This is a genomic window from Mycoplasmopsis opalescens ATCC 27921 (genome assembly GCF_000712185.1).
Classification (GTDB): Bacteria; Bacillota_I; Bacilli_A; order Mycoplasmatales; family Metamycoplasmataceae; genus Mycoplasmopsis; species Mycoplasmopsis opalescens.
The window spans coordinates 57,672-115,342 of sequence record NZ_JOOB01000008.1 but is presented as its reverse complement, the minus strand read 5'-3'; the positions used below and the strand labels follow the sequence as shown (position 1 = coordinate 115,342).

The 57,671-nt window shown below is 29.1% G+C and carries 53 protein-coding genes, 4 tRNA genes and 2 rRNA genes (2 of these 59 cut by a window edge); 34 read left to right on the top strand and 25 right to left on the bottom strand.

The features are described from left to right. Positions 1 to 1,307, bottom strand: partial view of a DNA gyrase subunit A gene (gyrA, locus tag T385_RS0100660; RefSeq protein WP_036450663.1) — the 5' portion only. The gene continues 1,447 nt to the left of window position 1, outside the view; only the first 1,307 of its 2,754 coding nucleotides appear in the window; the start codon lies at positions 1,305 to 1,307; its stop codon lies off the left edge, out of view. Between the two features lie 120 nt (positions 1,308 to 1,427). Between gyrA and gltX the strand changes: the two genes are divergently transcribed. Both gltX and T385_RS0100650 read left to right on the top strand, forming a co-directional pair. After that, positions 1,428 to 2,834: a glutamate--tRNA ligase gene (gene gltX, locus T385_RS0100655; RefSeq protein ID WP_029905588.1), complete on the top strand. Its 1,407-nt coding sequence runs from the start codon at positions 1,428 to 1,430 to the stop codon at positions 2,832 to 2,834. Beyond that, positions 2,825 to 3,232, top strand: coding sequence for a hypothetical protein (locus T385_RS0100650; RefSeq protein WP_029905586.1), 408 nt, complete (start codon positions 2,825 to 2,827; stop codon positions 3,230 to 3,232). The genes gltX and T385_RS0100650 overlap by 10 nt, the downstream gene beginning before the upstream one ends. Positions 3,233 to 3,327: 95 nt before the next feature. On the opposite strand, the gene T385_RS03755 is transcribed toward T385_RS0100650, so the two are convergent. The 3 genes from T385_RS03755 to T385_RS03670 all read right to left on the bottom strand — a co-directional run bounded on the left by T385_RS03755 (position 3,328) and on the right by T385_RS03670 (position 5,148). After that, positions 3,328 to 3,450, bottom strand: a complete 123-nt coding sequence (locus tag T385_RS03755; protein ID WP_281170963.1) for a hypothetical protein — start codon at positions 3,448 to 3,450, stop codon at positions 3,328 to 3,330. 67 nt (positions 3,451 to 3,517) lie between these two features. After that, complete coding sequence (gene metK, locus T385_RS0100640; RefSeq protein WP_029905582.1) at positions 3,518 to 4,654, bottom strand: methionine adenosyltransferase; 1,137 nt, start codon at positions 4,652 to 4,654, stop codon at positions 3,518 to 3,520. Positions 4,655 to 5,010: 356 nt separating this feature from the next. Continuing rightward, positions 5,011 to 5,148 carry a hypothetical protein gene (locus T385_RS03670; protein ID WP_156953935.1) on the bottom strand — a complete coding sequence of 46 codons (138 nt, stop codon included), beginning with the start codon at positions 5,146 to 5,148 and terminating at the stop codon, positions 5,011 to 5,013. A gap of 312 nt (positions 5,149 to 5,460) precedes the next feature. Here T385_RS03670 and T385_RS03750 point away from each other — a divergent pair, with 312 nt between their 5' ends. The 16 genes from T385_RS03750 to T385_RS0100550 all read left to right on the top strand — a co-directional run bounded on the left by T385_RS03750 (position 5,461) and on the right by T385_RS0100550 (position 19,259). After that, a complete protein-coding gene (locus T385_RS03750) occupies positions 5,461 to 5,667 on the top strand; it encodes a DNA cytosine methyltransferase (RefSeq protein WP_051677938.1) in 207 nt (68 codons plus the stop codon). Positions 5,668 to 5,844: 177 nt separating this feature from the next. Beyond that, the gene (gene rpmF, locus T385_RS0100625; RefSeq protein WP_029905579.1) at positions 5,845 to 6,042 is read left to right on the top strand and encodes a 50S ribosomal protein L32; all 198 of its coding nucleotides are present in this window, start codon (positions 5,845 to 5,847) and stop codon (positions 6,040 to 6,042) included. A 115-nt stretch (positions 6,043 to 6,157) separates the two neighbouring features. Then, entirely contained in the window at positions 6,158 to 6,400 is a 243-nt protein-coding gene (locus T385_RS0100620) for a YdbC family protein (protein ID WP_029905577.1), read from the top strand. Positions 6,401 to 6,440: 40 nt separating this feature from the next. Continuing rightward, positions 6,441 to 7,241, top strand: a complete 801-nt coding sequence (locus T385_RS03545) for a GNAT family N-acetyltransferase (RefSeq protein ID WP_051677937.1) — start codon at positions 6,441 to 6,443, stop codon at positions 7,239 to 7,241. Positions 7,242 to 7,272: 31 nt separating this feature from the next. Further along, positions 7,273 to 8,622, top strand: a complete 1,350-nt coding sequence (gene ffh, locus T385_RS0100610; RefSeq protein WP_029905573.1) for a signal recognition particle protein — start codon at positions 7,273 to 7,275, stop codon at positions 8,620 to 8,622. 1 nt (position 8,623) lies between these two features. Continuing rightward, a complete protein-coding gene (locus tag T385_RS0100605) occupies positions 8,624 to 9,568 on the top strand; it encodes a YwaF family protein (RefSeq protein WP_029905571.1) in 945 nt (314 codons plus the stop codon). 635 nt (positions 9,569 to 10,203) lie between these two features. Then, the gene (locus T385_RS0100595) at positions 10,204 to 10,938 is read left to right on the top strand and encodes a F0F1 ATP synthase subunit A (RefSeq protein WP_029905567.1); all 735 of its coding nucleotides are present in this window, start codon (positions 10,204 to 10,206) and stop codon (positions 10,936 to 10,938) included. A 25-nt stretch (positions 10,939 to 10,963) separates the two neighbouring features. Next, entirely contained in the window at positions 10,964 to 11,203 is a 240-nt protein-coding gene (gene atpE / locus T385_RS0100590) for an ATP synthase F0 subunit C (protein WP_029905565.1), read from the top strand. A 5-nt stretch (positions 11,204 to 11,208) separates the two neighbouring features. After that, positions 11,209 to 11,763 carry a F0F1 ATP synthase subunit B gene (gene atpF / locus T385_RS0100585; RefSeq protein ID WP_051677936.1) on the top strand — a complete coding sequence of 185 codons (555 nt, stop codon included), beginning with the start codon at positions 11,209 to 11,211 and terminating at the stop codon, positions 11,761 to 11,763. Further along, the gene (gene atpH, locus T385_RS0100580; RefSeq protein ID WP_029905562.1) at positions 11,763 to 12,302 is read left to right on the top strand and encodes an ATP synthase F1 subunit delta; all 540 of its coding nucleotides are present in this window, start codon (positions 11,763 to 11,765) and stop codon (positions 12,300 to 12,302) included. Before atpF ends, atpH begins: the two co-directional genes overlap by 1 nt. A gap of 10 nt (positions 12,303 to 12,312) precedes the next feature. Continuing rightward, positions 12,313 to 13,893 (top strand): F0F1 ATP synthase subunit alpha, encoded by a 1,581-nt coding sequence (atpA, locus tag T385_RS0100575; protein ID WP_029905560.1) that lies wholly within the window; start codon positions 12,313 to 12,315, stop codon positions 13,891 to 13,893. Further along, positions 13,893 to 14,759: an ATP synthase F1 subunit gamma gene (gene atpG / locus T385_RS0100570; RefSeq protein WP_029905557.1), complete on the top strand. Its 867-nt coding sequence runs from the start codon at positions 13,893 to 13,895 to the stop codon at positions 14,757 to 14,759. The genes atpA and atpG overlap by 1 nt, the downstream gene beginning before the upstream one ends. 38 nt (positions 14,760 to 14,797) lie before the next feature. Beyond that, the gene (gene atpD / locus T385_RS0100565) at positions 14,798 to 16,249 is read left to right on the top strand and encodes a F0F1 ATP synthase subunit beta (RefSeq protein ID WP_029905556.1); all 1,452 of its coding nucleotides are present in this window, start codon (positions 14,798 to 14,800) and stop codon (positions 16,247 to 16,249) included. 2 nt (positions 16,250 to 16,251) lie between these two features. Next, a complete protein-coding gene (locus T385_RS0100560) occupies positions 16,252 to 16,683 on the top strand; it encodes a F0F1 ATP synthase subunit delta/epsilon (RefSeq protein WP_029905554.1) in 432 nt (143 codons plus the stop codon). A 100-nt stretch (positions 16,684 to 16,783) separates the two neighbouring features. Beyond that, entirely contained in the window at positions 16,784 to 17,455 is a 672-nt protein-coding gene (locus T385_RS0100555) for a hypothetical protein (RefSeq protein ID WP_029905552.1), read from the top strand. Between the two features lie 100 nt (positions 17,456 to 17,555). Beyond that, positions 17,556 to 19,259, top strand: a complete 1,704-nt coding sequence (locus tag T385_RS0100550) for an MAG3240 family lipoprotein (protein ID WP_029905550.1) — start codon at positions 17,556 to 17,558, stop codon at positions 19,257 to 19,259. Between the two features lie 65 nt (positions 19,260 to 19,324). On the opposite strand, the gene T385_RS0100545 is transcribed toward T385_RS0100550, so the two are convergent. The 3 genes from T385_RS0100545 to T385_RS0100535 form a co-directional block, all read right to left on the bottom strand. Then, positions 19,325 to 20,149 carry a TIGR00282 family metallophosphoesterase gene (locus T385_RS0100545; RefSeq protein WP_029905548.1) on the bottom strand — a complete coding sequence of 275 codons (825 nt, stop codon included), beginning with the start codon at positions 20,147 to 20,149 and terminating at the stop codon, positions 19,325 to 19,327. A 72-nt stretch (positions 20,150 to 20,221) separates the two neighbouring features. Continuing rightward, positions 20,222 to 22,042, bottom strand: coding sequence for an ABC transporter ATP-binding protein (locus tag T385_RS0100540; protein ID WP_029905546.1), 1,821 nt, complete (start codon positions 22,040 to 22,042; stop codon positions 20,222 to 20,224). A gap of 7 nt (positions 22,043 to 22,049) precedes the next feature. After that, a complete protein-coding gene (locus T385_RS0100535) occupies positions 22,050 to 23,903 on the bottom strand; it encodes an ABC transporter ATP-binding protein (RefSeq protein WP_029905540.1) in 1,854 nt (617 codons plus the stop codon). A gap of 333 nt (positions 23,904 to 24,236) precedes the next feature. Here T385_RS0100535 and T385_RS0100530 point away from each other — a divergent pair, with 333 nt between their 5' ends. Next, complete coding sequence (locus tag T385_RS0100530) at positions 24,237 to 24,875, top strand: hypothetical protein (RefSeq protein ID WP_029905538.1); 639 nt, start codon at positions 24,237 to 24,239, stop codon at positions 24,873 to 24,875. Positions 24,876 to 25,390: 515 nt separating this feature from the next. Beyond that, on the top strand, positions 25,391 to 26,311 hold the full coding sequence (locus T385_RS0100525) for a site-specific integrase (RefSeq protein WP_029905536.1): 921 nt from the start codon (positions 25,391 to 25,393) through the stop codon (positions 26,309 to 26,311). 483 nt (positions 26,312 to 26,794) lie between these two features. Here T385_RS0100525 and T385_RS0100520 read toward each other — a convergent pair whose 3' ends face one another. From T385_RS0100520 to T385_RS0100510, 3 genes are read right to left on the bottom strand one after another with little or no spacing between them, the layout of a single operon-like run. Next, positions 26,795 to 29,953 carry an HsdR family type I site-specific deoxyribonuclease gene (locus T385_RS0100520; protein ID WP_029905534.1) on the bottom strand — a complete coding sequence of 1,053 codons (3,159 nt, stop codon included), beginning with the start codon at positions 29,951 to 29,953 and terminating at the stop codon, positions 26,795 to 26,797. Positions 29,954 to 30,002: 49 nt separating this feature from the next. After that, entirely contained in the window at positions 30,003 to 31,139 is a 1,137-nt protein-coding gene (locus T385_RS03665) for a restriction endonuclease subunit S (protein ID WP_156953934.1), read from the bottom strand. Next, positions 31,139 to 33,799, bottom strand: a complete 2,661-nt coding sequence (locus tag T385_RS0100510) for a type I restriction-modification system subunit M (RefSeq protein ID WP_029905530.1) — start codon at positions 33,797 to 33,799, stop codon at positions 31,139 to 31,141. The genes T385_RS03665 and T385_RS0100510 overlap by 1 nt, the downstream gene beginning before the upstream one ends. A 146-nt stretch (positions 33,800 to 33,945) precedes the next feature. Between T385_RS0100510 and T385_RS0100505 the strand changes: the two genes are divergently transcribed. Further along, a complete protein-coding gene (locus tag T385_RS0100505; protein ID WP_029905528.1) occupies positions 33,946 to 34,350 on the top strand; it encodes a hypothetical protein in 405 nt (134 codons plus the stop codon). Here T385_RS0100505 and T385_RS03540 read toward each other — a convergent pair whose 3' ends face one another. From T385_RS03540 to T385_RS0100465, 6 genes are all read right to left on the bottom strand, one after another. Further along, a complete protein-coding gene (locus tag T385_RS03540) occupies positions 34,351 to 35,508 on the bottom strand; it encodes an MAG4270 family putative restriction endonuclease (protein ID WP_029905526.1) in 1,158 nt (385 codons plus the stop codon). Next, positions 35,509 to 36,348, bottom strand: coding sequence for a DNA (cytosine-5-)-methyltransferase (gene dcm / locus T385_RS0100495; protein ID WP_084276658.1), 840 nt, complete (start codon positions 36,346 to 36,348; stop codon positions 35,509 to 35,511). Next, complete coding sequence (dcm_N, locus tag T385_RS03715; protein ID WP_036450658.1) at positions 36,308 to 36,715, bottom strand: DNA (cytosine-5-)-methyltransferase N-terminal subunit; 408 nt, start codon at positions 36,713 to 36,715, stop codon at positions 36,308 to 36,310. Before dcm_N ends, dcm begins: the two co-directional genes overlap by 41 nt. A 578-nt stretch (positions 36,716 to 37,293) precedes the next feature. Continuing rightward, positions 37,294 to 37,743 carry a hypothetical protein gene (locus T385_RS0100480; RefSeq protein ID WP_029905518.1) on the bottom strand — a complete coding sequence of 150 codons (450 nt, stop codon included), beginning with the start codon at positions 37,741 to 37,743 and terminating at the stop codon, positions 37,294 to 37,296. Positions 37,744 to 37,991: 248 nt separating this feature from the next. Beyond that, positions 37,992 to 38,129, bottom strand: a complete 138-nt coding sequence (locus tag T385_RS03660; protein ID WP_156953932.1) for a hypothetical protein — start codon at positions 38,127 to 38,129, stop codon at positions 37,992 to 37,994. 184 nt (positions 38,130 to 38,313) lie between these two features. Beyond that, positions 38,314 to 38,592 (bottom strand): hypothetical protein, encoded by a 279-nt coding sequence (locus tag T385_RS0100465; RefSeq protein WP_029905516.1) that lies wholly within the window; start codon positions 38,590 to 38,592, stop codon positions 38,314 to 38,316. Between the two features lie 143 nt (positions 38,593 to 38,735). On the opposite strand from T385_RS0100465, the gene T385_RS0100460 reads away from it, so the two are divergent. Genes T385_RS0100460 through glyA form a run of 5 tightly spaced genes read left to right on the top strand, consistent with a single transcriptional unit; the run spans position 38,736 to position 45,028 of the window. Next, positions 38,736 to 39,959 (top strand): replication-associated recombination protein A, encoded by a 1,224-nt coding sequence (locus T385_RS0100460; protein WP_029905514.1) that lies wholly within the window; start codon positions 38,736 to 38,738, stop codon positions 39,957 to 39,959. Further along, entirely contained in the window at positions 39,952 to 40,905 is a 954-nt protein-coding gene (pheS, locus tag T385_RS0100455) for a phenylalanine--tRNA ligase subunit alpha (protein ID WP_029905512.1), read from the top strand. Before T385_RS0100460 ends, pheS begins: the two co-directional genes overlap by 8 nt. Then, positions 40,895 to 41,569: a uracil-DNA glycosylase gene (locus T385_RS0100450; protein WP_029905510.1), complete on the top strand. Its 675-nt coding sequence runs from the start codon at positions 40,895 to 40,897 to the stop codon at positions 41,567 to 41,569. The genes pheS and T385_RS0100450 overlap by 11 nt, the downstream gene beginning before the upstream one ends. 1 nt (position 41,570) lies before the next feature. Further along, positions 41,571 to 43,760 carry a phenylalanine--tRNA ligase subunit beta gene (locus T385_RS0100445; RefSeq protein ID WP_029905508.1) on the top strand — a complete coding sequence of 730 codons (2,190 nt, stop codon included), beginning with the start codon at positions 41,571 to 41,573 and terminating at the stop codon, positions 43,758 to 43,760. Between the two features lie 11 nt (positions 43,761 to 43,771). Then, positions 43,772 to 45,028 carry a serine hydroxymethyltransferase gene (gene glyA / locus T385_RS0100440; RefSeq protein WP_029905506.1) on the top strand — a complete coding sequence of 419 codons (1,257 nt, stop codon included), beginning with the start codon at positions 43,772 to 43,774 and terminating at the stop codon, positions 45,026 to 45,028. Positions 45,029 to 45,110: 82 nt separating this feature from the next. Here the strand turns inward: glyA and rpsO are convergent, their stop codons facing one another. From rpsO to secDF, 5 genes are all read right to left on the bottom strand, one after another. Then, positions 45,111 to 45,377 (bottom strand): 30S ribosomal protein S15, encoded by a 267-nt coding sequence (rpsO, locus tag T385_RS0100435; protein WP_029905503.1) that lies wholly within the window; start codon positions 45,375 to 45,377, stop codon positions 45,111 to 45,113. A gap of 134 nt (positions 45,378 to 45,511) precedes the next feature. Then, positions 45,512 to 46,372, bottom strand: a complete 861-nt coding sequence (locus tag T385_RS0100430; RefSeq protein ID WP_029905501.1) for an FAD synthase — start codon at positions 46,370 to 46,372, stop codon at positions 45,512 to 45,514. Between the two features lie 57 nt (positions 46,373 to 46,429). Beyond that, entirely contained in the window at positions 46,430 to 47,278 is an 849-nt protein-coding gene (locus T385_RS0100425) for a YcsE-related riboflavin metabolism phosphatase (protein WP_029905499.1), read from the bottom strand. 41 nt (positions 47,279 to 47,319) lie between these two features. Beyond that, on the bottom strand, positions 47,320 to 48,168 hold the full coding sequence (truB, locus tag T385_RS0100420) for a tRNA pseudouridine(55) synthase TruB (RefSeq protein WP_029905497.1): 849 nt from the start codon (positions 48,166 to 48,168) through the stop codon (positions 47,320 to 47,322). A gap of 189 nt (positions 48,169 to 48,357) precedes the next feature. Next, positions 48,358 to 50,955, bottom strand: a complete 2,598-nt coding sequence (gene secDF, locus T385_RS0100415; RefSeq protein ID WP_029905495.1) for a protein translocase subunit SecDF — start codon at positions 50,953 to 50,955, stop codon at positions 48,358 to 48,360. A 537-nt stretch (positions 50,956 to 51,492) separates the two neighbouring features. Here secDF and T385_RS0100410 point away from each other — a divergent pair. Both T385_RS0100410 and T385_RS0100405 read left to right on the top strand, forming a co-directional pair. Then, entirely contained in the window at positions 51,493 to 52,002 is a 510-nt protein-coding gene (locus T385_RS0100410) for an MAG0490 family ComEA-like DNA-binding protein (RefSeq protein WP_029905492.1), read from the top strand. Further along, a complete protein-coding gene (locus T385_RS0100405; protein ID WP_029905490.1) occupies positions 51,927 to 53,330 on the top strand; it encodes an MAG0480 family ComEC-like protein in 1,404 nt (467 codons plus the stop codon). Before T385_RS0100410 ends, T385_RS0100405 begins: the two co-directional genes overlap by 76 nt. Before the next feature lie 22 nt (positions 53,331 to 53,352). Here the strand turns inward: T385_RS0100405 and T385_RS0100400 are convergent. Beyond that, positions 53,353 to 53,429, bottom strand: a tRNA-Arg gene (locus T385_RS0100400). A gap of 4 nt (positions 53,430 to 53,433) precedes the next feature. Continuing rightward, positions 53,434 to 53,507, bottom strand: a tRNA-Cys gene (locus tag T385_RS0100395). A gap of 370 nt (positions 53,508 to 53,877) precedes the next feature. Here T385_RS0100395 and T385_RS0100390 point away from each other — a divergent pair. The 5 genes from T385_RS0100390 (at position 53,878) to rrf (T385_RS0100370) (ending at position 56,442) form a co-directional block, all read left to right on the top strand. Continuing rightward, positions 53,878 to 53,963 (top strand) — tRNA-Leu (locus T385_RS0100390). Between the two features lie 3 nt (positions 53,964 to 53,966). After that, positions 53,967 to 54,042: transfer RNA gene (locus tag T385_RS0100385), tRNA-Lys, on the top strand. A 119-nt stretch (positions 54,043 to 54,161) separates the two neighbouring features. Then, a 5S ribosomal RNA gene (rrf, locus tag T385_RS0100380) occupies positions 54,162 to 54,267 on the top strand. 526 nt (positions 54,268 to 54,793) lie between these two features. Beyond that, positions 54,794 to 56,092: an ATP-binding protein gene (locus tag T385_RS0100375; protein WP_029905488.1), complete on the top strand. Its 1,299-nt coding sequence runs from the start codon at positions 54,794 to 54,796 to the stop codon at positions 56,090 to 56,092. Between the two features lie 244 nt (positions 56,093 to 56,336). Continuing rightward, positions 56,337 to 56,442, top strand: a 5S ribosomal RNA gene (gene rrf, locus T385_RS0100370). 64 nt (positions 56,443 to 56,506) lie between these two features. Here the strand turns inward: rrf (T385_RS0100370) and rbfA are convergent. Both rbfA and T385_RS0100360 read right to left on the bottom strand, forming a co-directional pair. Continuing rightward, positions 56,507 to 56,842 carry a 30S ribosome-binding factor RbfA gene (gene rbfA / locus T385_RS0100365; protein WP_029905487.1) on the bottom strand — a complete coding sequence of 112 codons (336 nt, stop codon included), beginning with the start codon at positions 56,840 to 56,842 and terminating at the stop codon, positions 56,507 to 56,509. Between the two features lie 2 nt (positions 56,843 to 56,844). Beyond that, positions 56,845 to 57,399, bottom strand: a complete 555-nt coding sequence (locus T385_RS0100360) for an inorganic diphosphatase (RefSeq protein ID WP_029905486.1) — start codon at positions 57,397 to 57,399, stop codon at positions 56,845 to 56,847. Between the two features lie 194 nt (positions 57,400 to 57,593). Between T385_RS0100360 and T385_RS0100355 the strand changes: the two genes are divergently transcribed. Next, positions 57,594 to 57,671, top strand: partial view of an HpyAIV family type II restriction enzyme gene (locus T385_RS0100355; RefSeq protein ID WP_029905484.1) — the 5' portion only. Its footprint extends 810 nt past the window's final position; only the first 78 of its 888 coding nucleotides appear in the window; its start codon is at positions 57,594 to 57,596; its stop codon lies off the right edge, out of view.

The window sequence follows — 57,671 nt, the reverse complement described above, 5'->3', positions numbered from 1 at the left end:
AATCTACGGCGCACAACATTTTCTTGGTGATCTAAATAAACTTTTAGTGAGCTTCTTAAATCAAGTAATTTAGGTTCTCCGTTAACTAAAGCAACAAAGTTAAATGAATAATTTTGTTGTAAGTTAGTTTGACGGTAAAGTTTATTTAAAATAACATGTGGATTATGATTCTTTTTAATATCAATTACAATTCTGATTCCTTCTCTTGATGATTCATCACGTAAATCTGAAATTCCTTCAATTTCTTTTAATTTCACTAATTCTGCTATTTTCTCAATAATTGAGGTTTTTTTGGTTTCGTATGGTATTTCACTAACAATAATTTTGCTTTTTCCATTAGCGAATTCCTCAATTTTTGCGACTGACCTTACGGTAATAGAGCCTTTTCCAGTATTGTAAGCCTGTCTAATTCCTTTGTTACCAAGAATAATTGCTCCGGTTGGAAAGTCTGGCCCTGGCAAGTATTCCATTAATTCATCGTTTGTAATGTCATTATTGCGGGCATATGCAATTGTTGCATCAATTGTTTCGCCTAAATTGTGTGGAGGGATAGAGGTAGCCATACCAACAGCAATACCACTACCACCTGTAACTAATAAATTTGGAAAACGTGAAGGCAATACTTCGGGTTCCATTTCAGAGGCATCATAGTTTGGTGTAAAATCTACAGTATTTTTCTTAATGCCGTCCAGCATTTCTGAAGCTAGTTTACTCATTCTAGCTTCAGTATAACGCATCGCAGCTGCTTGGTCACCATCAATTGAGCCAAAATTACCGTGTCCATCCACAAGTGGGTAACGTAAGCTAAAATCCTGAGCCATTCTTACCATAGCTTCATAAACCGAACTATCACCATGAGGGTGATATTTACCTAAAACGTCCCCAACAATTCTTGCACTTTTACGGTGCTGTGTGCCATGTGTTATCCCTAATTCATGCATATCATATAAGATACGACGGTGAACAGGTTTAAGTCCGTCACGCGCATCTGGTAATGCGCGTGAAACAATGACGCTCATAGCATACTCTAAAAATGAATCCTTCATTTCTTTATGCACATCAACAGGAGTAATCCCGTTTTGAGGCTTATCTAATAATTGTGATTGAACTACATAATCATCTTTAGCTTGCGGTTGATTTTCTTCTTCATCATCATCTTGTTCTGTTTTCGACTGTTCTACAGGCTTAAACGCAACAAAAAGCTCATCCTCAGGGATAAAATCTTCATCTAACTTTTCTTTTAAATCAGCTTTTTCATCATCATTATTCTTGTTTTTTTCTTCTGTATTATTACGATCAAAAGGCATTGACGAACCTCCAAATTTATATATTGCTAATTTTATCATAATATTTAAAATTTAATTATCATTGCTTTAATATATTATTAAAAAGATGTAAAATTTTATACTATAAAAGAGGTGAAAAAAATGAATGATATAAACACAAAAATTAGAACAAGATATGCACCAAGCCCAACAGGTTATTTACACATCGGTGGAGCGAGAACTGCCCTTTTTAGTTACCTTTTTGCCAAGCATTATAATGGTGATTTTGTTTTTAGATTAGAAGATACAGATGTTAAAAGAAACGTCGTTGATGGTGAAAAAAGTCAATTAGAAAACTTAGCTTGATTAGGCATTATCCCTGACGAAAGCCCTTTTAAACCAAATAAAGAATGCGGAAAATATCGACAATCAGAAAAATTAGATCGCTACAAAGAAATTGCTTATTCACTAGTGGAAAAAGGTTTAGCGTATAAAGCATACGATAATGAAGCCGAATTAGAAATGCAACATGCTGAAAGTGAAAAAAAAGGTATAGTCGCATTCAAATATGATCGTAATTGATTAAAATTAAGCGAAGACGAGAAACTAAAAAGAGATGAAAAAGGCTTATTTTCAATTCGTTTTGCAATGCCTAAAAATGAAAATCTAGCGTGAAAAGATCTAGTTAGAGGAGACATAAGCTTTAATTCTAGTGATATCGGTGACTGGGTTATCATGAAAAGTGACGGCTATCCAACTTACAATTTTGCAGTAGTAATTGATGATCATGATATGTCGATTTCACATGTTTTGCGTGGTGAAGAACATATTACAAATACACCAAAACAATTAGTTATTTATAATGCTTTATGTTGAAAGACACCCGAATTTGGACACCTTACTGTTATCACGAATATGGAAGGTAAAAAATTATCAAAACGCGACACTTCAACCAAACAATTTATAGAAGATTATCGCAATGAAGGATATGTTCCGGAAGCTTTATTTAACTTTTTAACATTATTAGGTTGAACTGAAAAATCAGGCAAGGAAATAATGAGTCATGATGAAATAATTAAAGCTTTTGACCCTGAAAGATTAAGCAAAAGCCCTTCTAAATTCGACATTCAAAAAATGGATTGATTTTCGAAAAAATATTTCCAAAACATCTGCACTACAGAGTTATTAGAAAAATTGTCTTTAGAAGACAATGAATGATCTAGACTATTTGTAGACACATATAAAGTATCTTGCACAACTTTTAATGAACTTAAGAAAAATTTAAATATTTACACACAAACTAAACAAGAATTGACATTAACTATACCACAAGAAAACATTGATGTTATTCATGAATTTATTAAACAACTAGATAAAAATGAGTTCGCGATTGAAGGTATTCAAAACGCAATCAATGAAACCAAAACAGCAACGAATAAAGCTGGTAAAAACTTATTTATGCCAATTAGAATTGCAACAACATATGAAGAACATGGCCCTGAACTAGCGAAAGCAATTTACTTATTTGGCAAAAATTTAGTATCAAAGAGACTTGAAGTATGAAAATAAGAATAAAAATTACCCAAAATCCCGCTGAAGCAAGCGAAAATATTATTGAATTTGAAACAGATAGTGAAATTCAATATCAACCTGATCCTAAAACTAAAGAAATTTTTAGAGTTTATACTTTTATTGAACCAACATATAATGTTGAAAACCGTATCGAAGTAAATGAAAATAAAGTTAATATTTTTAGTGGTGTAGCAACATTGAATTTAGAAAAAAATAACAAAACTGAAAATACTTTTATTAAGATTGATAAAGATTCAAATGAACATTCATTTTCGCTTTTTGCACAATTGCATGAAACTAAAACCGATGATAACAGCTCATATTTTAGTTACACAATATTTGATGGCGACCAAAATAAAGTTATTGCAGTAAAAATGGAATTAATGCATATTTAAAAAAAATAAAGCCAAAAGCTTTATTTTTAATTTGTATTTTTTCGCAGTAACACGAGGCTTTAGAAAAAATTACTTTATGATTATTTATTATTAAATTATGCTAAACGTGCAGCACGACGTTCATCACGAGCTTGTTCTTTTTGTAATTTGTGTAATCTTTTAGCGGCTCTTAATTTGTTTCTTTCTCTAACAATTTTACGCATTTTTAAACCTTTCATTTATTCTCTTTATTTTTAGTATTGTTATTGTATCAAAAAAGCTTTTTTAATAAAAGAAATATAGTTATTAATTATTTACTTCTTTTTTGATTTTTTCAACCATATCCAACTTTTCTCATGGAAGCGATAAATCATCTCTACCAAAGTGACCAAAAGTAGCAGTTTGTCTATAAATAGGTTTTTTTAGTTCTAATTTATTAATAATCGCATATGGTCTAAGGTCAAATAATTTTTGAATAATTTCTCTAATTTTATCAGTTGGAACCTTTTCTGTATTGAAAGTTTCCACCATAATGCTTGTTGGTTCAGCTATACCTATAGCATAAGAAACCTGCAACTCGATTCTATCAGCGAGCCCGGCAGCAACTAAATTTTTAGCTATGTAACGACACATATAAGCTGCTGATCTATCTACTTTTGTAGAGTCCTTACCACTAAATGCTCCGCCACCGTGTCTAGATGCCCCACCATAAGTATCAACTATTATTTTTCTTCCTGTTAGACCTGTATCGCCAGTTGGTCCGCCAATCACAAATCTGCCTGTAGGATTTATCAAAATTCTATTAGCTTTTGTAAAACTATATTTTACTAAAACATCTGTAACTATGTTTTTTTCAATAAATTCTTTAAATTCTTTTTCAATAAAATTTTCATCGTGTTGACAAGAAAAAAGCACAGTATCTATAACAGGGTTCTTGCTATCACTATAATCAATAGTTACTTGACTTTTCATATCTGACTTAGCGTATTTAAATTCACCTAATTCCATTTTTTTAGTAGCTAATTTGACTATTTCATGGGCTAATTGAATTGCTAAAGGCATATATTCTTTTGTCTCATTAGTTGCATAACCAAACATAATGCCTTGGTCGCCAGCACCAATATTTTTTTCATCTAATAAAACACCTCTGGCAATATCTTCACTTTGCACTTTAATATCAGTTACAAATGTCATATTTTCAGTATATTGACCAGCCTCACTAATAACTTTTTTCGCAACATCCACAACATCAACATGACCTTTTGAACTAACTTCACCGGCTATTGCCACCAAATTAGCACTAACAACTGATTCAATAGCAACGCGAGAATGAGGATCTAATGTTAAATAAGCGTCTAAAATCGCATCTGAAATTTGATCACAAATTTTATCTGGATGACCTTTTCCTACACTTTCTGAAGAAAATAAAATTCTATTTTGCATATAAAAAACTCCCTTTTAATAATTAAAGAGAGTGAGCTAAAATTAATTAACATGCTGGATTTATGTAAATCCCTAACCTTCCACCTTCCATACAAATGGGGTTGGCTTGCTTCTTAGCGGTATAGCTCAGCAACTCTTAATGTTTTCTTAGTAAATATATCAAATTTATAACTTTTTTTTAATGAAATTTAATAAAAATTCTTTCGTATTTAATTATGTTAGGCATGAATATCTATCATTATTTAGACAATTTTCGATTAAATCTCTAAATTACAAAATTCAGCTGTTATTAATATAATTTTCAAATTTATTTTGCTTAGTATTAATAACGTTTATACTAAATTCATAAAGTGTATTTAATATATTTTAAGAATTGCTTTATCTAGTGTGTCTCAAAACATTTCTTTTGCATCTATTTTCATCATCTTTTTAGCTACTTCTTGTCACTTTTTTCTTAAAGTTATTTTTACTTTATTAATTTTATACTGTACCACGCCAGAAAAACAATACATGCATCAATTAAAACTAATTCATTTATTAGCTCAAATTCTTTTACCATTTGAGCATAAGATAATCGACAATTTACCTAATTTTTAGATAATTTCACAAGCATTTTGTTGGAAAATATAAAAAAACTAAGTAAATCGCGGAAGTGGTAAAACTTTTAACATAATTTTAAAAGAACTCAAATTAATGAATTATGAAGTTTTTACACATTGTTTAAGACTAGAGATTTTGGTGTTTAACAAAACCGTGAACGCATTTATATTGTTAGAACCAATAAATCTAAAATTCAAAATTTTGAATTGTTTAATTTTCTAAAAAATAATAAAAATCCGCGAAAATTAACACCAAGAGAAGCAACTAGATTACAAGGTTTTCCAGAAGAATTTATAATTCCAGTCAGTGATACGCAAGCATATAAACAATTCGGTAATTCGGTTGCAGTACCAGTAATAAATAAAATTGCTGAGCAAATAATAAAAATTCTAGACAAAACTAAAAATTGCTAAATTCCTTGAATATTAAACAATCTCAAACAGGCTATTTACTGTATAAAAAGTAAAATATTAAATATATGCAATAAATTAATTAAAATATTTTTTATTTTGTTATTGTTTTTAATTTCTTTTTTTATAATTCTAATGCTAATTTTATTAACTAGTTAAATAGAAAAAGGAGGAATCCTAATGGCGATAGTTCCAAAACGTAAAACATCTAAACAACGTAAACACAAACGTCGTACTCATGATGCTTTAACACTTCCAAACTTGGTAAATTGCGCAAATTGCTCAAAACCTACTCAACAACACCGTGCATGCGGAAGCTGTGGATTTTACAAAGGTAAAAAAGTTGAAGCGGTTAAAGTTGCCGACGAAAACCAATAATAATACTATTTCTCTTGTGGCCACAAGAGAAATTTTTTTAATATAATATTTAAATAATAAAAATAATGTATTAATATATAATTAATATATATTATATTAAATATAGGAGGCAAAAATGGCATATAAAAGACCAGAAATCACCAACACTGTTGTACGTGAATTAGGAACAATCTCAGAATCAACAAATGGCTACAAAAAAGAACTTAATTTAGTTAGTTGAAATAATGCTGGACCTAAATATGATATTCGTGACTGATCTGCCGACCGTTCTCGTTCATCAAAAGGAATTACCTTAACTCTTGAAGAATTAAAAGTTCTTAAAAGTTTAATTGATGAAGAATTATCGAAACTTCAATAAATCTCGAAAGGGATTTTTATTTTTGGTAAAAAGGATAAAAATGTTTATAAAAGCTAATGAAAAACAAAAAAATGAAATTCTAGAATTTCTTAAACAAAATAAAAGTGAGAACTTCTTTTTTATTTCTGATATTGAAACATATGGTTTATTTGCTGAAAACATCAGTACATACATAGTTTTAGAAAAAAATAAGGTTGTAGCCTGCCTAATGAATTTTCAAAAAACTTTACTTTTTTACGATCCGCTACATAAAGTAAATTACAATCAAATAAAAAGCTTCATTGATGAAAATAAAATTCGAAACTGGATTTTATTTTCAGAAACTTTTAATAGATTTGAAAAAGAAATTAAAGATGATAACTATATTATTAAAAGCGAAATATTAGCGGAACTAAGCACTTTGGCGCCAGTTAATAGTAATTTTGCAACCGAAACTAAAATTAATGATGTGGCTAATCTTTGTGTCTCAAAGGCCCAAATAGATGAATTTAAAACACTTATGAGCTCGCTAGATGATGAGATTTACAAAATAACTAAAGCCATGGAGGCTAAAAGATATTATGGATTTTGTGTCTATGACCATAATGAAATTGTTAGCGCAGCATCAACAGCATCAATTACAGACGATGTGGCGATAATTGGTGGTGTTTTTACCTTACCTAAAGCAAGACAAAAAGGTTACGCAAGCGAATGTGTGGCTCGCTTACATAATTTATTACTATCCAAAGGAATAAAAACAATGCTTTTTTATGATAATTTGCAAGCAGGCAGAATATATAATTCACTCGGTTACAGGGAAATTAGTAAATTATTTGTTTTAAAACATCCTAAATACAATTAGTATATAATACTAGAATTGATAAGGAGGATAAATGCTTGGCTTTTTAGAAAATCGAATTCAAAAATCTTTTGAAAAAATGCGTAAAAAGACAATAGTCAATGAAGAAGACATCTTAGAAGTTACTCGTGATATTAAAATGGCTTTATTGGAAGCCGACGTTAACTTAAAAGTTGTCAAAGAATTTATTGCTAATGTCAAAGAAAAAGCTCTCAATTCTGATTTAGTAGGGTCCCTTAATGCTTCGCAATTAATGGTTAAAATTGTTCATGATGAATTGCAAGAAATTTTAGGTGGCAAGGCTAAAGAATTTACAATTTCAGGCCGTCCATACATAATAATGATGTGTGGATTACAAGGTAGCGGTAAAACCACAGCCGCTGCTAAATTATCTTATTTCCTACGTAAGAAAAAATACGTTGAAAAACCACTTTTAGTTGCTGCTGATATTTATCGACCCGCAGCGGTTCAACAATTAGTTACATTAGCTAAAGGTATTCAAGTTGATTACTTCGAAAAAGGAACTAATGATAGTGCTCAAAATATTGTAAAAGAAGCGCTTGAGTACGCTAAAACGAATAAAAATGACTTAATCATTATCGATACGGCAGGCCGTTTAGCAATCGATGAAAAACTTATGGATGAAATCGATGATGTTAGAAAAATAGCTAGTCCACATGAAATTATTATGGTTGTAGATGCACTTTCCGGGCAAGATATTATTAACGTTGCTGAAGCATTTCATAAGCGCTTAAAATTGAGTGGAAGCATCATTACAAAGCTAGATTCAGATGCTCGTGGTGGCGCTGCCTTAAGCATCACTAAAGTTTTAAATGTGCCTATTAGATTTATCGGTACTGGCGAAAAAGTTGCTAACTTGGATATTTTTTATCCTGATAGAATGGCTGACCGTATTTTAGGCATGGGCGATGTTTTATCTCTTATTGAAAAAGCTGAAGAAGTTTTTGATCCTAATGATAGTAAAAATATGGTTGCTAAAATTTTAAGAGGCAACTTCACTATGGATGATTTAATGAATAACTTAGCTCAAGTTAAAAAAATGGGCAAAATGAAATCATTAGTAAAATTAATTCCAGGTTTAGCTAAAAAAATTGATGATTCAAAAATTGATGAAGCTGAAACAAAATTGCGTTCTTTTGAAATAATTATCAACTCAATGACTATTAAAGAACGCCGCAATCCTAAACTATTAAAAAATGCATCAAGAAAAGCTCGTATCATTAAAGGTTCAGGAACATCTGCCTTTGAATACAACCGCCTCATGAATGAATTTGATTTAATGTCTAAGAGAATGACAGAAATGGCTAAAAAAATAAAATCTGGAAATTTAGGCGACTTAACTAAAATGGGAATGATGGGGTAGTATGAAAGGATTTTTTGCCAGTCAAGGAAACCAATTAAAGTTTGAAGGTTTAAGTTTTGCATACTTTTACACCTACGTTGCTTTATGCTTAATTGCTGTCCTTATTATTTGAATTTTTAAAAAACAAATTCATAATTGATACGTTGCACAAAATAAGGTTTTAGGATTATCTAAACGAGCATTTTACATGACTATTGGGATAACTATTTTGGTTTATCAAGTTTTGAGAACATCCTGAACTATCTTCTCAGATTATCCACTCAAATGAGAAGTTTTACCATTGCACTTTTGCAGATTATTTCTTATGGCTCTAGCTTTAGTCTCAATTTTAAATAAGCCTAATTGAGTCAAATACTTCGGTATCATAGGCTTTTTAGCCACATTAGTAGCTCTGGCTATCCCAAGCTTTGAGAGTATGATTTTTCCTAAACCACGCCCAAAAAATGTTCCTCAAAATATTGGGTTAGATGCTTTTATTTTTCATGATTATTTAATTGTTCACACATTTATATTAATTTATAGTGTTCTGCTTTTTATATTTGTTGATGAAAAAATAACAGCTAAAGAAATTGGCTTTACTTTTCTTGGGCTTTCAGGAATTTTCCTATTTATCTCTGGAATTAATTGATTAACAAACGTATTTTGAATGCCTAACGATGACGCCAAAGTCTCATGAGCAAGTAATTTTTGATACACAGGATTTGACAAGATAAACTCACAAGTAAACCTTATGGGACCACTTACAAAATGACCATTTAATATCTTTACATTCATGATATTAGGCGGAATTTCGTTTGTGTTATTGAGTTTTATTTGGATGCTTCAAAAATGCATTTACCTTGAAAAAGATGAAAATAATCGCTATAAAATTAAAGTCGAAAAGCATGCACATTGAATAGCTTATTTGAATTCTTTTAAACAAAAAAAGAAAGAAAAAGTAGCTTAGAAATTAATAAATGAATAAATAGCAATATTTTTGTATAAAAAAAATAATTCGCTATTTATTCTTTTTAAATTTTGCTTTTTTAATTTATCTACAGTGTTTTTAGTTAAAAACAAACCAAAAAATTTTATTATTTTGTCTTATATATTAAAGTTATATAATAAAAAAGTATTAATAATTAATACATAATAAAAATAGTTATTTTTTGGGATTTAAATGAGTAGGCAATTATTAAAAAAAATATATCTAAATTTTATAATAATTGCTGGCGTAGTTTCACTATTGTTGCTATGCTTTTTTTATTACTTGAACATTTACGGTTTACTAGGTTTTTGGCTTGGCGCTTTTAGCTATATGTTAAATTTTTCAATTAGATCAATACTAATTCAAAAACAAAAACTAACTAATAAAAAATCAGTTGTATTATCAAATACAATAGTCAATATTTGCTTAACTTTATTAGTTGGATTAATCTTTTTGGCCGCATTATTTTTAAATGTTTATTTTAACAAATTAGATGCCTCAATAATAGAAAAGGTGAGTTATCCATTTAACATTTTCACCTATTTTATAGGCATTTTGGTATTACCTATATCGATTATTTTTATTAAAAAAAACTAAGGAAAGGAGGCTAATAAATGGATTTTAAAAGATTTTTTAACGAATGAAATCAACCTCAATTGTTTTCTTTATTTGTGACTGTTTTGATAATTTTTATTATCTCGATTAGCGTCACAATACACATTAAAAAACACGCTAAGCCGAATAAAGCTCCAAAAGCTTTACAGTTAGTGGCTGAAGGTTATGTTAATGCTGTGTGCAATTTATATGATGAAGCTAGTGAAAATAAATTACCTAAGATGCGAATTTATATCTTTAGCCTAGCTACTTTTATACTAATTGGTAATTCGCTTGGTTTAATCGGATTAGAACCTATAGCTACATCTTATTCGGTGACTTTAACCTTGGCTTTAATAACATTTTTAGGATCTTATACTATTGCGACTATATTTCAAAAATGACGCTGATTAAAAAGATATTTAGTTAGCCCAATTGAAATAGTAAGTCAGTTTGCTCCATTAATTTCACTATCAATGCGTATGTTTGGAAATATTATTGGTGGTGCAACTATAACGTATTTAGTTTATTATGTCTTCGGATACGTATGGGATTTAATGCCAATCACAAATGGATTTTACTTTTTTGGTTCATTTTTTACACCATTTTTACATATGTTTTTTGATATGTTTGGTCCAATTGTGCAAACTCTAGTATTTACATTACTTACAACAGTTTATTGATCAAGTGAAGCTGAAAAGATAGTAAAAAAGTCAAAAAAGAAAATTAATCAAACCCAAAAAATTATTGCATAACTATTTATTTTTTAGGAGGTTCAATATGAATGACGGAGTTAAAGTAGGATTAATTGCCGTTGGTGCTGGTCTAGCTATGCTTGGATCATTTGGATGTGGATTAGGTCAAGGGATTGCAGCCGGTAAAGCTTGTGATGCTGTCGGAAGAAACCCTGAAGCTGCATCTAAAATTAGAACAATGATGCTTATCGGTCAAGGTGTTGCCGAATCATCAGCAATTTACTGCTTAATTGTTGCAATTATCATCATTTTCGTGCTTAAATAATCAACATGCTTCATAACATTATTTATGCTGCCGCAGTGCCTGAAAGACCTGATTTATCAGAGTCGATTCAAGAAAAATTCTTCAAAATTTTTCCTTCTTGACCATTGATGTTAGCTACGCTTTTATCATTATTGATTTCAATTATAATATTATACTTTTTGCTCTATAAGCCAGTTAAAAAAGCAATAAAAGCACGCCAAGATTACATTCAAAATAACATCAATCAAGCAGAGGAAACAAATAAACTTTCTCAACAAAAACTTGAAGAAGTTAATACTCGTTTAGCTAAAGCTCATGAAGACGCAAATCTCATTAAGCGTGATGCTAAAATTCGTGCTGAAGCAGCCTATTCACGTTATATTGAGAAGGCAAAAAGTACTTCTCAACGAATGATTGAAGAAGCTAAAATCGATATTCAATTACAACAAAGCAATTTATTAAAAGAAAGTAAAAAAGAGATCGTTACAGCCGCTACTAATCTTTCTCGTCAAATTCTCGAAAGAGAAATTTCGCAAGAAACTCAAGACAAAATTATTGATAAGTTTCTAAAGGAAAGCTAATGTACACACGTGCTAATGCCGATGGATATGCCTTTGCCTTGCTCGATTTAGCAATTGAAGACAAATGTGTTCAATCAGTTTACGATACCCTTTTAGAATTATACTTTCAAACTAAAAACAACAGTGACTTTGAGAAATTATTAAAAAATACAGCTATTCCTAATGAGGAAAAAAACTTAATAATTGACAATATCTTCGCTGAAAAACCAGCAGGAAATTTATTAGCAAGGTGTTTTAAAGTCATTTGTGAAAAAAATGCTGGTTATATCTTTAAACGTATCTTAATCGCTTTTTTTAGAGTTGCAAATAAACACTTAAACATTAAGTTTGCAGTTGTTGAAACAGTAACACAATTAAGCGATGAAAAATTAGAACTAATAAGAAAAAAACTTATTCAAAAATATCAATGTGAAGTAAGAATTTATCCACGTGTAAATACAGAATTAATCGCTGGTTTTAGAATATTAATTGATAATGAAATAATAGAACATTCATATCAAAATGATTTGCATAAAATCAGCCAAATACTAGTCAAATAGGAGGTTTTAGATGTCAAGTATTAACTGAGATATATCAAAAATTATAAAAGAACGCATCAAAAATTATGACTCACAAGTTGACTATTCAGAATATGGAAAAATAATCACTGTTGGTGACGGTATCGCTTTAGTTAGCGGATTAAATAAAGTGAGAAATGGTGAATTAGTTGTCTTTAAAAATGACATATATGGCCTTGTTTTGAACCTTGAAGAAGAAGTGGTTGGTGTTACAATTTTTGGTAATGCTAACTTGCTAAGTGAAGGTGATGAATGCCGCAGAACAGGTGAAGTTATTTCTATAAATGTTGGTGATAAACTTTTAGGTAGAGTTATTAACTCGCTTGGTCAACCTATTGATGGGAAAGGCCCAATAGAAACAACTCAACGCCGTGAAATATTTAAAGTTGCATCAGGTGTTATGTCTCGTGAAGCTGTTTCACAGCCATTAGAAACAGGTATCATTTCAATTGATAGTATGATTCCTATCGGAAAAGGCCAGCGTGAATTAATTATTGGCGATCGCCAAACCGGTAAAACAGCTATAGCTTTAGATACAATCATTAATCAGCAAGGTAAAAATGTTAAATGTATTTACGTTGCTATTGGCTTAAAAAACAGTACAGTAGCACAAATAGTAAATCGCTTACGTGAAGTTAGAGCTTTAGACTACACCACAGTCGTGGTTTCATCAGCTTCTGAATTGGCACCTCAGCAATACATTGCACCTTATGCTGGGGTAACGATTGCTGAAGAATGAATGTCTAAAGGTGATGATGTTTTAATTATTTATGATGACTTGTCTAAACATGCGGTAGCATACCGTACATTATCATTATTATTACGCCGTCCACCTGGACGTGAAGCCTTCCCTGGTGATGTGTTCTATCTTCACAGCCAACTACTCGAAAGAGCAGCAAGAGTAACAAAAGAATATGGTGGCGGTTCAATTACTGCTTTACCAATTATCGAAACTCAGCAAGGTGATATATCAGCTTATATTCCAACTAATGTTATTTCCATAACCGATGGACAGATCTTTACACGTGAATCTTTATTCAACGCTGGACAAAGACCAGCTGTTGACGTTGGGCTTAGTGTCAGCCGTGTAGGTAGTGCAGCCCAAATCAAAGCAATGAAGCAACTTTCAGGTTCATTAAAGCTTGAATTAGCACAATATAATGAAATGCAAGCTTTTGCACAATTTGGAAGTGACTTAGATGATAGTACCAAGGAAATTTTAGCTCATGGATCTAAAGTTTTCGAAATGCTTAAACAACCACAATATTCTCCATTATCACAGCCAACTCAAGTTGCATTACTTTTAGCCATTAAAGAGCGCTTAATTAACCCAATCCCTCTAACAAGCATAGCTAATTTCAAAAATTCAGTCGTTGAAACTATGCATTCACTAGAAGGTATTGCCTTAGCTGAAGAATTATTAGCTAATAACAACTCATTGAATGATGCGATAACGAAAAAATACTTAATTATGCTAAAAAGGCTTGTAGACAGTACAATTAGTCAAATACCAAACTATCAACCAGAGATGAATTACTCAATTCCACAAAACGTTTTGGATAAAATTAAATAATGTCATCAACTCAGGAAATTAAAGGTAGAATCAACACAATAAGCAATATTAGAAAAATTACACATGCCATGGAACTAGTATCAAGTAACAAGCTCCTCAAGGCTAAAAAAGAATTTAATAATATTAAAAATTATGTTGAACAAATCGACCAAACCATCGAAGCCTTAGCGACTCATATGACTAAAAACGAAATTGATGATCACTTTAGTGTCCCAAGTACAGGCAAGAATTTATATATTATTATCGGTAGTGACCTAGGTTTGGCTGGTAGCCATAATTCTAACATTATAAAATTAGCCAAAAAGACTGTAGGTAAGCAAGATTTAATGATTCTAGTCGGCCTAAAAGTTATCCATGCTTTAGACAAACATAAAGAGCAAATAGTTAAGATGTATTCTGACGTAACATCAAATTATGATCAAATAACTAGAGAAATTATCCCTTGAATCATTAAAAATATTCAGGAACATAACCTCAGAAATGTATATGTTATCTATAATAAATATGTTAATAATTTAATTCAAGAAGAAAGCGTCTTAAATCTTTATCCATTTGAAATTAAGCAGGACAATGATTATAAGCATACATATTTAGATGATATTAAAATTGTTTCCTTGATTGAATTTGAACCATCAGCCAAAGCGGTTTTCGATGAAGCATTACCACTATTTCTAACTGCTAAATTGTCTAATTGTTTTGCAAATTCAACGGTTTCAGAGCTTGCTTCAAGACGTCAAGCTATGGAGAAAGCAACTGATAATGCTGGCGAATTAATTGAAGATCTTAAGCTTGAATTTAACCGTAAAAGACAAAGCAACATTACCCAAGAATTGAATGAAATCGTTGCAGGTGCTGACGCCGTTTAGTCTGTAGCACAGGCAAAAAAGAAATAAAAGGAGCATTTATGAAACAAGAAAAAACATTAAATACTAATGGAACTATAATTCAAATTATGGGTCCAGTCGTTGACGTAAGATTTCCTCGTGACTTTTTACCTAAACTTTTAAATGCTTTAGTTTGCTATGTTGATGATAAAAAATACACGCTAGAAGTTGCACAACATATTGGTGATGATACTGTTAGATGTGTTGCCATGGTTTCAACTAATGGTTTATATCGTGGAGTTGAAGTTATAGATACTAAAAACGCCATTACTGTACCAGTTGGCAATCATGTTTTAGGCCGTATGTTTGACGTTTTAGGAGATCCAATTGATAATTTAGAAGCACCAAAAGATGTAATAAAAATGCCAATTCATGCCTTAGCACCAAACTATGAGCAACAAAAAACGACTAGCGAAATTTTGGAAACTGGTATTAAAGTAATTGACTTATTAATTCCATATGCTAAAGGTGGAAAAATAGGGTTATTTGGTGGAGCAGGGGTTGGTAAAACTGTTTTAGTACAAGAGTTAATTAATAATATTGCAACCCAACATGGTGGATTAAGTGTCTTTGCCGGAGTTGGAGAACGTACCCGTGAAGGTAATGATTTGTATTATGAAATGAAAGCATCAGGTGTTTTAGATAAAACAGCCTTAGTCTTTGGTCAAATGAATGAACCACCAGGAGCTCGTATGAGAGTTGCTCTAAGCGGTTTAACTATGGCTGAATATTTTAGAGATGTACAAAATCAAGATGTCTTATTATTCATCGATAACATTTTTAGATTTACACAAGCAGGTAGTGAAGTATCAGCACTTTTAGGTCGTATGCCTAGTGCGGTTGGATACCAACCAACACTAGCAACTGAAATGGGCCAATTGCAAGAGAGAATCACTTCGACACACGCAGGTTCAATTACCTCAGTTCAAGCCGTTTATGTGCCCGCTGACGATTTAACAGACCCTGCACCAGCTACAACTTTCACGCACTTGGATGCTAAAACCGTTTTAGCGAGAGAAATCGCTGCCTTAGGTATTTATCCAGCTGTTGATCCACTTGAATCATCATCTAGATTACTTGACCCACTCGTAATTGGTCAAGAACACTATGATGTGGCTCGTGAAGTTATTTCAATTTTACAACGCTTCAAAGAATTACAAGACATTATTGCAATTTTAGGTGTTGGTGAATTATCTGAAGAAGACAAGCAGGTTGTGGCAAGAGCTAGAAGAATTAGAAAATTCTTATCTCAACCATTTACCGTAGCTGAAAAATTTTCAGGCATTAAAGGTGCTTATGTATCTTTAAAAGACACCATTAGATCATTTAAAGCTATTTTAGAAGGCCAATATGACAATGTGCCTGAAAACCTATTTATGTATGCTTCAAGCATTGATGAAATTGATTCTAGATATGCTAAATATCAAAAAGAACGAGAAGCAAATAAAACCAAAAATACTGTAGCAGAGTAATTATGGCAACAACTAAAACAATTAATTTAAAAATCACTACTATTGAAAATGTGTTTTTCGAAGGTGATGTTAGAAGTGTAACCTTAAGAACTAAGAGTGGCGGAGCTATTTGTCTTTTGCCTGGAATAAGCGCTTTTGCAAGCAATATTGCAATTGGGAAATTAACTATAAATAGCCCAGGTGATAAAGATTATCACGTCTGCTCAGTAGGTGGAGGGCTTGTATTTGCTGATAGAGCAAACATAAGAATCATAACTGATGATATTATCTTTGGTGAAAACATCGATATTGTCAGAGCACAAAAAGACAGAGATTCAGCTCTCGACCTCCTTTCTAGTGTTGATACCTATAAAGATAAAGCTAAGTTAGAAATTAAACTTAGAAAAGCTCTTAATAGAATTAAAGTTTATGATATTGAACATTCCCCACATTAATAATATAGCATCTTCGGATGCTATTTTTTTACTAAAAATACTGTATCACAGTGTTTTAAGTATTTCTTTAATAATTAATAAAATACAGTATAATAAAAAAATGAATAAAAAGCGTGTAACTTGATTTCTTTTATCCAGTGTAACCATTGTTGGAGTTGGCACAATTTTGCCTGCCGTTGTCATACCAATCAGGAATAAAAAAGACCATGAGGAACATCCAAAATTAGTTTTAAAACTTCAAAATGAAATTGATGCAATTAAAAAGCAAAGCAAAATAATTTCTCAGCTAGAAAACCAAAATTTTTATGAAATTCTATTGGCATCCATAAATAAACAAATTGAAGATGCAACTAAATTTGTTAATAATGATGCTCAAAAAACAAAATTTTTAAATAAGCACATTAAAGCTAAAATTATGGAAGTCGAACAAAATAAAGCTAACAATAATTCCAAATTAGAAAATATTAAAGATACCCTTAAAAAAATGAATGATCTATTAACAAAAATCACTGATAAAACCCTGATTGTTAATCCTGAAAGCAACAACAAACCAATAAAAGACTGAACAGAGCAAGATTTGATGCTTACTGATGAAGTTAAAGTTCCTAATAAAACCTTAATAATCTTTAAATTAGATGAATTCAGCAAAGAAATGAATACCCAAAGAAATGTAACAGTTACAATTAAATTAAAAGACAATAAAGTTGATTACCTTGAGAAACTAGAAGTAAGCAAAAATATTGTTTTAAAAGTCAAACAAAACTCAAAATAATCAAAAAAAGACAATAGAGTTTAATTATTACTATTGTCTTTTTTGATTATCGAATCCCAAAAATTAATCTTTAAATATAAAAAATATATATAATTAAAAAATGAATAAAAAAAGCCAAATAATTAAAATAGCTTCTCTATTATCGTCGATGATATTGCCCACAAGCATAGCAATATCATGTTCAAATAATAATCCATATAAACCTACGGATGAAAATAATAAATCTATTCCATTAATAGATAAATTAAATTTGTCCGAAGAAGAAATAGGAAACATTAATTTTTCTCAATTAAAATTTTTATTAATTGAGAAAATACAAGCTACCACTATTAAAATTAAAAGTAATGACATATTTTTTAAAGTCAAAAATAACTCTTACTCTTTACAAAATTCAGTTCCAAATATAAATGTAAAACAAATAATAGAAAATGAAAATAAAGATAAAGAACTTGATCAAAACTCCTTTTCTACAGGCTTTTTAAGCGCAAAAAGATTTTTAATTGATAAATCTATACCCGTAGTGGATCAAACACGATTTGCGTCGTTTAAAAAAAGTTTATTTTTACAAAATCAATATAAAAAAGCCATCACGTTTTATTTAAAAAGTTTTAATAAGAACAATGAACAATATGAAATAAAAAATATTGATTTTGATCTAGACAACGACAAAGAAATAACTATTAATATTGTAGTTTTCGATTCATCAACTGATAAAAACCAAAATATTGTATTGAAAATCAAAAAAAATGATTTTACCGATGGTGATAAATATTTATATAAAAATATTGAGATTAAGGGAGATAAAGACCAAAGACTAAATTTTGAAGATAACGATGCCATTCACCTTAATGATTTATTTGCTGATTTAAACTTGAATTTGAAGACGAATATTTTCAAAGCTAGTGAATTTGACAATTTAATGCACCCCAGAGTGGAATGATTAATATTTAATTTAAATGGTTTTTTAAGTTTGCTTCAATATAATACAGACTTGTTTTATTTAACCACAAAATCAAAGGATTATAGCTTTAGAATTATTAGCTGAAAACCAACTAAATTATTATGAAATAGCTATTCTATAGCTGTTTTAGATGTAGAAGTAAAAGATAAAAATGGTGAAATTATCGGCACATTCCCTTGATATTCGGTTGATTTTACCATCCATAACCATATTTTTGAACACGGTTTTTATGAAGATAAAAAATTAAAAAACCCGAAATTATTTAATTATAAAAAAATGAATGATAAGTGCCAAACACCTGAAATAGTAGATCCTGATGATTTTTACCAAACTAACCTAATAGATATTATTAATTTTATTATTCATGCCTACCGAAATGATTTAACTTTCTGAGGGAATAAAAAAATGGAACAAGTCGATATAACAACAATGCACCAAAATAAAAAACTTTTTGAAAAAAACCTAGAAAACGCATTAAACCAGTTTATATTACTTTATAACGTCTCAAAGCCATACTCAACTAATAAAAATACATGTCTTAATGATATTGACCATGAAAAAAATGTTATTAAAAGAGTTAAGGTTAAAATTCTTAATGATGAACTTAAAAACCAAATCAATATTGGCAAATTTGACCTAAAAATTGATTTTATAGACAGCGAAGGAAAATCAATGTTATCAAAAGAAAACAGCGAAAAAATCATTTTAGTGGGCGGATTAGTTGGTTTTGACAATGCTAAAATAATAGAAAAACAAAAGGAATTAAAATCAATTAACTTTGATTATGGAACCGAAATCGATAATGGTAAGACCTTGCCTTATTCAGAGTTTTTACAAAAATAAAAACAGCATAACTGTTTTTATTTTTTTACTAAAATTAGTGTAGCACAGGAAAAAAATATAAATTATTAATAAGGCAATATTTTGATCGCTTCAATTTTATTTAAGTGTTTATCAATAGTGTTTAATTCTATATATGCTGCATTAACTTGTGATTGATTTTCAGAAGGACGGAAGATACTTCTCGATTGGTATCGCATATGTTCATATACTTCTTGGAAATTTGCACCAATTGAACAATCATAAGGGCCGCACATTCCAACATCGGTTATATAACATGTACCTTTTGGTAAAACATGAGCATCATTTGTTTGAACATGTGTGTGAGTGCCACAAAAGGCATCGATTTTTCCATCAAGATAAAGCGCGAATGTGTACTTTTCCGAAGTAGTTTCAGCATGGAAATCCATAAAGTGAAAATCAGCTTTTTGATTAGCAGAGTTGTTAATTAAACTATCTGCTGCATCGAAAAAGTTTAATGCATATTCATCACCTCATGGCTTTAATAATTTATTAAAGCATATGCCCATCATAGAAGTAACTCTTAAAGTTGAGTTATTAACTTTAAATACCGATGAACCGTGGCCTGCATAAGAGCTAGGAATATTGTAGGGGCGGATTACATCATTACAATTTATAATATTAAAAATACCATCCTTAGCTCAAACGTGATTACCTAAAGTAAAAGCATCAATGCCTATTTTCTTTAGACGTGAATAATCTTCTTCAGAAAAACCTTTACGATCAGTCACATTCTCTGCTTGCGCAATCGTAAAATCAACGTTATATTTTTGTTTTATCTTGTCAATATTTTTAGCAACTGCTATAATGCCATTCTCGCTAAAAATATCACCAAAGAAAAGTATTCTTATTTGTTTGTTTTTTTTATTCATTTTTTTAATTCCAAACTACATTGTAAACAATAAATAAATTTGTTTTAATACCAATATGCCTATAGAGTAGAGTTATTGGCTAAATTGGGAGTTATATAATTTTGCATAGCTTCCATTAAGTTTTAATAACTCTTCATGCGTGCCACCTTCAACTATTTGTCCGTCTTCGACTACCAAGATTTTATCTGCATTTTTAATTGTGCTTAATCTATGAGCAATAACAATAGCTGTTTTGTTAACTAAGATTTTTTCATTTAAGGCAGCTTGAATAATTTTTTCAGTATTACTATCAATATTTGAGGTTGCTTCATCTAAAATGATGATTCTTTTTTCGCCTAAAATGGCTCTAGCCATAGCTATTAGTTGACGTTCACCTTTTGAAAGCATAGCTCCGTCGTTAACTAATTGCGTATCATAACCAAATTCTAATTGCATAATAATTTCGTGTGCTGATACTGTTTTTGCAGCTTCAATAATATGTTCATTGTCAGCTAGAGAATTACCAATTTTAATGTTGTTTTTGATTGTGTCGTTAAACATAAATGGATCTTGTAAAACAACAGCCATAAAATCTCTTAAATTGGTCTTGGGTATTTGTTTTAATTCAACATTGTCGATTTTAATACTTCCCATTTCATAATCATAAAATTTTGAAAGTAGGTTAATTATTGTAGTTTTACCGGCTCCGGTAGCACCAACAATAGCTATTGTTTCGCCAGGTTTTGCTTCGAAAGTAGCATTTTTAAGCTGGTATTTTCCAGATGATTGATTATAGCGAAAATATACATTATTAAATTCAATATGACCTTTAACATCAGTTAATTCAACTGGATTTTCAATTGGTTTTTCATTTTCTAAGTTAAGAATTTTATCCACACGACGCATAGCGCTAATTCCTTGTAAAAACGCAAATGAACTATCCATAATTACATTGAAGCTGCCGGTCAAAGATCAAAGCAAGCCTGTATAACCGATGAAAAATCCAGCATTAGGCTCATCGAATAATACAGAAACGAAAGGTAAATTATTTTCTTTAAAAATTAAACCAAAAATAGCACTAGACATAACTAAAATGTTATTTGCAAAAACTGATCAAGGCGACGTTAGTCTTTGAATAATATCGCCTACAATTGCTGTTTTATAGATCTTTTGGGTAATTTTTTGATAGTTTTCAATTGTTGCTTTTTGTTGATTAAAACTATTTGCAACCCTTTGATTTTTTAATATTTCTTCAACATATCCAACAATTTCTCCAAAGTGTTCATTTAGTTTAATGAAAGCAGGTCCTGCGAATGAAGCAAGGTAAATTCCAATGCTAAAGAAGAATAAAACAATTACAATCATAATGCTTGAAATCGTTACAGATGTAAGCATCAAAATTACAACTGAAATCAAAATCGAGAAAATTTGACTAATGACAGAAGAGACTATTTGTGTCAATGCCATCGCTAACTGTGAGGCGTCATTGGAAATAATTGCGATTAAATCACCAGCTTTTTGATGATCAAAATAGCTTACTGGCATTTGTAAAAGTTTATCATTAATTTGCTTACGAATATTGTGTGCAATATTCATGCATAATTCGATAAGTAAGCGATTTAAAATTGTTCTTAAAATTAGATAAAGCAAGAAGGCCGCACCCAAAATAGAGCAGAATAAAATAAATTTATTTAAATTAAATTCTTCTACACCAGCTAAAACCTCTTTAGTGAATGTATTACTTACAATTAAACCGGTCATTAAGGTTCCGAGATTATAAAGACCGAGGGCAACAAAAGATAAAAATAGTCCTAAATATAATTTTCAGCAATGATTACCGGCAAACTTATGAAAAACCTTAAACAAATTAACAATGTCTTTAATTTTGACGCGTTTAGATTTATCTTTTTTCATAGTCCCCCTATTGTTCTAGTTGTGTTGTATAAATTTCGTGATAATAATCGCAGTTTTTTAATAATTCATTATGAGTACCAAGCCCAATGGATGAACCATTATTTAACACTAAAATTTGATCTGCATTTTTAATTGGAGCGATTTTTTGTGAAATTAAAATCGTGGTGCAATCGTAATTTTCTTTTATATTTTTCATAACTTTAGCTGTGGTAACATTATCTAAAGCTGAAGTAGAATCATCTAAAATTAGAATTTTAGGTTTACGCAAAAGTGTTCTAGCAATACTAATTCTTTGTTTTTGACCGCCACTTAAATTGGTCGCCCCTTGGGTGACAGGATGGTCCAATCCTTCTTCAAACTCAGTTACAAAATCATACGCAGAAGCATTTTTTAAAGCGAAGAACATTTCCTCTTCTGTTGCATCCGGCTTAGCAAATAATAAATTTGAGCGAATAGTTCCAGTATATAATAATGCATCTTGATAAACGATACCGATATTATCGGTTAAATTTTTTGTATTAATATCTTTAAGTTCATTACCTCCAATAGTAATTGATCCGCCTCTTTTTGGTAAATCAACAACTGTTGAATCGTCTTTTGTAAATTTGTGCTTATCATTTTTAAAGGCTTCTTCATGATAAAGATAATTGTTTAAAAGCACTGTAGCTAGCGTGCTTTTACCACTTGAGGTTGGACCAATTATTCCGAAGGTTTGGCCAAAGGGTATAGCTAAATTTATTTCATTTAAAGAATTGTGTGGCGCCGTACGGTGGTATCTAAAGTTCAAATCTTGAATTTTTATATCATAATTATTTTCTATAAATAAGCCCTCTTTAACGAAAAGATTATCAATTTTATAATCATAAATTTCAACCATTCTTAAAGCTGAAACTCTTGCCCTGAACATTGAACCAATAAAAAAGGTTAGTGAAATTAAACCAAAAGCAATCAATCAAATATATTCTAAAAAGATATTTAAATTAACAACAGTATTTTCGGTTGCAACTTTGTTAAAGGCTTGATTAGCACCCACAGAATAAATACCAATAGTCAAAAAGTTTATTAAAGCAAAGAAAATAGGTTCGAGAATTGAAAATCCGTACATTAGTTTAATGGCGTTATTTGTTCAATTTGTGTTAGTTTCATTAAATGAAACTTTTCTAGCTTCTTGCATATTGTAAGTTTTAATAGCTCTAATTCCACGAATAGTTTCTGCTGAATCACGTGATATCATATCAAGAATTTTTTGTGCATTTTTCATATTAGGCATCAATATTTTAATTGCTACAAAAGTAATAAGAACCAATGACGGAACCATGATTAAAATTGAAATCGACATTTTAAGGTCAGTTAACATTGCTAAAATGATTCCACAAGTAATTAAAAGCAAGCTTTTCAAAAGAATAGCAGCGCCATTAACTAAAAACTCCCAGAAGTTAGCTATATCATTAGATACTCTGGTCATAATGGTTTCTGGTTTTAATTTTGATACATTTTTTAGCGAAAGCTTAATGATTTTTTTATACATTTCATTGCGATAAAAACGTGATGATAATTCCGCAGCATACACAATAATACTTAAAAAAGCAAATGTCAAAATGCTTTGAATAATTGTTAAGGCGATTGTTGCAATAATTATTTGCCTGCGAGCAATTTCATATGAAACAGGAGCCAACTTAACATTATTAAAAATAACTATTTCAACAGCTTTACTGGTATCTTCAACAAAAAGCAATTTGATAAATTGCGACACAAAATTAGGATAAATCATAGAACCAATAACGGTTAATAGCGATAAAAAAGCTCCTAAAGATAAAAGCAATTTATTTTTAAGTGGCAGCATTTTAATTAGTTTAATCATAAGCTCCTTCCTAATATAAATATTGATACTAATATTATATATTAATTTATTACATTTTTTTTGGGAATTTCCTTGATTGTAATTTTTTTTAATTTTTTTTACTAAAATCACTATAAAATAGCTATTTTAGGTAATTTAGTATTGACAAAAATAAAATAATTTATTTCTGTATTTAACAGAGAAAAAAGGATCAATCTAGTATTCAATATTTTTATCTAATTAAATTATGTTATTTGGATAATAGAGACAACTTAAATTATTTTTTTATTCTTACACATAAAAATATATAATTAACTAATTATTATCTAATTTACCTATAAAAAAGGAGAAAAAATGAAAAAATTATTATTAAGTACATCACTATTAGCATTTACAGCTATGCCCTTAGCTGTTGTATCATGCAATCATGAAACAAATCCAAAAGCGCCACAAAAAGATAAGCCTACACCAACTCCGGAAGCGCCAAAAAACAAAACTCTAAGTGTAGAGGTTGTCGATGTTGCTGAAATGCCTAGTGAAAAACTCGAAGGAAAAGCAGCATATGATGAAAATTTTGCTGATGCATCGCTTTTTAGCGGTGAAGGTTGAACAATTGCACAAGAAGATGCATACAAAACATATAAAGCTTTCTTTAATTTAATTAAAACAGACAAAAAGAAAAGAGACCAAATAGCTTATGATTTCAGAAAAGAAAAATTTGTTTTTGGAAAATTAGGCATAGATGCACAAAATACAGCCTTATTTAAATTAAATCATGAAAAATTAGGTAAACTTCAATTCGTTGATGCTGAAAAACCCATATACAAAAATACCAAAAAAGGTACAATTAACGGAAGCGGATATACCAAAGTAACATTTGATGAAGCAAATAAATCTATTTCATTCACTGTTAAATTATTTGAATATAATCCTAAAGAAGGACACAAAATTTCTAAAAAATCATTAAAATTCACAATTAAATTTGCTGAATAATTATTAAAATAACGCCAATTTATCTGGTGTTATTTTTTTACTAAAATTGCAGTATATAGCTAATCTTAGACAAATATAAAATAAATAAACTTACTTACTCTTTTTTGTAAGACTTTACTTTTTATAATTAAAAACTTGAATTTTGAAAATAATAAAAACTTGCCTAAACGGGTTCGCATTTTTGTTTTGTTATTATGGTCAGTAATTTCACCAATTGCATTTAACATAACTTTATTGTGTTAAATTCAATTTATATTATTTATATTTTTGACTTTCAAATACCAAACAAAATGAACCTCTTAGTTAGAATTCAACTAAGGATTACATTTTGGTTTGGAAAAATAGAGATATTCAGAAAAAATTATGTTCAACTTCTATTGTTAATTTTTCATATTTTTAACTTGTTCAACTAACCGTGTAAAATGCTCAGGGCAAAATGAAACTCAGTGTTTTTACATTTTCGAACAAAAAATTAACTTTCTAACTATCATTTTATGAAAAAGGAAAGGAAAAAAATGAAGAAAAGCGATATTTTATTTTCAAAATATTTCGAAGACTGAATAAACATATATAAAAAAGGTTCAATAAGAGATGTTAGTTTTAAAAAATATATTCTTACTCTCTCATGAGTTGTTAGACTCGCACCAGAATTAAAACTTTGCGACCTTGATCGAATGAGTTATCAAAAAATCCTAAATGATTATGCGCTCGAGCATGAAAGACAAACAACAATGGACTTTCACCACCATTTAAAAGGTTGCATTTTAGATGCTTTAGATGATGGTATTATTCCAGTTAATCCAACTCGAAAAGTAGTCATTAAAGGCAAAAATCCACGACCTAAAAAACCAAAATATATAAGCCAATTTGAGTTGCAATTGTTGATAAAGTCTTTACATTTAGGCGAAAAAATTTCAATGGATTGACTTATTTTGCTAGTTGCAAAAACAGGTTTAAGATACTCAGAAGCATTAGCCATCACGCCTGAAGATTTTGATTTTACTAAACAAACATTGAATGTTTCAAAAACATGAAACTACAAAGAACACGGAGGGTTTAGTCCAACAAAAAATAAGTCATCAATTAGAAAAATACCTTTAGATTGAGTAACTACCAATCAATTTAATGGTCTAGTTAAAAACGCTGAGCCAAATAAACCTATCTTCGTAATCAAAGAAAAAATCTATAACTCAACTGTCAATGATTTGTTATTTCGCCGTTGTACTGAAGCTAAGATTCCACTTATCTCAATTCATGGACTAAGACACACTCACGCATCATTGCTTTTGTATGCAGGTGTGAGCATTGCTTCAGTTGCTAAGCGACTAGGTCATGCATCGATGAACACAACTGAACGAATATATCTACACGTTATAAATGAATTAGAAAACAAAGATATAGATCTTGTTATGCGTTCAATATCAACACTTAATTAATACAAATTTGAGTACGAAAACAGGCATTTTTGTGTAAAAATGTGCGTTTTCATATTCAATAATGTATTTTCTAAGTTTCGGAGTTTAAACTAAAAAAGCGATTTTTTGCGCTATTTTATACGCAAAAATCGCTTTTTTTTATTTATTACATACCATTTTTAATAATTATGTTTATTCCTTTAATTTTTTCAATGTTTGAAATAAGTGGATTTATTTCTACAAATTTTTTAGTTGCAGTTTTATTGTTTATATTTTGAGTGTATTCAAAACATGAATTTAATAGTGTTATCAATGATTCTAAATGGCTCTAGTTTTATACTTAAAGTGGGAAATGCAAGTATAAAGAATTTTTAGAAATTATAAAAAATTGTATATAGAAAAAACAAAAAGTGTATTTTGACTAAAAATAACGGTCAATTTTACACTTTTTGTTCTTTGCTCCGAAACTCAGGATAATCATTTAGCAATACAAAAAAACAGACACTATTGTCTGTTTCTTTTGTCGCGCATTGAGTAGATAAATTCTTCAATATGTGATCTAATGTGGTGTTTTTTAACTTTTTTAGGATTAATATCTTTAATATTAGCAATATATTGTTTTGTTGCTTCATTAAGTGAGTTATCCAATAATTCGTCTAAGCGGCCATAACTGTTTAATTCATCATTTGAATTAATTATTTCTTTAAGTTTGTCACTGTTTAGTTCGAAAGTGTTGCAAATTTCTTCAATTTTTGAATTTTCTTCGCGTTCAATTTCTTTTTGCAATTCTGCTTGGAAGTCAATAGTGTTAGGAACAATTCCATTAAATTGTAATTTAATGTTATTGAGAACATTACGAGCAATTTGTGCTTTTCATTTAGGCATTTTAGCAAATTCATTCTCTATTTCAGCAACATTAATATTTTCATTTATGATTAATTTTTGAAGGTACTTGTAGTCAATATTTTCTTGAGCAGTATCAACAATATCTGCAAATGCATTATAGTCTTCATTTATTTCAATGCTATCATATTCATAAGTGTTGGCGTCTGTGCCTCTTATTTTTTCGAGATTGATATCACGTAATCTTGCATTAATTTTTAAAATATCATCACGAGTGAATTGTAATTTGTCAGCATTGTCTTCTCATGTAAAACCTTTAAGCTTAATGCAGTTTAAATATTTGTGTATTTTGTAGTAATTTAAAACAATTTTTTTAACTTGACCTTTGTACAATATAAAGTCAGAATCGCTAGGTTCAACCTCTAAAATATCTTCAAAGTTAGCATAACCTCATTGTACAAAAATACTTTTGATTACTTTAAATGCTTCATTGAGCTTGTTATAGAAATCGTTAATATCTTTGACTTGAACCTCATTTAAATTAGCTTCAGCATAGATTTTAAATGCTTCACGAGTGTTGAAATTCATTGTGTTTGGCATACGGTAATAAACAACTTTACCAAACGGCTTTGTTGATTCGTCAAGAATCCGATTGGTTCGAGATATTGCTTGGATTAGGTTTTGATATTGCAATGTTTTGTCAAAATATATTGTATTAATATATTTAGAATCAAAACCAGTAAGCATTTGATTTACAACGATTAGTAAGTCAAGGCGTTTATTTTTATTTTCATTGTTATTTAATTCAACAAAATTATGTTTGCGCGCTAATCTACTTGCTAGATCTTTTTTAAATTCAGCATGTGTTTCAAATTTTCAATTTGTATTGAAGTCCTTGTTGTATTGAGCAATAACTGCTTCAATGTTATCTCTACGTGTTTCAAGTTTTTCATACTCATCTTCTTCACGGTCAAGTGTAGGATCATAAAGTAGTGTAAATTTAAAATCGGCTGGTTTTAAAGGATTTTGGTTGATTATTTCAAAATATTTGATTGCATCATCAATTTTACTTGTGGCTAAAATTGCACTAAAGTTTCTTGCTCCACTTCTGTTATGTCATAATTTAAGCATATCAACGACAAGTGCATTTTTAAACTCATCTGTATCGTAGAATCCTCTTTCTTTAAGTTCTGCTTCAAATTCTGCATTTTGTTCATAATTTTCATCAAGATTGCATTTTTTGAAACAATCGTATGTGTTGATTAATTCTATTTCATTGTTTGCTAACTTAGGTCTAATTTGTTTGAATGCATCTTTATAAAGTTTTTCAAATGTAGGATATTCTGTATCAAAGCAAAGAACTTTTTTGTCTTTGATACCATTTTTTATTGTGTATGTGTGTAAGCATTTACCAAATACTTCTTCAGTAGTTACTAAATCATTGCTATTTTTGATTTTTATAGGTGTACCTGTGAAACCAAAAATTACTGAGTTAGGGAAGTTGTGAGTAATATCACTCATCATATCTCCACTAACACTTCGATGAGCCTCATCAAATACTGAAACTACTCGTTTTTTGCTTAATTTTTCAAATTTATTAGGATTAAATTTTTCAGGATCTATACGTGATTGCTTTTGGATTGAAGTTATAATAATTGTTTTTGTTTGATTATTATCAAGCATTAAATTAAACAAATCACGAGAACTTCGTGCATACTTAATAGTAACTAATTCATGTTCGCTAAATTTTTCATATTCTTCGCGTGTTTGAGTGCTAAGTTCAATTCTATCAACAACAAAAACCACTACATCAGCATAATTTCAGTCTAAAAGAAGCTTACATAATTTATAACTGGTTAAGGTTTTACCTGAACCAGTTGTATGTCATACATAACCACCTTTTATTGCATTGTGCGATGTGTTTGAAAATGGTTTATGTTGAATAAAATACTTTTGAATTTGGTCAATTGCATGAAATTGATAGCTTCTTAAAATTTTTAAGTCTTTGTCCTGATCATCAGCAACTGTAAAGTCAGCAATAATGCGGTGTGCAGTAGGAATACATAAGAATTGTTTAACAACATCATTCATGTTGTTAATAGGATTATTATTTTTGTCTGTTCATTTTTGGAACAATTCTGGTTTGATTTTATCTCCATCATTAGTTGCTGGAATAAACATCATTTCATCAGGTTTCATTGCAACAGAAAGTTGAATGAGCGAAAAAAGACCTTTGTATGCACCACCTTTAACATAATTTCTAATTTGATGAATTGCATCTGAAAGATTTTTTGTGTGATTTTTAAGTTCAATATGAATTAAAGGCAATCCATTAATCAACAAGATAATGTCTGCTCTATTGTCGAATTTATTTGAAAATTTAACTTGACGTGCGATTTGATATATGCTTGAACCCGCTTTAATATCACGACGATCAAAGATTTTTAAATCAACATCTTTTCCGTTACATTCATCATTCTCATTTTTACGTCTAAATCTGATTATTCCACCATTAATTCTCGTATTTGCTTGAGAAGGACTTGAAATGCTCTGAATTTGATCCATTATATCTTGCATTTCTTCATCTGTAAGTGGATTATTATTTAATCTATCTCTATTATTTTGAAAAAGAATTTTTCTCCAGTTTTCAATTAAGTCTTGTTCGTCAACATTATAGAGCTCAATATTATTATCTTTTTTAAATTGATTAAGATCCGATAATTTATTATATGTACTTTCTGACTTACCTACTCATCCACATTCTATTAGTAATTTTACTAATGGCTTTTCTATAACTTCTATTTCATGTTCATTTTTCATAGATAACCTTTCTTTTTTTAAATTTACCAAAACCACTGTAAAATGGGTATTAAACAAACATTTTATTGAGCAATTCTTGCTTGATTTTTTTGAGTTTTTCGCACTTACGCTGATGAAGTGTTAGGAGTGAGTCGAGAGTGGAGAACGTCTGAGCTATTTTGTTTTGTTCGGGGAGTTGAGGACTGCTAATTTGAAAGTCGCTGATTTGTTCATAAACTATATATGGAATGGCACCAAGTTTTGCATATTTTTGACATTCATTTCAAAAGTTTGTTCAAAGTGAAAAATATAGAAATTCTCTAACAATTTTAATGTTTTGTAGAACATAAGTACGTTGATATGCATTAAATTTACCTTCAGCTAAATGCAAAAAACCCATATTTACACCGTTCCCTGCTATTGTTATTGAATCGCCTTCAAATGCAAAATCGTTAATTTTAAACACATCTACACCTGAAGTATAGAAGTTATAAACACCGTCTTTAACAGCCTTGTTTGCATCAAGAGAACCACAATCAATCGTTACTAAATCCCCCAACCTTTTTAGTTCTCAAGCGTAAGTAAATCCGGCGAACCGAATCGAAGGAACATTTGAGCCTTCAACTGGAAACATTTTCTCAAGTAGAGTTTGCTTAATTTTTTTGAGTGCATCGCACTTACGCTGATGAAGTGTTAGGAGTGAATCTACAATATTGAAAACTGAAACAATTTTTTGTTGTTCAATTATTTGTTTAGGGTGATTAATTGGTAATTGTTCAAAGTCCATTCTAGTAAAAATTGGATAAGTAGTTTCTGATGTATAAAATTTATGATCATTATTTTTTATGATATAAAAAAGAAATTTTGTTAATAATTGTTTAATATTAAAACTTTCTATTATATGATTTTGAGAACTAATAAATAAGCCTTTTGCATATTTGGTATTAGCATTTCTAGCTCTTCCTACAGTTATAATTTCACCATCATTTACTAAACCATACGGGACTTTAGCCTTGCTTGTTTTTCAATCATAATTTTTTGATGAAGGTAATAAAGTTATCTCACCCGTTCTCAATCTATATGCCTCCAATTCAGTAGCACCAATTTGTGAATATCTATTTAAAATAACAACATCACCCAACCTTTTTAGTTCTCAAGCGTAAGTAAACCCCTTAAAACGAATTTGAGGCACTAAAGCCTTATTCATTATTTGCCTCCAAGAACTTTTATAAGTTCATCAATAGCTTTCATATCACTTTCATCACCGGTAAGGTCATTTAATAGTGTAATAAGTTCTTTTTCATTTTCAACAATTTGTTCATTAATGTTGTTGAATGTGTCTTTGTATTTTGCTTCTAGATGTTCAAATTTTGAAACATAATCTTCAATAATATCATTTGCTATTTTATTGATTTCATTACCAATTTGAGTAGTTCATTTATTGATAATTAGTGAAACAAATTCATTTTCGTTAAGATTGTAAATTTTGCTAAATGAATCTTGTGTTATTTTGTTATTGAGTTCATTTTGTTGTTTAGTGAGACTCGCTCTTTGTTCAATGAGTTTGTTTATTTGAATCATTTTGTGTTCAAAAGAATCTTCATCGTATGACGAAGCATTTAGTGCTTTGACATATTTTTTTAGTTCTGCTGCATCTAAAGAATTATCTTTTTCTTTAAATAGTTGATCAACTCTTTCTTCTTCAGGTATTGATTCAACAAGTTCATTAATTTGATTGTTTAGTTGTTCATTTTGTGCTGAGTATTGTTCTAAAAGGTCAAGTTGAGATGCATAAAAGCTTTGAGCAATATCGTTTTTATTGAATAATTGAGCATTAAAATCTTTGAGACTTTTGCTTTTTGCACCGGCATACTCTTTATCAATAATTTCGTCCAAAATACTCGTTATTGAGTTGTTTTGGTCAAAATTACTCAATAGATCTAAACCATTTTTTATGTTTTCAAAGTTGTTTTTGATTACTTGATAGAATAAGTATTTGTCAACTAAATCTAATGAAGAAGATTGTTCAAAAACAAGTTCAACCAATTTATCTTCAAATGCTTCAGTATTAATGTTTTGCATACTGCTTAATGAGTTGAATGTTGAATTGAATAATCAGTTGATTTGTGCGCTAATTTGGTCATATTTAGCTTTGTAAACATTAATTGCTTGGTCATTGATTATTAAATCACGAATTTGAGAATCGTCATTATTAATGATGTCAAAGTAGTTATTATTGTTTGCTTTTAGCAATTTAGATTTAAGTTCAGGGAAGCAAGCAAAGAATTTATCAAATTGTTTAAGTTCTTCACGACTAATTCCACCATGCATCAATGAATAAAGGTCATTTGTTTCACTTTTTTCATAGTTGTCTAGATAACGTGAAATATTTAAGTTGAAGTCATTGTTTTTGATTTCTTCAAAGCTTACAATGCGTGAAAAGCCTTCAATTTCAAGACGATTATTAACTGCATCAGCTACTTTTTTGATATGCATTGCTTCAAGTCTATTTTGTTTACCGTCTTTAATGAAAAGTTTAGAAGCATCAATAAATTGAATATCTCGAGTGTCTTTTTGTTTTTTAAGCACCATTATGATTGTTGAGATGCCAGTGCCATAAAAAATATTAGATGGAAGACCAATAATTGCATCGATTTGACCTTTTTCAATAAGTTTGGTTCGAATTTGTTTTTCACTTCCGCCTCTAAATAAAACACCGTGTGGAAGAACAATGGTTAAAATACCATCATTTTTGAGATGGTAAAGGTCATGAAGCAAGAATGCATAATCACCTTTCGATTTTGGAGCAATTCCATATTCTTTATATCGAGGATCGCTTGTTTTGTTTTCATTATCTCAGTTTAGCGAATAAGGGGGATTAGATACAACTGCATCAACCGATTCATATTTGTATGATGTAATGTCATCGTCGTTAAAAAATGGTCAGTCTTGCTCTAGAGTATCACCGCAACGTACCGAAATATCAGCAGGATTAATCCCTTTCATAACAAGGTTCATTCTGGTGATGTTGAATGTTTGTCTAATTTTTTCTTGTGCAAAGAATTTAATTGGACTTTTGCTTTTGTTGTACTTTCTAAATGCATCACTGATTGTTAAAAGAAGTGAGCCTGAACCTGATGTAGGGTCATAAACCTTGATTGTTTCACGATCGCGAAGATGATAAGCAACAATTTTTGCCATCAATAATGACACTTCGTGAGGTGTGTAAAATTCACCACCTTTTTTTCCTGCTCCAGCAGCAAATTGAGCAATTAAATATTCATAAACAAAACCTAAAACATCGTATTTACCATGATGGAATGGAATACGTTGAATTATATCGATTAGATTTGCAAGCATTTTTGATTGTTCAGTAAGGTTTGTTGAATATTTTGACATATCGTTTTCAAAAACGCCAAAAATATTACCATAAAGCTGTCTTGAACTATTACTTAATGATCTGTTAAATTCTTCAATTGCATCTGTTAGTGTTTTAACTGTAAAGACGTTGACGCTTTTTCATTGCGTATTAGTTCAAACTTGATAAAGGTTTTCATAGTGAATGTAGTATCCTAATTCTTTTTTAATTCTTTGAATAATTTCTGCGATTTCTTCTTTGTCATTGATTGAACTATCGCTAAAATCTAATGTTCTTTCTTTATAGTCTTTTGTAAAACATTCAAGGTCATTTTCATCAATTCCTTCAGAAAGCATGAAGTCAATTTGCTTTTGTGATAAGTATTTGTAGAAAATAAGTCCAAGAATGTAGTCTTTATATTCGTTGGCCTCAAGTCCACCACGTAATTTGTTTGCAGCCTCTCATAAAGTGGCTGCTAGTTTTTGTTTTGAAAGTATATTATTTTCCATTATTTTCCTTTTTATATTACTAATTATTAATATTATATTGAAAACATTACACAAATTCATTAAATAGTCGTTTTGCTTTAAAATTTTTCAAATACTAAACAAAATGAACCATTTAATTAGAATTCAACTAAGGAAAACAATTTGGTATGAAAAATCAAAGATATGCAGTAAAAAATGATTTAATTTATAGAAAAATTACAAGGGATAGCGATTGAACAAATAAACAATTATCAATAGCTTTAGATGTCTCAATTTCAACTATAAAAAGAAAGAGAAAACGGTTGAGAGAGTTTCAAAAAACAGGAACTAAAATCAAAATCTCGCATGGTAATTTTAATAACAAGCTTGTTTTTAAACATTCAGATGAGAAATTTATAGCATTGAGCAAAACTTATTTTAAAAGATATTGATTAACAAGAATGAGAACAATAATCATAGCTTTTTTTGGTATATTAAAAAAATCTCCTAATAGCAAATATTTTAAGCTTAAATATTTGCAGTTGGAGATTTTTACACAAAATTATCTACAGTTCCTGTTAATTTGTGTCTAGTTATAAATTATTACTTATAAGTTTTTTATATTCAATGAGATATTTTTTAATTTCTGGGTTGTTTAGAGTGTCTATTTTATATGAGTTAAGTTTCATAACTAACTCATTGTCTATGCGTTCTGGAGCAATAATATTAACTTCTCCATCTTCTGGATCTCAATAAAATTTTTTGTTATCGTACTCAGTATGAATTGTTGGTTCAAGAGTCATTAAATTATTCACATCTGCAATTTGTTCTATTAATTTTTTATATTCAGGATCATTCACCATAATTTCATATTTGAGATATTCAGCATTTTTAAAAAGTTGAATAATTTTTCTTTTGATGGCTGATACAGGATAAATGTGAGCAACTTCAACTGATGTTTTTGAAAACGGGAAGTACTTGATTTTGTCTTTGTTTTTTCTTGCTATAACTCTATATTTTTTAATATCTTCCTTGACATTAGAAACATAATTTCTATATATACTCATTGTTTTATCAAGAGCAGATTTTAAAGTCTTTAATTTTTCTACTTCTCTTGGATCATTAGCACTTTGTTTTGTTTTTTCGAGTTGAGCTACAAAATCAAAAATAATATCTCATACAATAGTGCCTTGCAAAAATGATCTAAACTCATCTATATTTTTTTCAGAAGTATTTAGTATACATTCATCAGGTACACGATCTTTTACTCTAAGTAAATCAAGCAGCATTATTAAATTATTTTCAAAAAATACACTATTTGATTTAAGCTCAGAACTTTTTGGATTCATATATGAACCAGTTGGATTATTACCTTTAAGTACACCAATAATATTGTTAATAGTTCCCTTATAATATTTGTAAAAATATGTATTAATTCTATCTAGTTCAATATCATTTAGTTCGTGTAATTTTTTTGATGATAGTGTTGGCCTACTTAATTGACTTTTATCAGGCCAAAGTAAATTAAATATTTGCTCTCTTTCTTTATATGTTGATGTTTGTTTTTTAAACCAACTATCAGTAGTATATAAATCAATCATTGTACCTGGTAAAAAATCAATTTTGTATTGAACTAATAAACCATTTTCATCAAAGTAGCAATGTAATATTGCGTCTATTTTTTGTTTTGCGTTTGGTTTTGAGAAAATTTTAAATTTAAATAGTGTAAGTGAAATGTCTTTAGGTAGCATTTAAACTATTTTCTCTTCAATTATTTTCTTAAATATTGCTTGCAAAACCTCAACAGATATTGAGTTCCCTGCTGTGAAAATTATCTTATTATCACTTACAAGATTTGTCTTTTTGACATTTTCATAATCTGCTTCATCAAAACCCATATATAAATATGATTCAAGAGGACTCATTATTTCGATTTCACCATTCACAAAGAATTTAAGACGCGAATTGGCACCTGAAGCTGTTAGTGTAGGACCTTTTGAATCTAAAGAATAAATGTAGTTCTCACTGTTAAACTTTGTGTAATTATTGATAAATGATTTTTTAATTTTGCTTTTAGTTAACTTAAAGGCATCTAAAAACTGATTTTCATTAAGTTTAAATTTTTGGTGTGACTTATCTACTTGTCAAATGTCTTTAACGAGTTTATTATTAGAGCCAACACCATCAGGAAAGACAAATTTTTTGTCTCCTAGGATTGAAACCATAAAAACTCGCTCTCTGTTTTGAGCACTATTAAAATCAGATGAATTAATAACTTTTCAAGAAGAAGTGTAACCAAATGATTCAAGAGTTTTAATTCAATCATTAAATTGAGCAATAAATTTAGATGTAGTTAGGGCCTTTACATTCTCAAGAAGCAAGACTTTAGGCAAATTATTAATATTTAGCTTTAAAATTCGTTCAATTTCAAATAGTAAGCCAGATCTTGTGTTTTTTTCCAAGCCACGCTGCTTTCCTTGCTGAGAAAGGTCTTGGCATGGAAACGAATATGTTAGAATATCTATATTTTTAGGAAGTTTATTATAGGCTCTAATGTCTGAGCCGCTCGCTCTCTCTCTCTCTGAGCGCATTGTTATTTAAATATTCTGAATATCTAGTATTAAAATATTCATTGTTTAAAAATGAATAAAGATAAGCAAAAAGTTTACGAAGTTTTCCTTCATTCATCCTTTTAAAATAATCAATTGATACTTGATCTTTTGAATTACTTGAAAAACTAAAATGCTGCAAAATATCAACCATTTTGTCCTTAGAAAGGTTATTTTCGGGTTTTAAAACTCCATGATGGATAGCCATATAAGCAACAATAGCGTCAATATAAAAATCACAAGCCCCGAGTGACTTAGTTTTAAATTTTAGCTGTTCTTCTAAAAATTTTAATGCTTTAATTTGCGACCCTATCCCTGAAAAAAATTCAAAAATTCTTATCGATTTCATAATATTTATTATAACGCAATAAAAGTTATTAAATTATTCTCCATGATGTAAATTTTAAATAACAAACAAAATGAACCTCTTAGTTAGAATTCAACTAAAAAATAAAATTTGGTATGGAAAATCAGAGATATGCAGCAAAAAAATGATTTAATTTACAGACAAATTACAAGGCATAGCGATTGAACAAATAAACAATTATCAATAGCTTTAGATGTCTCAATTTCAACTAAAAAAAGAAAGCAAAAACGGTTGAGAGAGTTTCAAAAAACAGGAACGTGATATTGTTGAAATCGGTGATTGAGGCCATTACTGACTTAATGGTCATAATAAATTCACAACATTGCACGCCGTGGATGTTGGCACTAACAAAGTTGTTTCAATACATTTTGAAAAACAAAAAAGAACATTGAAACCTGTTCAATGTTCTTGTTTTGCATCGAAATGTTGTTTGAATAAAAACTATCAAATAACGGTATTAAAAACCAAATTTCGGTAGTTATTTTTGACAAACATGATATAGCATTATTAATTAAACTTACCTATCTCAAGGGGTTATTTTTGTTTGATATCACATTGTCTTAATTTGGTTGTTGAGTGCTATCTTTACCATTTAAAGCATCTTGTAAAACGTTTTTAGCATCTTCTATTGTTTTAGCAGCATCTAAGCGTTTTTGCAATTTGGCCTTTAGTTCTTGGTTTTCTAATTTATTAATAGCTTCTTGAGCTTTATTTTTCACATTATCAAAAGTAGGTTGTAAATTTTCATCATTAATAGCTTTTTTTGCTTCTTTAATTATTGTTTTGATTTCATCCGCACTTTTGGCTTTTTGTAGTTTTTCAGTTATTTTTTGCTTAGTATCTTCATTTTTAATTTTATCAATTTCTGTTGTAGCTTCTACTCTCAATTTATCTATAAGTTGTTTGTTTTGAATACTTTTTGTTGTCAAAGCAACTGCTACAGCAACACCAGAAACAACTGCAAATGATCCTACAGTTATACCAATAATAAGCTTTCTTTTTTTATTCATGTTTTCTCCTTTTTAAAGCTATGTACGAGCTTTTTAGTAAATTTTATTAATCGTTTTATTGTTTATCTTTTTCTTTTTGAAAAAATTATTTTAAAGCTATTTGAATATCTTTATTATTTCATTATTTCTGCGTGGTCTTTAGCTTTATCTAAGCTAGCTTGTAATTCAGCTTTTTTTGTGATATTCTGCTTTTTTAGCATCATCAAATGAGCCAATAATTTTCAGTCTAACATTTTCATTTAATCGATTTAATGAATTTTCATCATTGTTTTTTTATCAGGATTCTTTTGTTGGTTTTTAGCGATCACAACACCTGCAATAACCCCACCTACAACAGCAACAGTTACTACACCTGATCCGATAAAAACTTTCATTTTTTTAGTCATATGACCTCCTTGAGATTCGATAATGAAATTTTACCACTTAATAAGAATTTAAGTATTTATAATAAAATTAAAATATATAAGATCATTGATTTTAAATTTAATAATTATTATTTATATAAAAATTTTATATAAAAATGTCCAAAAACCAATCAACACAGGATTTTTGGACACAAAACAATTTTTATTATTGCTTTTCTTTTTTTATTTGATTATCTGCTTTATTTTTGATTTCTACTATTTTTTGCTTATCAGTTGTTTTTTCAAGATCATCAAGCAAACTTTTTCTAACCGCTTCATCTTTAATTTTATTTATTATGCTTTTAACTTTTTCCTTAACTTTAGCCATTTGCTTCTTGTCATGACTCGATATCAAAGTAACTGACAAAACAGTAGCTCCAGCAACTAACGCAACAATTGAAGCTGATGAAATTGCTATTAAGATATTTCTTCTTTTATTATTCATATTAATAATATTATAACTCATATAAATATAAGTAAATAAAACGAATTTAAGGGATTTTGAAATAACTATTTTCAATTTTTTATATTTTTTGGGAAAATTGATTATTTATTTATTTTTTAATATAAAAAATATAAAATTTAAATATGAAAAATCTCGCAAATGAAGCCCGACCCAAAAAAATTGAGGATATTATTGGTCAAGAACGAGCCATCAATGTCTTAAAAAAAGTTGTTGAACGTAAACTATCTTATAGCTTCATTTTCTTTGGAGAATCAGGGACAGGCAAAACTTCATCTGCTATAGCTTATGCTAATGAACTACAAAAAACATTTACAATTTTTAATGCTTCTATTGATAATAAAACACAACTAATTGAAAAATTACAGAGTTATGAACTCATAATCATTGATGAAATTCATAGGCTAAATAAAAATTTACAGGACATTTTGCTTTCTTATTTAGAATATGACAAAGTTATTGTGGTGGCTACCACAACGGAAAATCCATATTTTCGAATTAATCCGGCATTACGTTCAAGGATGCAAATTTTACAGTTTAATAAGCTAACTAATGAGGAAATTATCGGTGGCGTTTCTAAAATTATCGATAAATATTATCCAAAATTAACTTTTGATAGCGAAGCCTTAGAATCTTTAGTTAGTTATTCAGCTGGTGATTACCGAAATGTTTTAAATAATTTGCAAATGCTTGCTCTAGTTAATGAGAAGAACAAAATAACTAAAGAAGATATAAAAAAAATAATACCAAATATTAATTTTTACGCTGATTCAAATGCTTCGGCTCACTATAATAATTTGTCTGCATTTCATAAATCGCTTCGCGGCTCTGATGTTGATGCGGCTTTATACTATGGTCATTTAATTATTGAAACAGGTGATTATCAAGGACTATTTAGAAGAATTACAGCAGTCGCCTATGAAGATATCGGTTTAGCTGATCCTAATATTATTTTAAGAGTTGAAGCTGCATTAAATGCTGTTGAGAGATTAGGATTCCCTGAAGCTGAATTACCCTTAACTTTTATCATAATATCATTAGCATTAGCTCCTAAAAGTAATAGTGTTTATCAGGCTTTGCAAAAAAGTCATGACACTTTAGCAAAAGGTAAAATTTATGAAATACCTAAACATTTAAGGGATGCACATTATGCTTCAAGCAAAAAGTTAGGTGATGGTTTAAATTATTTATATCCACACGATTTTTCTAAAAGCCTTGTAGCACAGGAATATTTGCCACAAGAAATAAAAAATTTAAAACTTTTTGAATTTCACGAAAACGATAATGAAAAAATAAAAAAACAATATGAATTAATCAACAAGATTAATAAAGGAGGTAGAAATGGTTAATTTTGATCAAATAAAAAACTTAGAGGAACTTAAATTAGCAAAAAATAAATTATTTTCTAAAGGAAGCGAATTATTTAATTTACAACAAGAATTAAGAAATGCTCCATTTGAACAAAAAAAAGAAATTGGGCTTAAAATAACACAATTAAAACAGCACTATGAAGCAGAATTAGCTAAAGTCGAATTACGCTTAGAAGAGGAAAAAATTCAGGCTCAGATAGAAGCTGAATTTATCGATGTAACTAAGCCTGTAAATGAACCTGGAAGCTTACATCCAATTACAATTATTGAAAATAGATTAAGAGATTGATTTACACAAAATGGCTATTATGAAGCTAAAAGCGGTGAAATTGTAAGTGATTTATATAACTTCGAACGCTTAAATATTCCTGAAGATCACCCAGCTAGAGCCTCTCATGATTCGCTTTATATCAATAGTAAAACATTACTAAGAACTCACAATACAGGAATAACAGCAGAAGAATTAGAAAAACATTCGAACAAAAGTTTAAATATTTTTGCAATCGGTAAAGTCTACCGCAATGATGTTGATGATGCAACACATTCACATCAATTTACCCAAGTTGATTTCGTTAGTGTTGGTAAGGTTAGCTTCCCAAATTTAATTTGAACATTAAAATCTTTATTAACTTATGTGTTTGAAGAAAAAGTTGATGTTAGATTTAGACCAAGCTTCTTCCCATTTACCGAGCCTTCTGTAGAGGTAGACATCTTCTTCAGAGGTCGCTGGATAGAAGTTTTGGGAGCCGGTATGTTGCATCCAAAAGTTTTAAAATTAGCTGGATTTAATACACATAATTTCAATGGATTAGCGGCTGGAATTGGTATTGAAAGAATCGCTATGATAAAATATGGAATAAATGATATTCGCGAGCTTTATAAAAACGATTTACGTGTACTGAAACAATTTAATTATGAAAAATAGCTGAAAAACATTTCTTGATAATGAAACTAAAAAACCCTATTTTACAGACCTTTTAGAAAAAATTAGATTAGAAGAAAATAATAAAAAGGTTGTTCCTGAAAAGCAAAATATTTTTAGAGCTTTTAATTATTTTGAAATAGAAGAAACTAAAGTTATTTTGCTTGGTCAAGATCCTTATCACACAAATAATTTTGCTGATGGGTTGGCCTTTAGTTCTCAAACAAATAAATGCCCTAAAAGTCTAAATAATATTTTAAAAGAACTAAAAAAAGATTATCCTGAAGTATTGATTGAGACTTTCTCGCTTGAAAATTGAGCTAAACAAGGTATTTTATTACTTAATACTTGCTTAACTGTTAATGAAAATCAGGCTTTTAGTCATCATAATTATGGGTGAGAAATATTTATAGATAATTTGTTGCAGTATGTGATTCAAAAAAATAATAATATCATTTTTGTATTATGGGGTAAAGCCGCTTTAAAAGTATTTGAAAATTTACCAAAAGAACTATCCCACAATATAAAAGGTAAAATTGTCACTTCTCACCCTTCACCCCTTTCATATGCAAGAGGAAAATCTCCTTTTAAAAATTATTCATTTTTCAAGAAATTAAATAACATGCTAGATAAACCAATTGATTTTAGTTTAAGAAAGGAAAATTAATATGTTAATATCATTAAAAGAGTTAAATAAATTTATTCCTAGTGTAGATTTATCAAAAACTATTGAAAACGATATCAATTCACTTGGTTATGAAGTCGAAGAAATGAGAAAATTCTCTAATGTCGAAGGCTTAAAATTTGTTTATATTAAAAATGTTTATCCTAATCCAAATGCAACTAAACTAAATGTACTCGAATTAGAGCTAGCTAATGGTGAAAACATCATTATTCAAACAACAGCTACAAATGCCCAAAAAGACTGTATTACAGTTGCTTTTGTTGAAGGTTCAAGAAGCGGAAACATAGTTTACAAAGCAAAAGAAATGCAAGGTATTATTTCGCAAGGGATGTGTGCTTCGTGATCTGAATTGGGATATGATGTAAGCAAATTACCTTTCGATCCTGATCACTTAATTATGCTTAAACCTAGTCAAGTTAATTTAAATGATGATGTAGCTGAATATTTTGGACTAAAAGACACAATCATTGATATAACCACTCCATCTAATAGGCCAGATTCAAACTCATATTATGTTTTGGCTTCAGAAATTGCTGCTCTACATCGAGCAAAATTTGAATGATTTAAATGAGATTTACCTGCTAAAAATGAGCCTAAATTAAAAAGCAAAATCCACATTGATAAAAACGAAGCAAATGCTCTTTCTTTCTTTGAAGTTCATTCTGAAAATAATGAAACTAAGTTAGATGAAATGCTTTTCTTAGCTAAACATAATGTTGATGCAAAAGGAATCTGGGCAATAGACGTAACAAACTTAGCTCTGTTATATACTGGTGTTCCAGCTCATGCTTATGATCGAGACGAAATCGGAAATAAAATTTGTTGTCAAAGTTATACTGGTAAGGTAAAAATTTTAGGTGATAAAGAAGTGGATGTTGAAAATGTTTTAGCTATAAAAGATGAAAATAAAATTATTTCATTAGCTTGCGTAATGGGTTTATCGGATACAGGAGTTACTGCCCAAACTGACAAAATTGCCTTTGAAATAGGTGTTTTCGACGCAAAAAGAGTTCGTCATGGTGCAAGAGAAATTAAAATTGAATCCTCTTCTTCAATTCAAGGTGGCAAGGGCATAAATATTGAAATGCTCCGCATGGGAATGAAATTCCTGCTTTATAAGGCATATACAGAAAAAAAACTATATTCACAATTTGTGCATTTACCAGTTCCTAAAAAAGCTCAATGGGTTGTTCAAAACCGCAAAAAATTAGCTCAATATGCCAATGTTAATGTTGGCGAATTAAAAATGTTCAACAATGTTGAAAAGAAATTAGAACAAATTGGCTTTAAAATCGAAAAAAACAGAATAGTTGCTCCCCCTTATCGTCGCGATATAGAAAATTTTGAAGATATGATTGAAGAGTACTTTCGTTTATATGGTTATGCGAACTTTGTCCCTAAAATGCCTGTACTACAGCCATTTAAGACAAATAGACGTAATATTGGCAAGAACATAATCCAATCAATGGGTTACAATGAAATTAGAACATATACCTTAGTTTCTCAACAAAACAATTATCTAAATCCTTTTGGCTTTAAGACTGATGTTAAGTTAGAGACTTTTGTCTCAAAAGAAAGAGAAGTTATTCGCAATTCGATTGTAATATCAATGTTAGAAGCTGCCGAATATAACATTAAAAGAAGAATGACTAATTTAAACTTCTTTGAATTTGGTATGATCAACAATAACAAACAAGTTGTGGGACTATTAAGCAATCAAAAAGATTTTTTTGAACTCAAGCAAGATATCATTAATTATTTAGGCTACAAAAACCTTGAATTTATACCTTTCAATAATGATAATAATATAAATCCTAATGTTTCAGCTAAAATAATGTTAGATGGCGAAATGATTGGTTGAATTGGAAAAGTCCATCCTTCAAAAAATAACTTAAATATTTTTGTAGCGGAATTCTATGATTTGGAAATTAAAAAATATAAATTGTTTGAAGCATATAACAATGAACCTCTTAAGGTTATCGATATAACTGTACCACTAACAAAAAAGGAAAATATTGGATCATTCATTAACAAAATAAATAATGAATTTACTGTGTATAATATTAAACAAGTTACAGATTATTTCGATGAAAAAACGCAAACAAATAAAATTACCCTTAGAATTAGTGCCGATAATGAAGTTATCGAAAAAATCAATGCAAAATATAACTAGTAGGAGTAATTATGTACAAAAGATATAGATTGAAAGATAAACAAATTGAAAAAGCAATCAATAAAGAATTAAAAAGACAAAAAGATCATTTTGAATTAATTGCTTCAGAAAACTATGTTTCAGAAGAAGTTATGAAGGTAAGTGCAAGCTGCTTAACTAACAAGTATGCAGAAGGATACCCTGGAAAAAGATACTACGGCGGTTGTGAAAATGTCGACAAGGTAGAAGCTGTAGCTATTGAGCGAATTAAAAAACTTTTTAATGTTAAATATGCTAATGTACAACCTTATTCAGGCTCTGTTGCTAATGCTGCTGCCTTAGCTGCTTTAGCAAATCCTGGCGATAAAATTATGGGCCTTTCTCTTTCATCAGGAGGCCACCTTTCACACGGTTATAAAATTAGTTTTAGTGGCATGATTTATGATGCAATCACTTATGAAGTTAAAGAAGATGGCTTTTTAGATTATGATCAAATTCATGAAATAGCTATGCGCGAAAGACCAAAAGTTATAATTTGTGGTTATTCAGCATATCCTCGTGTTGTCGATTTTCGTAGATTTAGAGAAATAGCCGATTCATGTGGTGCATATTTAATGGCTGATATAGCTCATATTGGCGGCTTAATTGCCGCAGGAGTTCATCCTTCGCCAGTTAATTATGCAGATGTTATTACATCAACAACTCACAAAACTTTACGTGGTCCTCGCGGTGCAATTATTCTAACTAATAACGAAGAAATCGCAAAAAAAATAGATCGTGCAGTCTTTCCTGGATATCAAGGCGGACCACTAATGCACATAATTGCTGCTAAAGCTGTCGCTTTTGGCGAGGCATTGCAACCATCATTTAAAGAGTATGGTAGAAAAGTTATTGAAAATGCACGTCGCTTTGCAGCTTGATTTATTAAACGTGGTGTAGAAGTTGTGAGCGGAGGAACTGATAACCACTTATTTACCATTAATTGCTACAAGTCTTACAATTTAACAGGTAAGGAAGCACAACAATTATTGGATAAATTTAAAATTACTTTAAATAAAAATACTGTACCGTTTGATCCCCTTTCACCAATGGTGACTTCTGGAATCAGAATCGGAACAGCAGCTATGACCACTCGTGATTTTGATAAGTGAGAAGAATTGGCAGAAATAATTAATGAAATATTAATCACTGGTCTAAAAGCATACAAGGACCCAACAATCAGACACAATTTAAGAGTAAAAGTCAGAAATCTTCTTAAAGATTGTCCAATTAAAAAATCACATAATTAAGTAAGATATTCTTACTTTTTTTGTTGCCTAAAACACTGTAGAATAGCTTTTTTGGCAACAAAAAAAGCCCGTAGGCTTAAAACTATTTTCTTAAGTTAAGTTCTGAAAGAGCTTTTGTATAAAGTTCATAGTTTTCTTGTTTTAAGTGTGCTAAGTAAGAACGACGTTTAGAAATTTTAGCCAAGAAACCACGACGTGAGTGATTGTCTTTTGGGTTCTTTTGAAAGTGTGGCTTTAAGTCTTCAATTTCAGCTGTTAGAATAGCGATTTGAACGAAAATATTTCCTGTATCTTTCGCATTAGCACCATATTTTTTAACTATTTCTGCTTTTTGAGCTTTTGAAATCATAATTTCTCCTTTATTATGTTTTACCCTAGTAATAAATTAATTTAATACCAAGTATAAAAAGTTTTACTGTTTTATCTTATCATAAAAACTAAAAATATCAAATAATTCATCTATTTATATATTTAAAAATATGGTTATTGCATATTTAAAAATCTTATTTTAGCAACTAATTTATCGTGGTCACTAATTTTTATTTCCTGATCATTACTGAAAAATTTTAAAGCAGAAATAATAGATACTCTGACTTGCAATTTTCGCTGATTTTTTATTTTTGAATCTAAAATTATAATTTGCATTTTTTGCTCACAATTCACCTGTAGCACAGCACTATAAGCAAAGTCTTGATATTCAAGTCATGCCAAATATAAGCCAGGCATAATATTTGTTAAATTGACTTTTGATACAATATTTATTGTATTGTTTTCATTTATTAGATTTGCATTAAAGCTAAATTTAAATAAATTGAATTTATTAACTAAATTAATTTCTCCCAGGCTTAAAAATTCTTTTAATGTACTTGTTGAAAGTTTATTTCCATCATCAATTTTCAATGGTTCAATAGCATAATAACAATTATGATATTTATTTTTTAAATACTTTGAATCACCTTCGGCATTTAATCCAAAACGAAAATCCTTGCCAGTTATAATAATAAAATCCTCCTGGTCAGATAATAATTTTTCCAAAAACAATGCAGGTGAAAAGTTTTTTACATTAATAAAATTAAGCATTATGGCATTTTCAAAGCCAAGGTTAGCAAATTGTTGAACTCGATTTTCATGATCAGTAAAAAGTTGATTATTTGACTTATGCATATTTTCAATATCTGAAAAATAAACCAAAACAATATCTCTACTTGGCTCTTCACTTTTAATTAACAAAGCTTTGTCTAATAATGATTTATGGCCTAAATGAAATGATTCAAATGAGCCTAATAAAAAGATAGGTCTATTAAATTTAGGCTTATTGGTAAGTGTATAAATATTTAGAGACATGATATTTTGATTATACCAAAAGCGCAGTAAAACAGTTAAATAAATAAAAAAATAGGACTAGCCTATTAATCCTAAATCTTGCAATTTTATGTATGCGCCATTTTCTTCTACATGCGGGGCAACATCATCTGCATATGCTTGGATGTAATCGTCAGCATTACCCATAGCAACTGAATATCCTGCTTCTTGAAGCATATGAATATCGTTGTCACTATCGCCAAAAGCAATTAGTTGTTTTTGCGAATTTAAGTTTAAATATTCGCTTAATCAATGTAATGTTGATGCTTTATTAACACCGATTGGTTGGATAAATAATCCCTTGTATCATTTGCTATTTATTTCGACGGGTAAGTTTTGTTCTTTAATTAGTTCATTAATTATTGCCTCACAACGGTCAGTTTCATCACGGTTTTTGCAATTTACGGTGATAATATATAAGTGATCATTATCGATTGCATCGATATCATATGGTTTTAGTTTATCTTTAAATGGAGTTAAAAATCATGTTTCTAAATATGTGCCGGGTCCATAGTAAATGTATTCAGTATCACAAATGGTGAAGCCTGAAGATAAATTATTTTTACTTAAGGCATCATAAAGTAATTTGACTGTTTCTCTGTCAAATTTTTTTTCATAAACAAATTTTTCATGTTTAACATCGTAAACGAACATGCCATTTGCACCAATAAAATAATCTAAATATTTAGCATCTTTCAGTAAATTACCGATTGAAACCATTTCACGGGCTGTAGCTAAAGTCGTTATAATATTGTTCTCTTGTAGCTTTCTAAACATTCCAACAATTTCATTTGAGAAGGTTTTTTGTTTATATGGCAAGATTGTTCCATCTACATCAAAAGCCGCTAATTTAATGTTTTGTTTTAATTCTTCTTTAGAAAATTTCATTTTAACTCCTTTGTTTTAAAAATAAGCTATTTACAATATTTTTAAAACCTTGATAAAAAAATTTTTTCAGGTTTTATATCATTTTCATCAATATTCAATATTCCTAGGCAATTATTTTGATTATTTGCTGAATAAAGCAAATATTTGTTTGTTATAAATTTTTTATTATTTGTAGTTTTATTGCCTCTACTGAATAAAATTAATTCTGTTTTGTTTGCTAAGTAAATGGGTAAATCAATAACTTCTTTAGTATCTATAGCTAAAAAATCTTTATCATCATTTAAATATTTGATATCTAAATTGCCAACCTTAGTTCGTTTTAATGAAGACATAACTGCATATGTCTTAAAATATATAGCTGCATCATTTATTAATGATCTTATGTATGTTCCTTGAGAAACAGTTAATTCAAATTTTAGCAATTGTTCATTTTCGTTAAAGTCTAAGATTTTTACGTCATATACTTCTATTTTTTGCTCTTTTAATTTGGCATCTTCATTATTACGAGCTAGTTTATAGCTGCATACCCCATTTATCTTTTTAGCACTATAGATAGGTGGAATTTGAGATTTTTGATTGAGCAATCAACATTTAAATTCTTCAATTTTATCAGCAGAAAATAAATTTTTAGTTTGGTTAATTATCTTGCCTGTAATGTCATATGTATCACTTTGAAAGCAAAATTTTGCTTCAGCAATATAAGTTTTATTTTTGTTAGTTACATATTCAATTAATCTTGTGTCTTCATCGGTTGCAACCAATAATAATCCAGTTGCTAGAGGGTCTAAAGTGCCAGTGTGGCCAAATTTTTTAACATTAATTTTGCGGGCAAAATTCCTTATTGCTTGAAAAGAACTTTCGCCTTGTTTTTTGTTTAAAATATAAAACATTTAGCCTCCTCTAACTTGGGATATTTATTTTATATTATTTTGAATAAAAAGAAAGTTAATTACTTTATTTTTATTGATGATAAATGAACATTAGATATTCATATTAGACATTAAAACTGAAAATAAAAAGCAACCTTAAATATTTAAGGTTGCAACTTTTTAGCCTGTAATTGGCTTAAATTAGTTATACTAAGGTGTGTAACTATTGATTCCATCAAAATATTGTTCTTCTAAGCCAGGCATTACTCAATATTTGTTTTTATAACGGTGGATCATGCCTCTTTGACGATGAATTTCAAAGCGTTTTCATAATCAGGTATAAATAAATGTAGATGAGTAAATATTTACAAAAGTACCTAGTAATAGAACAAGAGCAAATTTATAGTCAATTGAATTATAACTAGCTAACATAATAAGCGGAATTGAAATAAAGATTATATAAGCTAAAATCGTACGTTTAATTGTTGATGTAATTGTTTCATTAACTATTGAACGAACAACTTCGTCTTTAAGAAGCACCTTAGAATGTTTGGTATTAAGATTTTCTTTAATTTTTGAGGCGTAAACAACTTTGTCATACATTGAAATAATGAAGACCGCAGAGAATGCTACGATAACAGAATTGTTTAATGGTATTCTCGTTATCACTACTAAAGCAACTGTAATTAATAAGTCGTGTAATAATGAGAAGAATAAGGCAAGAGCTGATGTTCAGCTGAAACGAATAAGTGCGTAAACAAATAAAATTGGTAAAAAGATGGAAATTGCTATCGATAATTGTTTAATAATTGAAATTGCTTCATAAAAACTTGTTTGATAGTTTGTGAATGTATATTCACTAGCATTAGGTAGACCTTGTTTAATAGCTAAAATTTGTTCAGAACTTAATAATTGCTTTGTTGAAATTTGAACAATATATGTTTGATTAGTTTCATTATAAAGAATTATGTTAATAACATCTTTAGCATTTAAAATTCCATATTGATCTGCATTATCAATTAAGTGTTGTTTAATTGCATTTGCTTTGTTTAAATCAATAACTGTTTGGCCTTGAATATTTGAAGTTGAAATTATAATATGTGTGATATCACGATATGAATCATCACGATTAAAACCTTCTAAAAAGTTTTTACCAATTCCAGCCGTTATTGCATAGATTAGCATCGCAGCAACTATTATTATAAGTGAAATAATTGTGAAATATTTAGCCTTACCTTCATAGTTATATTCTTTAATTTTACGTAATTGTTCATCTACTCTTTGGATTTTTTTAGGTCTTATTCCCAATCATTTAAGGCGATTATCAAAAAAGCCTGTAGTTAGCATAATATTGGTTGTAATAAAGACAAAAAGTGAAACTGAAAAAATTAATAATAAATTAGAAAATACTAGGTTAATTCCAAATGTTTTAACATCTCCAGATGCAAAGTAGAAAATTATAAATGAAGCAACTAAAATTAGGATATTGCTATCATATACGGCAGAAAGCGAGGAACGTAGCGATGTTTTTATCGCTTTTTTCGACTTATCACCGCTATATAATTCTCTTTTAAGCCTTGCAAAAGTAACAATATTGGTGTCAGCAATAATACCTAAACCAATCATTAAGGAAATGAAAGTTAGAGGTGAATATTCGCCACGTAAAACAGTGAATAATGTTAAGGTTAAAAACATGTATAAAGCCATTGAAATGGTTGTTAATGAGCCTAAAAGCCCATAATTAACCATTAATAGGATGCTTACTAAAGATAAAACCGCAACTAGAGCTACAATTGACGCAATGTAAGCAGCGTTGGCTTCTTGTTTAGTTATTTTACTTTGAGAAAGATTATTAATATTATAATTTTTTACAGCATAATTAATATTTGCCGATACTCTTTTAGCATCATTGCTTGAGAAATCGCCACGAATTTTAAATGATTCTTGACCACCCGAAGGGTACAAAATAGGAGTTGATGAAAGCAAGAAATTTTTCGATTTAATTGATTTATTTTTTAATAGTGCAACTTGACCTTCAATTAATCTTTTTTCGCCAATGTATACAAAGTCAACCGGATTTTGTTTAGCATTGTTTCATTCTTTATTAAATAGACTTGTAGCTTCTTCAACTAATTTGTCTAAGTTAGCTCAGAAAAAAACTTCATTATTTGTTCTGCCTCTGCGAGCTATAAAATCAGTTAATTTTGCCCATTCTAGCGATGCATCTTTATTTAAATCAATTTGAATTGAATATTTTGATTCATTCTTTTGAGCAAATTGGTTAAAAACTGACTTTGCTTCTTTAAATGGTGCTGAATAAGCTAAATATTCACTTTGATCCATACTTGATCAATCGATTCAGCGATTTTTTTCTTCATTTGAAGCATTTTCGCTTGGTTTGGCTGATAATGGTTCAATAAATTTACCGTTTTTAAATAATGGTTGCCCGTTTAAATCAGTAACTATTAAAGTTGGCTTTGAAGTAATAGATTCAATAAAACGATTTCTTGCTAAATCATCTAATTCGCCAGATTGAACGATTGTTAACTTACCGTCACCTTCGATTTTATAAGATGAACCACCCAAATTGTTATTAAGACCAATTCTATCATTGATTGACTGTGCAATTTCAGCAGCTTCTTGGTCGCTGACTAGTTTTCCGTCATCATTTCTAGCTTCAAGTAAAAATTTATTTCCGCCACCATGATCGATTGATTTTTTTGAATTTTTCACAGTGTAAAGCGAAGTTGTTGTGGTGATCACAACAACCGATGACAACACAATAAAAATTGTTAAAAATCAACGCATTCAATTTTTTATCCGAAACATCCTTTTAATGTTACTTCAAGCAAAAAATTGCTTTAATTTTCCTCAAAATTCATTCATAGCGTCAATTATATAACAAAATAAACTATATTATTAAGATATTAATAATTATTAATAGAAATCTCCTTAAATATCTTAAGGCGGTCTCTTTGAAACTGCTTTTTTTGTTTATTAATTTCAGTGTATTGTTTAGTCTATAAGGTTCTTTAAATTTTGGTTAATCATTCTTTTTCAACCATAAAACAAGCTTAATAACCTTTCTCTAACTATATTTTTTTATATAAATTTTATTTTTTTATCTGTATTTGGCTAATTTTGGCTTCAAAATATTTATTTTACTTCTCTTGTGTTTAGTGTTATTAAAGCTGTTTATTTAACGAAAATTTTACCTCTAAATATAATAAAGATAAAAAGCTAAAAAAACCATTTTCTGCCCATAATTCACATATTAAAAATAAAAAAATCTATTTTTTTTCTTTTTTTATCTATTTAAATTTATTAACCAAATAAAGCAATAAGATGAAAAAGAAAATTTTAAGTGTATCGATTATATTGGGTGTTGTTTTTGGCATTGTTGTTTTATCCATTACTTATGGCGGGCAAAAGGATTTCATTCGTCAAATTGATGATAAACAAAGTTCAATAACATATCAACCAAAAATCTTTGAAGTCAAAATATACGGTGCGGTTGAGAAACCCGACACATATACTTTTAATAAAAACACCGATACGAGATCTGCTTTAGTTAAAGCTAGATTGTTGCCCCAAGCTGATATATCTCAACTCGATTTAGATTATGTATTGTTTAAAAATTCCTCAATTTATGTGCCCTCAAAAGAACCTTACATTCATTATAAATCCATAACAAGTATAGATCAAATAATGGAACATAAAATATCTAAAAAAAATGCAGAGGCATTATTAAGATTATTTAAAAATAAGGAAAAAGTTACATGACAAGACATTGAAAAAATAAATGGGTTTGGAAAGACTACTTTAAACAAATTAAAAAAGATATTGATTTTATAAATAAATGATTATTATCAGCTATGGCTCCAATAATTGTTTATATATCTATTCACTCTTATGAAAGTAGTTATGTGTGAATAGTATTCTTAATCACTTGATTATTATTTTTATTAATATTTCAACCAAAAATACTGTGCTACAGCATTTTTGGAATTATGTTCTATCTTTTTATTTACTGATTAAAGAGACCATTACTTCTAGATGAAAATGAATATCTCGTTAGTGGTAAGGTAGTTAAAATCACATTTAAATACACCATAATAAGCGTCAATAACAATAGAATGGTGATAGATAACATTAATTTACGAGGCTATAATTACGATGAGCTATGTAGCTTAACATTAAGAGGTAGAATCACAGATTCGTTAAGCTCAATTGCTTTAAAACCTAGTTATGTTTATCAAAACAACATACACAACTACATCATTAACCCCAAAATAATTAGAATTGATAAACCTTATTTTTCACTAAATAAAGCTATAGAAAAATGGTATTTATCAAAAAATGATTTATTTCAACAGTACTTCCCTACAATAGTTTTAGGAAAATATGGTTATGGAGACCAGCATATTGAAAATATTAAAAAGTTGGGTATAGTTCACTTATTTGCTATAAGTGGTTTTCACTTTGATATTATTTTTAAAGCATCAGATAAAATTATGCAAAAAGTCAAAATAAAAGAAAAAATTGGTGTCCCTATAGTTATATTGGTAAGTTTTTTATACATAACATTACTAACTAATTGAGTTTCTCCGCTAAGGGCTTGAATAATGTTCATATACAAAAAATATAGTAAAGAAGGCCAAAAAAATAAATCCATGAATGGCATGCTTTTAGCGTTGTTCATCACATTTTTAATTAATCCTATTGTTTTGTTAACGTATGGATTATTATTATCTTATTACGCTACTTTTTGTGTTTTAGTTTTTGCAAAAGTTAAATATTTTAAGCATAAAAAACTCAGCATTTTTAATAAACTGATAACCATAATGATTATACAAGCAATAATGACACCCTTTACAGCTAACCTTGGAAGCTTCATTGCACCGTTAGCATTTATATATGTTTTTTTATTAAGCCCATTAATCGAATTTACGTTTATTGTATCAATCATATTCTTTTGATGGAGAGACGGATTAAATTATTTATATTTCTCTTTAGATAAAATTATGTATTGATCACAATATATAAATTTTAATATTATTTTAACTTTTAAATTTAATTGAAATTTATTAACAATACACCTTTTAACATGTACATATTTTATTGTAATAGGAAAATTTATAATTGGATGAAGAAACGAAATAAAAAAAAGCCAAAAGGCATAAGGTGATATCTTGCGATAACATATGGCGCACCCAGTAGGAGTCGAACCCACAACCTTTAGGGCCGTAACCTAACACTCTATCCAGTTGAGCTATGGGTGCAATTTGGAGGCACCAAGGAGATTCGAACTCCTGTCCGAGGTTTTGCAGACCTTTGCCTGGCCACTTGGCTATGGTGCCATATTTATAACTAAGTTCACTAACCAGGCTTATTATATTATTCCATATTTTTTTAAAAAAAGAAATATTTTTTTAATTAGCATACATAATATCATTAATTTTGTCCTGGTTAATCAAGCTAAATTATTATAATAAAAATTAAGAAAAACAATATTTAATTAATTAATATAAATTCATAAAAAATATTATTTTTAAAATTTAAACATTTTTATTAATCTAAATAAACTACATAAATTTTATTTAAATCATATTTATGCTTATAAAATTGTTATTTTTGGTATAAAGATCAATTTATAAATCGTTGTTAAAAAAATTATTATTATTTTTTTGTAATTATTTTTTTTATTTTATAATAATAAAGCACTTAATAGCCCAGGTGGCGGAATGGTAGACGCAAGGGACTTAAAATCCCTCGGATGTTAGTCCGTGCTGGTTCAAGTCCAGTTCTGGGCACCAAATGCGCCCTTAGCTCAGCAGGTAGAGCAAATGGCTTTTAACCATTGGGTCAGAGGTTCAAATCCTCTAGGGCGTACCATTTCATGAATTTGACAATAGGCAAGCATTGCTTGCTTTTTCAATAGAATTGCTATTGAGCGCAATTAAAAAAAATTAAAAAAAATATTTTGATATGGTTTTTTTAGTGTATTATATTATTACAGTGGTTATAGCGTAGGGGATCACCTGAATCCATTCCGAACTCAGTAGTTAAGCCCTATAGTGCCGAAGGTAGCAGAGATGTGAGAATAGGGAGCCGCTTTTTTTATTTTCGATTTAGACCTAAAAATAATCATTAATTAACGGTAAAAAATCAATAATGCCTGGAAAGATTAATTCTAATCTATAACCAATTTCTGCCATTTCATCATAAGAAATGCTTTTTTTATTTCAATTTAATATTTCACTAGTTTTAATTAGATAAAAACTGTCATGATGATTGAAAAAGATAATTAAAAATGAATAACCGCCATTTGATATGTACCCTCTTTACTGGACAAATAAAATCCAGTAAGGAGGGTACATATCAATAAATAAGTATTTTAAAAGATATTCCTTTTGTTTGAGGAGTATCTTTTTTTGTTTTATTTTTGCTTATTTAGCGCTCTAAACATTTTTTAGGCAGTGGAAAAAAGAGTAGGAGGCAGTATTTTATTTTTCCAATTCATAAAAATGCGTATATACGCAAAAATATTAAATACAAAAATTAATATCAGTTATTTTTTGTATAATATTAATGACAATTTAATAAAAATGCGTATTTACGCATTATTCTTAGATGGGGGAAGCATATGGAAGTTAAACGTCCAAGGTATTTGAACCAACTAATCTCAAAAAAAGATAATGGTAGAGTAAAAATTATCACTGGTATGCGTAGGTGTGGAAAATCATATTTACTATTTTCCTTATATAAAAAATATCTTCTTTCACAGGGAGTTAGTGAGAAAAATATTATTACAATTGAACTTGATAACCTTGAAAATTTAAAATATAGACACCCTATTGAATTAAATAATTATTTAAAAAATATGATTAAAAATGACAATTCACAACACTATATTTTTATTGATGAAATTCAATTTGTTGAAGAAATTGATAATCCATATTTTAAGGATTCAAGCATAAAAGTTACATTTGTTGATATAGTGTTAGGGCTAATGAAAATACCAAATGTTGACATTTACATTACTGGCAGTAATTCTAAAATGCTTTCTTCAGAGATCTTGACACAATTTAGGGATCGTGGCGATGAAATAAGGGTATATCCTTTTTCTTTCTCTGAATTCTATTCTTGTTATCAAGAAGATAAACGAAGGGCTTTTGATGAATATTGTATTTATGGTGGTATGCCGATGGTTACACAGCTTCAACATCATGAAGAAAAAAATAATTATTTAAAAAATATTTTCCAAAACACCTATATTAAAGATATTTTAGAAAGAAATAAAGAAATAAAAATCCCATATATATTAGAAGATCTTTTAAATATCATTTCATCCTCAATTGGATCTCTTACTAATCCAACAAAACTATCAAATACTTTTTTATCAGAAAAAAAAGTAAATATCTCACCAATGACATTAAGCAATTATTTAGATTATTGTATCGATGCATTCTTAATAGAAAAAGCGAGAAGATATGATGTTAAAGGCAAAAAGTATATATCGTCACCATACAAATATTATTTTCTAGACATTGGGTTGAGAAATGCGAGAATAAATTTTAGACAAAATGAAATGTCACACATTATGGAAAACATAATATACAACGAGTTAAAAATGAGAGGCTTAAATGTTGATGTTGGAATTGTTGAATATAATTACAAAGATGAATATAAAAAAACTCACAGAAAACAACTAGAAGTCGACTTTATTGTTAACAAAGGAAATAATAAGTTTTATATACAGTCATCCCTTAATATTTATTCTGATGAAAAACGGAACCAAGAGACTGCATCATTGAAGAGAATTGATGATTCATTTAAAAAAATTATAGTTGTCAGAGACAATATTGTGCCTATATATGATGATAATGGGATTTTTTATATTGGAATAGAGGATTTTTTAATGGACGAAACAATTCTTAAATAGTGGATGATATCTATTTAATAAAAATGCGTATATACGCAAATTCATTAAGCGTAATAATAATTATAATAAAATAGAAACAAATCATTTTGATTCAATAATAAGCAAAAATATATAAGAATCAACATACATTAATGTTCTCTTTTTTTAAAGAAAAATAATACGATTCAATACAAAACATAATTTTATGTATTAAAAAAATAATTTATTTTCTTTGTAATAATAATTTTTAATGTATATTATATATTACAGTGGTTATAGCGTAGGGGATCACCTGAATCCATTCCGAACTCAGTAGTTAAGCCCTATAGTGCCGAAGGTAGCAGAGATGTGAGAATAGGGAGCCGCTTTTTTTATTTCTTTTTTTTAAAAAAAGAAAACGATAAATAAAAAACCTAAAATAAATTTTTAGGTTTTTTATTTATCAAAATTATTAATTATATTGTCGATTTTCATACCGTGATCAACTACTTCATCAAGGAAGAAATGTAATTCCGGTATTTTTCTTCAATTAAGTTTGTTTGCTAATCTTGAACGAATAAATCCACTAGCATTTTTTAGAGCTTGTAATCCCTCTTCATTTTTTGAAGAAAATGTAACATACAACTTTAGGTGGGATAAATCAGCAGACAATTCACAATCCACTAATGTCGGGTTGATTATTGAGCTGTTGGTTAATTCAAACTCTAAAATATATGCAACAGCATTTCTAATATCTGCTTCCTTCCTTAAAAGACTAATGCTTCTGTTCATAATTAAGCCTCGTATTTTTCTGGGTGTTTTTGCATCATTAATTGAACAAATTCTTTTTTAGGTATTTTTCCATATTCTTTCATTAATTCAATGCATTCATCTAATTCTGTTAAAGCTCATGCTTCGCCTTCAAAACCTAAAACTTTTGCAGCTCCAGGTTTTTTTCAATTTTTATAGTTATTAAAAAACAATTCTAAAGACATTAAAAATGGTTCTGGCAAGTCGGCAATGTCATTAATGTTATCTAAGCGATAATCATCATCATGAACAGCAATTAATTTAGTATCGGTTTCACCGCTATCAATCATTTTCATAGCCCCAATTATACGAGCATTTAAAAGTACACCAGGTGCGAATGTTTCCTGCGAGTAAAGTAAAACATCTAGTTCGTCACCATCTCAATCTAAAGCATTTGGAATAAAACCGTAGTTTGATGGATATAAAAAGTCTCCTCTTAAAATTCTATCTACATGTATTTGCCCATCAGCTCTATCATATTCATATTTGATTCTTGATCCTGATGGAATTTCAATTTTCATTTCTACTATTTTTGACATATCGTTATTATTATATATTAATAGTTCCATATTTTATAAAAATATGGTATCAAAAATTGAATTTTATATTTTTTTAATTTGTTCCCAATTACCCTGTGCTACAGTAAAATAAGGAACAAAAATGTGTTATTATATATGTTCATTTTTGTTTATAATTTTATTGACAAAACAAAAATTAAAACAGAGGAAAAACTATGAATTATGTAACTTTTGAAACAAAAATCAGATTTGCCTTAAGCTCACAAAATGGACCAAAATCATTATTAAAAATT